General features: G+C 63.8%; 51 protein-coding genes and 1 tRNA gene (1 of these 52 only partly in view). 31 read left to right on the top strand and 21 right to left on the bottom strand.

Annotated features, from left to right (window positions below; all coding sequences use genetic code 11):
* Positions 1–18 precede the first annotated feature (18 nt).
* Positions 19–717, bottom strand: a complete 699-nt coding sequence (locus AC1KVG_RS11425; protein WP_006450296.1) for an FKBP-type peptidyl-prolyl cis-trans isomerase N-terminal domain-containing protein — start codon at positions 715–717, stop codon at positions 19–21.
* Positions 718–880: 163 nt separating this feature from the next.
* On the opposite strand from AC1KVG_RS11425, the gene AC1KVG_RS11420 reads away from it, so the two are divergent.
* Genes AC1KVG_RS11420 through nth form a run of 3 tightly spaced genes read left to right on the top strand, consistent with a single transcriptional unit; the run spans position 881 to position 2,761 of the window.
* Positions 881–1,663 (top strand): enoyl-CoA hydratase-related protein, encoded by a 783-nt coding sequence (locus AC1KVG_RS11420; RefSeq protein ID WP_481094473.1) that lies wholly within the window; start codon positions 881–883, stop codon positions 1,661–1,663.
* Positions 1,664–1,673: 10 nt separating this feature from the next.
* Entirely contained in the window at positions 1,674–2,054 is a 381-nt protein-coding gene (locus AC1KVG_RS11415; RefSeq protein WP_481094472.1) for a hypothetical protein, read from the top strand.
* Positions 2,051–2,761, top strand: coding sequence for an endonuclease III (nth, locus tag AC1KVG_RS11410; protein WP_176341016.1), 711 nt, complete (start codon positions 2,051–2,053; stop codon positions 2,759–2,761). The genes AC1KVG_RS11415 and nth overlap by 4 nt, the downstream gene beginning before the upstream one ends.
* A gap of 242 nt (positions 2,762–3,003) precedes the next feature.
* On the opposite strand, the gene AC1KVG_RS11405 is transcribed toward nth, so the two are convergent.
* From AC1KVG_RS11405 to AC1KVG_RS11395, 3 genes are all read right to left on the bottom strand, one after another.
* Positions 3,004–4,572: a SulP family inorganic anion transporter gene (locus AC1KVG_RS11405; RefSeq protein WP_023903595.1), complete on the bottom strand. Its 1,569-nt coding sequence runs from the start codon at positions 4,570–4,572 to the stop codon at positions 3,004–3,006.
* Between the two features lie 11 nt (positions 4,573–4,583).
* The gene (locus tag AC1KVG_RS11400) at positions 4,584–5,264 is read right to left on the bottom strand and encodes a carbonic anhydrase (RefSeq protein WP_006450301.1); all 681 of its coding nucleotides are present in this window, start codon (positions 5,262–5,264) and stop codon (positions 4,584–4,586) included.
* Positions 5,265–5,377: 113 nt separating this feature from the next.
* On the bottom strand, positions 5,378–5,698 hold the full coding sequence (locus tag AC1KVG_RS11395) for a hypothetical protein (RefSeq protein WP_176341075.1): 321 nt from the start codon (positions 5,696–5,698) through the stop codon (positions 5,378–5,380).
* Between the two features lie 339 nt (positions 5,699–6,037).
* On the opposite strand from AC1KVG_RS11395, the gene AC1KVG_RS11390 reads away from it, so the two are divergent.
* The 9 genes from AC1KVG_RS11390 to rnt all read left to right on the top strand — a co-directional run bounded on the left by AC1KVG_RS11390 (position 6,038) and on the right by rnt (position 14,750).
* Positions 6,038–7,288 carry an OprO/OprP family phosphate-selective porin gene (locus AC1KVG_RS11390; protein ID WP_006450303.1) on the top strand — a complete coding sequence of 417 codons (1,251 nt, stop codon included), beginning with the start codon at positions 6,038–6,040 and terminating at the stop codon, positions 7,286–7,288.
* Between the two features lie 197 nt (positions 7,289–7,485).
* On the top strand, positions 7,486–8,505 hold the full coding sequence (gene pstS / locus AC1KVG_RS11385) for a phosphate ABC transporter substrate-binding protein PstS (protein ID WP_115038108.1): 1,020 nt from the start codon (positions 7,486–7,488) through the stop codon (positions 8,503–8,505).
* A gap of 188 nt (positions 8,506–8,693) precedes the next feature.
* Positions 8,694–9,788, top strand: coding sequence for a phosphate ABC transporter substrate-binding protein PstS (pstS, locus tag AC1KVG_RS11380; protein ID WP_481094471.1), 1,095 nt, complete (start codon positions 8,694–8,696; stop codon positions 9,786–9,788).
* Positions 9,789–9,900: 112 nt separating this feature from the next.
* On the top strand, positions 9,901–10,875 hold the full coding sequence (gene pstC, locus AC1KVG_RS11375) for a phosphate ABC transporter permease subunit PstC (RefSeq protein ID WP_481094470.1): 975 nt from the start codon (positions 9,901–9,903) through the stop codon (positions 10,873–10,875).
* The gene (gene pstA, locus AC1KVG_RS11370) at positions 10,875–11,738 is read left to right on the top strand and encodes a phosphate ABC transporter permease PstA (protein ID WP_006450307.1); all 864 of its coding nucleotides are present in this window, start codon (positions 10,875–10,877) and stop codon (positions 11,736–11,738) included. The genes pstC and pstA overlap by 1 nt, the downstream gene beginning before the upstream one ends.
* 22 nt (positions 11,739–11,760) lie before the next feature.
* Entirely contained in the window at positions 11,761–12,591 is an 831-nt protein-coding gene (pstB, locus tag AC1KVG_RS11365) for a phosphate ABC transporter ATP-binding protein PstB (RefSeq protein WP_023903589.1), read from the top strand.
* A 128-nt stretch (positions 12,592–12,719) separates the two neighbouring features.
* A complete protein-coding gene (gene phoU, locus AC1KVG_RS11360; protein ID WP_023903588.1) occupies positions 12,720–13,424 on the top strand; it encodes a phosphate signaling complex protein PhoU in 705 nt (234 codons plus the stop codon).
* A 131-nt stretch (positions 13,425–13,555) separates the two neighbouring features.
* Entirely contained in the window at positions 13,556–13,966 is a 411-nt protein-coding gene (locus AC1KVG_RS11355) for an RcnB family protein (protein ID WP_481094469.1), read from the top strand.
* 142 nt (positions 13,967–14,108) lie between these two features.
* Complete coding sequence (rnt, locus tag AC1KVG_RS11350; protein WP_481094468.1) at positions 14,109–14,750, top strand: ribonuclease T; 642 nt, start codon at positions 14,109–14,111, stop codon at positions 14,748–14,750.
* A 182-nt stretch (positions 14,751–14,932) separates the two neighbouring features.
* Here rnt and AC1KVG_RS11345 read toward each other — a convergent pair whose 3' ends face one another.
* From AC1KVG_RS11345 to rnr, 4 genes are all read right to left on the bottom strand, one after another.
* Positions 14,933–17,977 carry a diguanylate cyclase domain-containing protein gene (locus AC1KVG_RS11345; protein ID WP_481094467.1) on the bottom strand — a complete coding sequence of 1,015 codons (3,045 nt, stop codon included), beginning with the start codon at positions 17,975–17,977 and terminating at the stop codon, positions 14,933–14,935.
* Positions 17,978–18,231: 254 nt separating this feature from the next.
* On the bottom strand, positions 18,232–18,981 hold the full coding sequence (gene rlmB, locus AC1KVG_RS11340) for a 23S rRNA (guanosine(2251)-2'-O)-methyltransferase RlmB (protein WP_006450313.1): 750 nt from the start codon (positions 18,979–18,981) through the stop codon (positions 18,232–18,234).
* Positions 18,982–19,195: 214 nt separating this feature from the next.
* The gene (locus AC1KVG_RS11335; protein WP_481094466.1) at positions 19,196–19,669 is read right to left on the bottom strand and encodes a GFA family protein; all 474 of its coding nucleotides are present in this window, start codon (positions 19,667–19,669) and stop codon (positions 19,196–19,198) included.
* A 141-nt stretch (positions 19,670–19,810) separates the two neighbouring features.
* Positions 19,811–22,366: a ribonuclease R gene (gene rnr, locus AC1KVG_RS11330; RefSeq protein WP_176341008.1), complete on the bottom strand. Its 2,556-nt coding sequence runs from the start codon at positions 22,364–22,366 to the stop codon at positions 19,811–19,813.
* Between the two features lie 121 nt (positions 22,367–22,487).
* On the opposite strand from rnr, the gene AC1KVG_RS11325 reads away from it, so the two are divergent.
* Positions 22,488–22,574, top strand: a tRNA-Leu gene (locus tag AC1KVG_RS11325).
* Between the two features lie 121 nt (positions 22,575–22,695).
* On the opposite strand, the gene AC1KVG_RS11320 is transcribed toward AC1KVG_RS11325, so the two are convergent.
* Positions 22,696–24,219, bottom strand: a complete 1,524-nt coding sequence (locus AC1KVG_RS11320) for a platelet-activating factor acetylhydrolase IB subunit (RefSeq protein ID WP_481094465.1) — start codon at positions 24,217–24,219, stop codon at positions 22,696–22,698.
* 353 nt (positions 24,220–24,572) lie between these two features.
* The gene (locus tag AC1KVG_RS11315; protein ID WP_481094519.1) at positions 24,573–25,691 is read right to left on the bottom strand and encodes an acyl-CoA dehydrogenase family protein; all 1,119 of its coding nucleotides are present in this window, start codon (positions 25,689–25,691) and stop codon (positions 24,573–24,575) included.
* A 152-nt stretch (positions 25,692–25,843) separates the two neighbouring features.
* Here AC1KVG_RS11315 and AC1KVG_RS11310 point away from each other — a divergent pair, with 152 nt between their 5' ends.
* Genes AC1KVG_RS11310 through metH form a run of 4 tightly spaced genes read left to right on the top strand, consistent with a single transcriptional unit; the run spans position 25,844 to position 30,958 of the window.
* Positions 25,844–26,839, top strand: a complete 996-nt coding sequence (locus AC1KVG_RS11310) for an ArsR/SmtB family transcription factor (protein WP_481094464.1) — start codon at positions 25,844–25,846, stop codon at positions 26,837–26,839.
* Positions 26,836–27,981: a homocysteine S-methyltransferase family protein gene (locus tag AC1KVG_RS11305; RefSeq protein ID WP_481094463.1), complete on the top strand. Its 1,146-nt coding sequence runs from the start codon at positions 26,836–26,838 to the stop codon at positions 27,979–27,981. The genes AC1KVG_RS11310 and AC1KVG_RS11305 overlap by 4 nt, the downstream gene beginning before the upstream one ends.
* A complete protein-coding gene (locus tag AC1KVG_RS11300) occupies positions 27,978–28,208 on the top strand; it encodes a hypothetical protein (protein ID WP_481094462.1) in 231 nt (76 codons plus the stop codon). Before AC1KVG_RS11305 ends, AC1KVG_RS11300 begins: the two co-directional genes overlap by 4 nt.
* On the top strand, positions 28,205–30,958 hold the full coding sequence (gene metH / locus AC1KVG_RS11295) for a methionine synthase (protein WP_481094461.1): 2,754 nt from the start codon (positions 28,205–28,207) through the stop codon (positions 30,956–30,958). The genes AC1KVG_RS11300 and metH overlap by 4 nt, the downstream gene beginning before the upstream one ends.
* Before the next feature lie 416 nt (positions 30,959–31,374).
* On the opposite strand, the gene AC1KVG_RS11290 is transcribed toward metH, so the two are convergent.
* From AC1KVG_RS11290 to AC1KVG_RS11245, 10 genes are all read right to left on the bottom strand, one after another.
* Positions 31,375–32,580, bottom strand: coding sequence for an AGE family epimerase/isomerase (locus AC1KVG_RS11290; RefSeq protein WP_481094460.1), 1,206 nt, complete (start codon positions 32,578–32,580; stop codon positions 31,375–31,377).
* Positions 32,577–33,563 carry a carbohydrate kinase family protein gene (locus AC1KVG_RS11285; RefSeq protein ID WP_481094459.1) on the bottom strand — a complete coding sequence of 329 codons (987 nt, stop codon included), beginning with the start codon at positions 33,561–33,563 and terminating at the stop codon, positions 32,577–32,579. The genes AC1KVG_RS11290 and AC1KVG_RS11285 overlap by 4 nt, the downstream gene beginning before the upstream one ends.
* Entirely contained in the window at positions 33,560–34,870 is a 1,311-nt protein-coding gene (gene fucP, locus AC1KVG_RS11280; protein WP_006451864.1) for an L-fucose:H+ symporter permease, read from the bottom strand. Before fucP ends, AC1KVG_RS11285 begins: the two co-directional genes overlap by 4 nt.
* Positions 34,871–34,883: 13 nt before the next feature.
* Positions 34,884–36,020 carry a LacI family DNA-binding transcriptional regulator gene (locus AC1KVG_RS11275; protein ID WP_481094458.1) on the bottom strand — a complete coding sequence of 379 codons (1,137 nt, stop codon included), beginning with the start codon at positions 36,018–36,020 and terminating at the stop codon, positions 34,884–34,886.
* A gap of 219 nt (positions 36,021–36,239) precedes the next feature.
* On the bottom strand, positions 36,240–37,088 hold the full coding sequence (locus AC1KVG_RS11270) for a transporter (protein WP_481094457.1): 849 nt from the start codon (positions 37,086–37,088) through the stop codon (positions 36,240–36,242).
* A gap of 237 nt (positions 37,089–37,325) precedes the next feature.
* Positions 37,326–38,063, bottom strand: a complete 738-nt coding sequence (locus tag AC1KVG_RS11265; RefSeq protein ID WP_481094456.1) for a DUF2058 domain-containing protein — start codon at positions 38,061–38,063, stop codon at positions 37,326–37,328.
* A gap of 18 nt (positions 38,064–38,081) precedes the next feature.
* A complete protein-coding gene (locus AC1KVG_RS11260) occupies positions 38,082–38,318 on the bottom strand; it encodes a SlyX family protein (RefSeq protein WP_006448709.1) in 237 nt (78 codons plus the stop codon).
* Positions 38,311–39,660: a UDP-glucose dehydrogenase family protein gene (locus AC1KVG_RS11255; protein WP_023903568.1), complete on the bottom strand. Its 1,350-nt coding sequence runs from the start codon at positions 39,658–39,660 to the stop codon at positions 38,311–38,313. The genes AC1KVG_RS11260 and AC1KVG_RS11255 overlap by 8 nt, the downstream gene beginning before the upstream one ends.
* Before the next feature lie 24 nt (positions 39,661–39,684).
* Positions 39,685–40,656, bottom strand: a complete 972-nt coding sequence (locus tag AC1KVG_RS11250; protein ID WP_167387167.1) for an FKBP-type peptidyl-prolyl cis-trans isomerase — start codon at positions 40,654–40,656, stop codon at positions 39,685–39,687.
* Between the two features lie 90 nt (positions 40,657–40,746).
* Positions 40,747–41,304, bottom strand: a complete 558-nt coding sequence (locus AC1KVG_RS11245) for a glutathione peroxidase (RefSeq protein WP_481094455.1) — start codon at positions 41,302–41,304, stop codon at positions 40,747–40,749.
* Between the two features lie 135 nt (positions 41,305–41,439).
* Between AC1KVG_RS11245 and AC1KVG_RS11240 the strand changes: the two genes are divergently transcribed.
* The 7 genes from AC1KVG_RS11240 to AC1KVG_RS11210 all read left to right on the top strand — a co-directional run bounded on the left by AC1KVG_RS11240 (position 41,440) and on the right by AC1KVG_RS11210 (position 45,960).
* Positions 41,440–41,688, top strand: a complete 249-nt coding sequence (locus tag AC1KVG_RS11240) for a hypothetical protein (protein ID WP_043889124.1) — start codon at positions 41,440–41,442, stop codon at positions 41,686–41,688.
* Positions 41,689–41,690: 2 nt separating this feature from the next.
* The gene (locus AC1KVG_RS11235; RefSeq protein ID WP_003483692.1) at positions 41,691–42,053 is read left to right on the top strand and encodes a GntR family transcriptional regulator; all 363 of its coding nucleotides are present in this window, start codon (positions 41,691–41,693) and stop codon (positions 42,051–42,053) included.
* Positions 42,050–42,925: an ABC transporter ATP-binding protein gene (locus tag AC1KVG_RS11230; RefSeq protein WP_023903564.1), complete on the top strand. Its 876-nt coding sequence runs from the start codon at positions 42,050–42,052 to the stop codon at positions 42,923–42,925. Before AC1KVG_RS11235 ends, AC1KVG_RS11230 begins: the two co-directional genes overlap by 4 nt.
* On the top strand, positions 42,922–43,908 hold the full coding sequence (locus AC1KVG_RS11225; RefSeq protein WP_023903563.1) for an ABC transporter permease: 987 nt from the start codon (positions 42,922–42,924) through the stop codon (positions 43,906–43,908). The genes AC1KVG_RS11230 and AC1KVG_RS11225 overlap by 4 nt, the downstream gene beginning before the upstream one ends.
* Positions 43,909–43,922: 14 nt before the next feature.
* On the top strand, positions 43,923–44,753 hold the full coding sequence (locus AC1KVG_RS11220) for a DUF4097 family beta strand repeat-containing protein (protein WP_481094454.1): 831 nt from the start codon (positions 43,923–43,925) through the stop codon (positions 44,751–44,753).
* Positions 44,754–44,784: 31 nt separating this feature from the next.
* On the top strand, positions 44,785–45,315 hold the full coding sequence (locus AC1KVG_RS11215) for a DUF2884 family protein (RefSeq protein ID WP_481094453.1): 531 nt from the start codon (positions 44,785–44,787) through the stop codon (positions 45,313–45,315).
* A gap of 222 nt (positions 45,316–45,537) precedes the next feature.
* Positions 45,538–45,960: a hypothetical protein gene (locus tag AC1KVG_RS11210; RefSeq protein WP_481094452.1), complete on the top strand. Its 423-nt coding sequence runs from the start codon at positions 45,538–45,540 to the stop codon at positions 45,958–45,960.
* A 130-nt stretch (positions 45,961–46,090) separates the two neighbouring features.
* On the opposite strand, the gene AC1KVG_RS11205 is transcribed toward AC1KVG_RS11210, so the two are convergent.
* Positions 46,091–47,497, bottom strand: a complete 1,407-nt coding sequence (locus AC1KVG_RS11205) for a class II fumarate hydratase (protein ID WP_023903559.1) — start codon at positions 47,495–47,497, stop codon at positions 46,091–46,093.
* Between the two features lie 266 nt (positions 47,498–47,763).
* Here AC1KVG_RS11205 and AC1KVG_RS11200 point away from each other — a divergent pair, with 266 nt between their 5' ends.
* From AC1KVG_RS11200 to sucB, 7 genes are all read left to right on the top strand, one after another.
* On the top strand, positions 47,764–49,110 hold the full coding sequence (locus tag AC1KVG_RS11200; protein WP_481094451.1) for a hemolysin family protein: 1,347 nt from the start codon (positions 47,764–47,766) through the stop codon (positions 49,108–49,110).
* 36 nt (positions 49,111–49,146) lie between these two features.
* On the top strand, positions 49,147–50,514 hold the full coding sequence (gene purB / locus AC1KVG_RS11195) for an adenylosuccinate lyase (protein ID WP_481094450.1): 1,368 nt from the start codon (positions 49,147–49,149) through the stop codon (positions 50,512–50,514).
* 78 nt (positions 50,515–50,592) lie between these two features.
* On the top strand, positions 50,593–51,198 hold the full coding sequence (locus tag AC1KVG_RS11190; protein WP_481094449.1) for a DUF3060 domain-containing protein: 606 nt from the start codon (positions 50,593–50,595) through the stop codon (positions 51,196–51,198).
* Between the two features lie 171 nt (positions 51,199–51,369).
* A complete protein-coding gene (locus AC1KVG_RS11185) occupies positions 51,370–52,869 on the top strand; it encodes a ribosomal protein uL16 3-hydroxylase (protein ID WP_481094448.1) in 1,500 nt (499 codons plus the stop codon).
* Positions 52,866–53,798: a GNAT family N-acetyltransferase gene (locus AC1KVG_RS11180; RefSeq protein ID WP_481094447.1), complete on the top strand. Its 933-nt coding sequence runs from the start codon at positions 52,866–52,868 to the stop codon at positions 53,796–53,798. The genes AC1KVG_RS11185 and AC1KVG_RS11180 overlap by 4 nt, the downstream gene beginning before the upstream one ends.
* 181 nt (positions 53,799–53,979) lie before the next feature.
* Complete coding sequence (locus tag AC1KVG_RS11175) at positions 53,980–56,808, top strand: 2-oxoglutarate dehydrogenase E1 component (RefSeq protein ID WP_115036664.1); 2,829 nt, start codon at positions 53,980–53,982, stop codon at positions 56,806–56,808.
* Positions 56,809–56,850: 42 nt separating this feature from the next.
* Positions 56,851–57,338 carry the 5' end (the start) of a dihydrolipoyllysine-residue succinyltransferase gene (gene sucB, locus AC1KVG_RS11170; protein WP_183086828.1) on the top strand. Its footprint extends 724 nt past the window's final position, so the window shows 488 of its 1,212 coding nt (coding positions 1–488); its start codon is at positions 56,851–56,853; the stop codon falls past the right edge of the window.

Here is a 57,338-nt window from a genome sequence, read left to right as displayed (position 1 = left end):
CAGCAACATCAAACGCAATTACTTGACGCTGACCAGCTTGATCTCGAACTGCACGGCCACGTTCGGCGGGAACGGCGTACGCGGGTCGGCACCGTAGGCCTTCTCCGGCGGCAGGGTCACTTCCCACTTGGAGCCAGCCGGCATCTGCAGCAGCGTATCGCGCATGGCCTGCATCTCGACTTCGCTGACCTTGATGGCCGGAATCTGCTGCGCCGGACGTGCCTTCTCGCGATCGCCGAAGGGGAACGGACCGGCCACTTCCAGCTGCACTGTGCTGGCCTGGGTCGGCTTGGCGCCCTTGCCGGCTTCGATCACGCGGTACTGCACGCCGCTCGGCAGCGTCTGCACGCCAGCGGTGCCCTTGTTCTTGGCCAGGAACTGGTCGCTCTTGGTCTTGTTGGCAGCGGCAGCCTTGTCGTACTCGGCCTTGGCCTGCTGGGCACGGCCCTGCTCACGCTTCTGGAACGCCTCGACGGCCGGCTTCAGCTGATCGGCAGTGATCGACGGCTGCTTCTTGGCATAGGCGTCTTGCAGACCCTTCACCACCGCATTGATGTCGAGCTGCTCGCCGCGACCGGTGAGCTCGGCAAGGTTGTTGCCGTAGTCATAGCCGAAGTAGTAGCTCAACTTGCCTTTCTCGGACGTTGTGTCCTGGGCCAGTGCATTGCCCGTCAGGGCCAGGGCCGCCACAGCGACCGCGATAGAACGCAACTTCATCAAACAATTCTCCAGGGTGGTGGCACAGGACGGGTCTGCCGCCTGAGATGACGCGCTAGGATAGCGGCCGCGATACCGAACCGCTACTTATCACGAAAGCTATGACCAGCAAGGCTTTCGGAAGTTCCGTATTTACTAATTTTTTACGTTCGTAAGGATTTCCATGTCCAATCACGTCATTCTGATCGCCGACCACGCCAGTGTACGGACGATCACGGTCAATCGACCGGACAAACTGAACGCCTTGAACCAGGACACGATGCGGGCGCTGGATCAGGCGTTCCAGGATGCCGCCAGCGCCGATGACGTGCGCGTGGTGGTTCTCACCGGCGCGGGCCAGAAAGCCTTCGTAGCCGGCGCGGATATCGCCGAAATGCGTGATCTGTCGGCGATGCAGGGGCGCGAGTTCTCGCTGCTTGGCCAGCAGCTGATGCGCCGGATCGAATGCATGCCCAAGCCGGTGATCGCGATGATCAATGGATTTGCGTTGGGCGGCGGACTGGAGCTGGCCATGGCCTGCCATCTACGCATTGCCGCAGCCACCGCGCGCCTGGGACAGCCGGAAATCAATCTCGGCCTGATCCCCGGCTTCGGCGGCACCCAGCGGCTGTTGCGCCTGACCGGTCGTGCTGCTGCGCTTGAACTGTGTCTGCTCGGCCAGCCGATCGATGCAGTGCGCGCATTGCAGCTGGGCCTGCTCAACCGCGTGGTCGAGCCGGAGGCGCTGCAGGAAGAAACACTCGCCTTGGCACAGCGCCTGGCCGCTGCTGCACCGCTCGCATTGCGCGGCATTCTGGATGCGGTGGTGTTCGGCGGCGAATGCGCGATCGAAGAAGGTTTACAGCTGGAAACCGCACAATTTGCGCTGTTGTTCGCCAGCGACGACATGCGCGAAGGCACCCGCGCCTTTCTCGAAAAACGCCCCGCACACTTTCTCAATCGTTGATCGATTCGCCATGACGTCTGACCCCATACCGGTATCACGTCCCCTGCCGCTGCAACTATTCGACTGCGTGCAAGCCGACGATCTCGACGGCGCGCTGGCGCTCGGCCTGATGGAGTACCTGCCCGATCCACGCGACGACCTGCTGGATGCGGCCTGCCCGCAGGTGCGCGTGGTATTGCTCGCCGCACAACAGCGCCTGCGTGACGCCTGGGCCGCTCGCGAACGCTACCGCGCACGCGCCGCGCGCCTGCAACGCCGCGCTGCCGAACGCGATGCTCGCCGCACGCCCGCACCAGCACCCAGCCAACCCGTCGCTGCCGCATTGCCGCCGTTGGCCGCCGCCATCCTGGCGCGCGCCAAGGCCAAGGCCGCAGGTGGAACACAGCCATGAACGCGATCCGCCCCACCCCGCCGGCACGTCGCGGCAGCATCATGCGCAAGCCCGAAGTGCAGGAAATGTTCGAGCGCCTGCGCGAACTCAACCCGCACCCGACCACCGAGCTGGAATACACCACCCCGTTCGAGTTGCTGATCGCCGTGCTGCTTTCGGCGCAAGCCACCGATGTCGGCGTCAACAAGGCCACCCGCAAGCTGTATCCGGTTGCCAATACGCCGCGCGACATTCTCGATCTCGGCGAAGAAGGCCTGAAGCGCTACATCGCCACCATCGGTCTGTTCAACGCCAAGGCCAAGAACGTCATTGCTACCTGTCGTATTTTGCTCGAGCAATACGCTGGCGAAGTCCCGCATGATCGCGCGGCGCTGGAAGCATTACCCGGCGTCGGCCGCAAGACTGCCAACGTGGTGCTCAATACCGCATTCGGCGAGCCCACCATGGCGGTGGACACGCATATCTTCCGCGTAGCCAATCGCACCGGACTTGCGCCGGGCAAGGACGTGCGCGTGGTCGAAGACAAGCTGGTGAAGGTCATTCCTGCAGAGTTTCTGCACGACGCGCATCACTGGCTCATCCTGCATGGCCGCTACGTCTGCAAGGCACGCAAACCGGATTGCCCGGGCTGTGTGATCCACGACCTGTGCCGCTATCGCGACAAGACCGTGGCGTCTGCCGAGCGGCCAGCACCTTTGCGCAGCTGACGCGCTCCCACTCAAACGTGGCTGAGACGATCTAGCAAGACCATCGACGACTGCGCAGCGCCCAGTCGCACCAGTTGCATCGTATCGGCAACGCAAACCCAGGCTTTTTACGAATCTCCAATCCCAAATCCCGAATCCCGGCCAAAAAAAATCGCGACCGGATGATGCGTCTTACGGCGCCATGCATCATCCGGCCACGACAGGGGTCACCCGGCGCGAACGCCGGGCGGTTTGCAGCAGGTTTACGCCGCCTTGGCTTGTTCGACGCGCTGTTCGACCAACACGCTTTCCACCGTTGGCTGACCTTCCACGCGTCGATCCAGCTCGTTCCAGTCCACCACCAACTCGCAGCCGCGCGAGGCCGCATTCCGGCTCCAGTCGCGCAGCAACTCGATGCAGGCGTGGTCGACATGGTGCAGCTTGGCCACGTCCAGATGCAGTGCGGTATTGGGCGGCACGCTTTCCAGCGTACGCGCCATCGCCGGCACCTTCAGGAACGTTGCCGAACCCTGCAGCGTCAGATGCATCTCGTCCTTCTTGTGCTCGTGCTCACGCACGTCCACCTTCAGGCGCGAAGAATGCAGGGCCAGACGGAACAGCGACAGACCAAAGCCGATCAACACACCGGTCAGCAGGTCGGTGGCCACGATCGCGAAGGTGGTGGCCAGATAGATCGCCGCGGTGCCACGACCATAGGTCGCCAGCTCCTTGACCTGACCGATCTTGATCATCTTCACGCCCGTGTAGACCAGGATGCCGGCCAGACAGGCCACCGGCGTCATCCGCAACAGCCACGGCAGCAGCATCGCGAACACCAGCAACCAGCCGCCATGCAGCACCGTGGACATGCGCGTGGCTGCACCGGCCTGCACATTGGCCGCACTGCGCACGATCACGCCGGTCATCGGCAATGCGCCGAGGAAGCCGCACAACATATTGCCCACGCCCTGCGCCGCCAGTTCACGGTCGTAGTTGGTGCGTGCGCCCTGATGCATGCGATCCACCGCTGCCGCCGACAGCAAGGTTTCTGCGCTGGCGATGAAGGCAAACGTCACCGCAGACACCAGCAAGGTCGCGTTGAACACGCCGAAGATGTCCGAGATGCTGGGGATGCTGATCGCAGAGAACAGGTTGGTCGGTACATCGACCTTGGCGACGTTCAAACCCTGCAACTGCACTGCAGCCGTGACCGCCACCACCGCGATCAACGCACCCGGCAGGAACCGCAGACGCTGCGGACGCAGCTTGTCCCACGCCAGGATAATGCCGATGGTGGCCAGACCCACGAACAAGGCGGTGCGGCCGGTGCCTTCGCTGATCGCCTGCCACACCACGGCCGGCAGTGCAGCGAAGTTCTCCAGACCGCGCGCCTTGGGTGCGGCATCCATCAACACATGCGCCTGCGAGGCCACGATCAGGATGCCGATACCGGACAACATGCCGGCCACCACGGCCGGCGATGTCATGCGGAACCACACGCCTGCACGGCACAGACCGGCGACCAACTGAATCGCACCGGCCAACAAGATCACCGGCCCGAGCGCGGCGATGCCGTGCTCCCGGACCAGTTCGAACACCAACACAGCCAGGCCGGCGGCAGGCCCACTCACCTGCAACGGAGAACCCGCCACAAAGCCAACGACCAGACCACCGATGATGCCGGTGATCAGACCTGCGGCCGGCGGCATGCCGGATGCGATCGCGATGCCCATACACAACGGGAGCGCGACGAGGAAGACAACGACAGACGCCAATAAATCACGCCCGAACAGTCCCTGACGGAAATATCCGCCGATACCTGATGTGTTCATGATGTGCTCCGTCAGGCCAGTTCAGCGCGCACGACTTGCTGCAGTCGCGGACGTGGGGTGGCTTCGGGGGTGTTTTCCGCCAACAACGGACGGAAGCCACCCTTCTCGGCATCGAAGGCACGGATCTCGCCATGGGCGATGTCATAGATCCAGCCGTGGATACGCAAGGTGCCAGCGGCCAGACGTGCCGCAACTACCGGCTGCGTCCGCAGATGGTCCAGCTGCGAGACCACGTTCTCTTCGGTCATGCAGTCCAGCGCATCCTGACTGTGCGGATCGTGGCCATGATGGGCGGTGACATGGCGCGCCGAATCGGTGTGCTTGAGCCACGCCGCCACGGACGGCACATCTTCCAGCGATTCCGGCTTGAGCACCGCCTTCATGGCGCCGCAATCGGTATGGCCGCAGATCACGATATGACGCACACCCAGCACGGCGATGGCGTACTCGATCGCAGCGACAACGCCGCTGACGTGTTGCGAGTAAGGCGGCACGACGTTGCCGATGTTGCGATAGACGAACAATTCGCCAGGTTGGGCGGAGAAGATCAGCTCCGGCATGACGCGCGAATCGGCGCACGTAATGAACAACGTGTGCGGACTCTGGCCACCGGCCAATTCCTGAAAGCGCGCACTCTGGCGCGGATACACTTCCTTACGGAAATGACGAAAACCATCTAGCAAGCTTTGCATGGGAGATACCTCTAGGCAACGGATGGCAATCCACGGCGCAAACCGCGAAGTGCAAAGACGAACAAATCAAATAAGTCCGGTGCGCAGCACCGGTTGACGCGACAAACGAAGGATCAGGCGCGCAGTGCGTTAGGAGGACGCAGTTGCGGGATCAGGTCGCGTTTTTGAGATGCCGGCGCGTAGTGCGCGTACCAAGAGGGAAAATAGCGTGCGACCACCGGCCATGCTTGGGAGAGCAAGGGGATGTCGTCTGCAGAATGGGTATCGACCTGGGTCTGTGCGTCCCCGTCGTCCTGCAGATCTTCGGCTGCGTCACGTTCTTCGCCAGCATCCACCATCACCGCCAAGCCGTCGCCCACAAGCGCATCGTGGATGCGATCGTGCGCATTGGCTGCCGACCACGCGGTGAGCGCGAGCAGGCAGACCAACAGCAATTGGAGGAATCGAGGAAACATGGCCTCGAAACTAACAATTTAGAACGCGCCTGCGCAAGTGGTGCGACGCACAAAGCGCTTGATTGGCCGGCATTTCACGGCATCGATTCAGGTCGCCATAAGCTTGAGCCCGCCAGCAGCAGGTAAAGGCGCGCTATCGCAACTGTCATAAACCGGCCGTCGTTCAGACTTATGACACACACTGACAAAGTTTAAACACGCGTAAATCTTTGTCTTTATTGGCAAAAATCAAATTGCGATGCAGTCCGAAGTTGTCACATTAACGCAACTTTCACGCCCTAGCCTGCGCTCACTTTCTCGTCAGGTCGCAAGGCACCCATGAAACTTTCTCCTACCCTGCTCGGCTCGGCCTTGTTGCTGGCGCTGGCCGCGCCCGCTGCGCATGCCGAAATCGCCATCGATGTGATCGGCGGCTCCGAAGTCTCGCTGGAAGGCCTGGTCCAGGCCGACGGCAACTGGTTCCACAACGATGTGCAGGACCTCAATGGCCCGATCGGCGCCAACGGCGACAATTCCGAATTCAGCATCCGTCGCGCCGAGCTGGTGCTCAAGGGCAAGGGCCCGGGCAACTTCGAGTGGGTGGCCGGGTATGACCCGAGCGTGCTGAAGGAAGTCACCATCCGCGGCACCACCATCCGCAGCACCGGGCGCTTCCTCGACAACAACATCAAGTACAAGTTCGCCGGCAACGCCAACAACTACCTGCAGATCGGTCAGTTCAAGCAGCCCAACAGCCTGGAAGAACTCTCCAGCACCAAGAACAACGATTTCGTGTCCAAGGCCGCGGTGACCAATACCTACGGCATCTCGCGCCGGCTGGGCGTGGCCTACGGCATGGGCGACAACAACTGGAGCATCACCGCCAGTGCGTTCGGTCGCGAACTGACCCGTAATCAGGCTCATGGCAGCGGCTACGGCGCGCGCGGCACCTGGGCGCCGATCAACGAAAGCGGCAATGTGCTGCACTTCGGCCTCAGCTATCTGGGCTACGACACCGACGACGACACCCTGCGCCTGCGCGCGCGTCCGGACGCCGACCTGACCACCATCCGCCTGATCGACAGCGGCGCCATCACCAACGTGGACAGCGTGGGTGTGGCCGGTGCCGAGGCGATGTGGATCACCGGCCCGTTCAAGCTGCAGAGCGAATTCTTCCAGGAAAACGCCAAGCGCATCGGCAACAACGCCAACGATTACAAGAGCGATGGCTGGTACGTCAGCGGCGTCTGGAACATCACCGGCGAGACCTGGGGCTACAAGGCCGGCGTGCCGACCACCCCGCTGCCGAACGCGCCGGCCTCCGGCCTGTGGCAGCTGGCGGTGCGCTACGACACGCTGGACCTCAACGACGGCCACCTGGTTTCCAATGGCAGCACCCCGTTCGTGGACGGCGTGCTGGGCGGCAAGATGGATGTGTGGACGATCGGCGCCAACTGGTACTGGCGCTCCAACTTCAAGTTCGCGCTGGACTACGCGAAGGTGGAGAGCACCCGTTACAGCAGCGCCACGCGTGGCCTGGTCGACGACAACCCGTCGATCATCGAGGCACGTGCGCAGTTCTATTGGTAAGTGAGCGACGGTTCGGCCGCCGTGGCGCGCTCGGCTGAGCGCGCGGCGGCGGCAACCGCCTTCGCCAGACCCGGCAAAGCGCGCCAGCGCAACGCCGTCATGGTCATGTCATCTCTCCGACATCGCGCGGTCATGCCCCTGCCCTGCAATGGCATGCACGCGGGACGTCCTTATCCCTTCGCTACAGGAGCTGTTCCGTGATCCACTCTTTGAAGACCCGTCTGGCCGTGGGCGTGCTTGCCGCCTCGCTGGCGCTGTGCGCCCAGGCCGCCGATGTCACAGGTGCCGGTGCGTCGTTTATTTACCCGGTGATGTCCAAGTGGTCGGCCGACTACAACGCGGCCACCAAGAAGCAGGTCAACTATCAATCGATCGGTTCGGGTGGCGGCATTGCCCAGATCAAGGCGGCCAGTGTGGACTTCGGCTCGTCCGATGCGCCGCTCAAGCCGGAAGAACTGGCAGCGGCCGGTCTGGCGCAGTTCCCGTCGGTGATCGGCGGCGTGGTGCCGGTGGTCAACGTGGCGGGCATCGCCCCCGGTGCGCTCAAGCTGGATGGCAAGACCCTGGGCGACATCTTCATTGGCAAGGTCAGCACCTGGAACGATCCGGCCATCGCCGCGCTCAACCCGGGCGTGAAGCTGCCCGAGGGCAAGATCACCGTGGTGCATCGCTCGGATGGTTCGGGCACCAGCTTCAACTTCACCAACTACCTGTCCAAGGTCAACCCGGACTGGAAGAGCAAGGTCGGCGAAGGCACGGCGGTGCAGTGGCCGACCGGCATCGGCGGCAAGGGCAACGAGGGCGTGGCCGCCTACGTCAAGCAGATCAAGGGCGGTATCGGCTATGTCGAGCTGTCGTATGCGCTGCAGAACAAGATGGCCTACACCGCGATGAAGAACGCCGCCGGCAAGTTCGTGCAGCCGTCCGATGAGACCTTCGCCGCCGCTGCCAACAGCGCAGACTGGGCCAATAGCAAGGACTTCTATCTAGTGATGACCAACGCCGCCGGCGACAACGCCTGGCCGATCACTGCCACCAACTTCATCCTAGTTCAGAAAAAGCCCAAGAGTCCGGAAGGCCTCAAGAACACGCTGGACTTCTTCCGTTGGGTCTACAGCAAGGGCGATGCGCAGGCCAAGCAGCTGGACTACGTGCCGCTGCCGGACAGCCTGGTGACCCAGATCGAAGGCTACTGGGCCAAGAATCTGCCCAAGTAAAGAGAGAGCCATAGCAACAGGAACGACGCCGTCTCTCTCCCCGGCGTCGGCACCGGGACGCGGCCCTTTCGGGGTCGCGTCTTTTTTGTGATGCCTTCGCCAGAAGGCACTGTCATGCGTGTGTAACAAAAACATCATTTCATAGCGTCGTCTGCCGGACACCCGGCCAATCCAGCCTCGGAGCTTCCATGAAACTGCAGTCGGCCAGCCTGACCGCCCTGTCTCTCACCATCGCCCTCGCCCTGGCCGCGTGTTCGCCCGGCGGCAAGGATGCGCAGTCCGGCGACACCACCAAGGGCGCTCCCAGCGCAGGCGCCACCGCCGGGGACAGCAAGATCGCTGAAATCTCCGGCGCCGGTGCCTCCTTCATCTACCCGCTGGTGTCCAAGTGGTCGGCCGATTACAACGCCGCCACCGGCAACAAGGTCAATTACCAATCGATCGGCTCCGGCGGCGGTATTGCGCAGATCAAGGCCGGCACGGTGGACTTCGGTTCGACCGACAAGCCGCTGGACAGCGCCGAGCTTGCCCAGGCCGGTCTGGGCCAGTTCCCGTCGGCGATCGGCGGCGTGGTGCCGGTGATCAATCTGGAAGGCATCGCCCCGGGCAAGCTGCGTCTGACCGGCGCGCTGCTGGGCGACATCTTCCTGGGCAAGGTCACGATGTGGAACGACGCGGCGATTGTCGCGGCCAACCCGGGCGTGACCCTGCCGGCGACCAAGATCAACCTGGTGCATCGCTCGGATGGCTCGGGCACCACCTTCAACTTCTCCAACTACCTGTCCAAGGTCAGCCCGGAGTGGAAGAGCAAGGTCGGCGAAGGCACCTCCGTGCAGTGGCCGGGCGGCGTCGGCGGCAAGGGCAATGAAGGTGTTGCCTCGTACGTGCAGCAAATCAAGGGTTCGATCGGTTACGTCGAACTGGCCTATGCCCTGCAGAACAAGATGCCCTACGCCTCGCTGCAGAATGCAGCCGGCCAGTGGGTGGAGCCGAATGCGGAAAGCTTCGCCGCCGCAGCCGCCAGCGCCGACTGGGCCAATGCCAAGGACTTCAATCTGGTGATCACCAATGCACCGGGCGAGAAGGCCTGGCCGATCACCGCCACCAACTTCATGCTGATGCACAAGCAGCCCAAGGATGCGGTGCGCAGCAAGGCAACGCTGGAGTTCTTCAAGTGGGCGCTGGAAAACGGCCAGACCCAGGCCAGCGAACTGCATTACGTGCCGCTGCCGCCGGAACTGGTGAAGCAGATCCAGGCCTACTGGGCCAGCGAGTTCAAGTGATGCCCTGCACCCGCTGTTGTGGCGGGTTGCGCTGCGGTGAGGTGCCTGCGGGCGCCTCACCGTTCCTGTTGTCTCACGCTCCCGCGATTGCGCGGGTGACGAGTCCAATCGAATGAATGCCACCGCCATTCCCGAAGCGATGACCGCACCACGCGGCCGCGATCTGCGCGATGCGCGTGCCGATCGCCTGTTCAAGCTTGCGTTGGCCGCCACGGTCGTTTTCGTCCTGCTGGCGCTCGGCAGCGCCGCGCTGTCGATGCTGTGGGGCGGACGCCATGCCTTGCAGATGCAGGGCCTGAGCTTTTTCTATTCCGCCGACTGGAATCCGGTGGAAAACAAATACGGTGCACTGGCGCCGATCTACGGCACCCTGGTCACCGCGTTGATCGCGATGGTGATTGCGGTGCCGGTGAGTTTCGGCATCGCATTCTTCCTCACCGAAGTGGCGCCGCGCTGGTTGCGCGGTCCGGTCGGTACCGCGATCGAATTGCTGGCTGGCATCCCGTCGATCATCTACGGCATGTGGGGCCTGTTCGTGCTGGTGCCGGTGATGACCGAGCACGTGACGCCCTGGCTCAACGATCACATGGGCACGCTGCCGTTGATCGGTCCGTTGTTTCAGGGCCCGCCGCTGGGGATCGGGTTGCTGACTGCAGGCTTCGTGCTGGCGATCATGGTGATTCCGTTTATCTCCTCGGTGATGCGCGAAGTGTTTCTGACCGTGCCCACGCGTTTGAAGGAATCGGCCTACGCGCTGGGCTCGACCAAGTGGGAAGTCAGCTGGGACATCGTGCTGCCGTACACCCGCTCTGCGGTGATTGGCGGCGTGTTTCTGGGCCTGGGCCGGGCGCTGGGCGAAACCATGGCAGTGGCATTCGTGGTCGGCAACACGGTGCGGCTGTCGCCGTCGCTGCTGGAGCCTGGCACCACCATCGCTGCCTTGATCGCCAATGACTTCGGCGAGGCCACCGAAACGTATCGCTCGGCATTGTTGCTGCTCGGCTTCGTCTTGTTCATCGTCACCTTCATCGTGCTGGCGATTGCGCGCTTCATGCTGATGCAGCTGTCGCGTCGGGAGGGCAACTGATGTCCTCGGTCTCGCAATCCCTCTACAACCGCCGCCGCGTGATCAATGTGGTGGCGCTGCTGCTGTCGTGCGTCACTGCGTTGTTCGGTCTGTTCTTCCTGGCCTGGATCCTGTGGACCTTGTTGTCCAAGGGCGTGCCGGGCATCGACCTCAATTTGTTTACCAAGATGACACCGCCGCCGATGCAGGAAGGTGGTTTGCTCAACGCCTTCTTCGGCAGTGCGGTGATGTGCGGCCTGGCGCTGGCGATCGGCACCCCGCTCGGCATTGCCGCCGGTACCTGGCTGGCCGAATACGGCAATGCGCGCAAGACCGGTTTGGTGGTGCGTTTCGTCAACGACATTCTGTTGTCGGCGCCGTCGATCGTGCTCGGCCTGTTCGTCTACACGCTGTACGTGATGCAGACCGGCGGGCGCTTCTCGGCGTTTGCCGGTGCGTTGTCGCTGGCCTTCATCGTGCTGCCGGTGGTGGTGCGGACCACCGACGAAATGTTGCGTCTGGTGCCGGCGCAGATGCGCGAAGCGGCGTTGTCGCTCGGCATCCCGCAGTGGAAGGTCACCGTGCAGGTGCTATATCGCGCCGCCTCGGCCGGCATTCTCACCGGCATCCTGCTGGCGCTGGCACGCATCAGCGGCGAGACCGCGCCACTGCTGTTCACTGCCTTCGGCAATCAATACTGGAACAGCAATATCTTTCAGCCGATGGCCAGCGTGCCGGTGATCATGAATCAGTTCGCCGGCAGCCCCTACGAGACCTGGCAGACCCTGGCCTGGTCCGGCGCACTGGTACTGACCGCGTTCGTGTTGTTGGTGAGCCTGGGCGCACGCGCGCTGCTATTGCGCAACAAGATTTCCAATGACTGACCTTTCCTTCCGGACACCCGACATGAACGATCTCCAAAACGCCAAGCCGATGCATCGCATCGCTGTCCCGGCCGCCAAGGGGGCGCCGACGGCGCAGGCGCCGGTGAAGGTGGCCGCACGCAATCTGGATTTCTATTACGACAAGTACCACGCGCTCAAGAGCATCAACATCGAGATTCCGGAAAAGCGCGTCACCGCGCTGATCGGGCCTTCGGGTTGCGGTAAGTCCACCTTGCTGCGCATCTTCAATCGCATCTATGCGCTGTATCCGAAGATGGAAGCGCGCGGCGAAGTGCTGCTGGACGGTGAAAACATCCTGTCGCCGAAGTACCCGATGAACCGGCTGCGCAGCAAGGTCGGCATGGTGTTTCAGAAGCCGGTGCCGTTTCCGATGACGATTTTCGAAAACGTCGCCTACGGTATTCGTCACCACGAAAAACTGTCCAAGGCCGACATGCAGAACCGCGTCGAGCAGGCGCTGCGTCAAGGTGCGCTGTGGGACGAGGTCAAGGACAAGCTGGGGCAAAGCGCGCTGGGTCTGTCCGGCGGTCAGCAGCAGCGGCTGTGCATCGCACGTGCGGTGGCGCTGCGACCGGATGTGTTGCTGCTGGACGAACCGACCTCGGCGCTGGATCCGATTTCCACCAGCCGTATCGAGCAGCTGGTGGAAGAACTCAAGCGCGAATACACCATCGTGATCGTGACCCACAACATGCAGCAGGCCGCGCGCGTATCGGACTACACCGCTTTCATGTACCTGGGCGACCTGATCGAACACGACCGCACCGAAACGATCTTTTCCCAGCCGTCCAAGCAGCAAACCGAGGATTACATCACCGGTCGTTTCGGTTGATGTAGGGCCAGACATCGCAACGCCGCATTGACGCAGCTCCGCCGCACCGCCCGGCACGACATCAACATCACGTGCGATGTCGCCAAGGTGACGGCGGACATCCACCACTGCCACGAATCGAGATCACGATGAACCAGCACCTCAACGACCATATCGTCAAAAGCTACGACGAGGAGCAGCACCGTCTTGTCGCCGAGATCGTGCGCATGGGCGACACGGCGGTGGCGCAGCTGGAAGCCGCGCTGGATGTGGTGGAGCGTCGCGACGACAACGCCGCACATCGCATCGTGGTCAACGACGAAGCGATCGATGCGCTGGAGCATGCGATCAGCCACGACGTGATGCGCCTGGCGTTGCGTGGTCCGATGGCGCGCGACCTGCGCGAGATCCTGGCCGGCCTGCGTATTCCTGCCGACATCGAACGCATCGGCGATTACGCGGCCAACGTGGCCAAGCGCTCGATCGCGCTCAACTCTGCACCGCCGCTGCCACAGACCGTGGGCCTGCGTGCGCTGGGCCAGATGGCCGCGCATGCCGTGCGCGAAGCCGTGCAGGCCTATCGCAACAAGGATGCCGATGCGGCGATTCGCGTACGCGATGAAGATGCACGCCTGGACGCGCAGTACACCGCGCTGTTTCGCGAATTGCTGACCTACATGATGGAGGATCCGCGCAACATCACTCCCTGCACGCATCTGCTGTTCATGGCCAAGAATCTGGAACGCATCGGCGACCACGCGACCAACATCGCCGAGAACGTGTGGTTCCTGGTGCATGGCGAACAGCCGCTGCCGCCGCGAGTGAAGCGCGACGACACTACCCGCGTCATTTGATTCAAGACGCGTGCCGGCAACAGCCATCGATACGCTGAAACCAGCCGAAACGCTTTATTTCATTACGTATTCAGCTAATCAAGCCTAGTGTGAAATTACACAGGCCGTTCCTGTGACGCAGGAGTACGCAGATGAAACGCATCATTGGATCTCTCATGGCTTTGTCGCTGCTGACCTCCGCTGCAGCGTTCGCTGCGCCTCAGCAACACGACGACCGCGATCATGATCGCGACCACACTGCGCAGCGTCACGATGATCGCGGCAACGACCGCCGCGACGACCATCGTGATGACAGGCACGACGACAAGCGCGACGATCGCCGCAGCACCCACAACGACGATCACCGCAACGACCGCCGCGGCCCGCCTTACCGGCGTGGCGAGCGCCTGGCGCCGGACCATCGTGGCAATCGCGTCGCCGATTACCACAAGCATCATCTGAACAAGCCACCGCGCGGGCACGAATGGCGCCAGGTGGACAACAACTACGTGCTGATTGCAGTGGCCACCGGCCTGATCGCAAGCGTGGTCGCCGGTCACTAAGCGAACCGTCAGATGCGTCGTCAAACTGGGCCCGATCCGCGGCAACGCGGGTCGGGCTTTTGTTTGCCGGAGCGCTGCGCGCGCAGGGCATGTGTGGCCGGCACCTGGCCACGATCGAGCACGGCGTGCGACCTGCTAGGCTATGCCGATGAACGAACCGGTCGACCTGCAGCCTGCCTCCTCCTTCTTGCCCATGTCGCGGCGCTTTCGCGGCTATCTGCCCGTGGTGGTGGATGTGGAAACCGGTGGATTCGACTGGAACAAACACGCGCTGCTGGAAATCGCCTGCGTGCCGATCGAAATGGATGCCGACGGTCGCTTCTTTCCGGGCGACACCGCCAGCGCACATCTGGTGCCGGCGCCGGGCCTGGAGATCGACCCGAAGTCGCTGGAAATCACCGGCATCGTGCTCGACCACCCGTTCCGCTTCGCCAAGCAGGAGAAAGACGCGCTGGATCATGTGTTCGCGCCAGTGCGTGCGGCGGTGAAGAAGTACGGCTGCCAGCGCGCGATCCTGGTCGGCCACAACGCGCATTTCGATCTAAACTTCCTTAACGCCGCAGTCGCGCGCGTGGGCCACAAACGCAATCCGTTTCATCCGTTCAGCGTGTTCGATACCGTGACCTTGGCCGGTGTGGCGTACGGGCAGACCGTGCTGGCGCGCGCAGCGCAAGCCGCAGGCCTGGATTGGAACGCGGCCGATGCGCATAGCGCGGTGTACGACACCGAGCAGACTGCGCGGTTGTTTTGCAAGATTGCCAATGCCTGGCCGGGGCCTGTTTGAGCTGGGATTGGGGATTGGGGATTCGCAAAAGCATGGGGTGCCTCTGCTTGAAAAATCTGCATTTGGCGGCGCCACTGCGTGCGGCCGTACCCTCATCCGCCCCTGCGGGGCACCTTCTCCCGTAGGAGAAGGGAAGCGCTAGTTAGCTCGCTTTTGCGAATCCCCAATCCCGAATCCCGGCCCTAACCCACGCAGATCCGATCGCGCCCTGCACTCTTGGCTTCGTACAAGGCGTGGTCAGCGCGTTGCATCAGTGATGAGCCGGTGTCGTCATCGCGCAGCTCGGCCACGCCGGCACTAAAGGTCACTTGCAGGCCGTCCACGCCGCCCCAGTCTTGACGCGCATGGAACAGCGCGCGGATACGCAGGCATAGCGCCTGCGCCTCTTCCAGCGAAGTGTCGGCGAGCAGCAGGGCGAATTCTTCGCCGCCGAGCCGGGCCGGCAGATCCGAGGCACGTGCGGCGGCAATCAGCAGCACACCCACTTCATGCAGCACCGCATCGCCACTGGCATGCGAGTAATGGTCGTTGATGCGCTTGAAGTGATCGATATCCAGAATCGCCAGTACCAGCGAGCGCCCACTGCGGCGTGCGCGACTGATGTCGCGCGCCAGCGCTTCGTCGAAGTGGCGACGATTGGGGAGCCCGGTCAGTGCGTCTTCGTGCGCCTGGCGCTCGAACACGTCGGACTTGATGCGTAGCCGCGTCAGTAGCTCGCTCTTTTCCTGGTTGGCCTGCAGCAGGCGCTGCGCCTGCAACTGCAGATCTTCGGTGCGTTTGCGCACCAGTTCGGCCAGGCGTGCGTTGTGGGTCTTGTAGCGATGCAGCAGCAACCGGTACAACAAGGCGAGCGCAAGCAGCGCAGCCAGCACTGCCGCAAAACGCACGTCGTGGCGTTGCCACCACAGCGGCAAGACCTCGAACGCCCACATCGCCTCGTGCGGACTCCACGCACCGCCAGGGTGCCGGGCCGCCACATGCAAACGATAGCGGCCGGGCGGCAAGCCGATGAATTCCACGCTGCGCTGCCGGCCACGTTCGGTCCAGTCGTTGTCCAGGCCTTCCAGGCGGGTGCGGTACTCGATCCGCTCCGGCAACAGAAAGCTCATGCCGACGTAGGACACGTTCAAGCGATGCCCGCCGGGCAGCTTTGCCTGCTGCCGCCAGGCCAGCGGGCGGCCATCCTGCTGCACGCTCTCGATCAATGCAGGCGGCGCGCGGCGCTCGCGAAAGCGCTGCAACCGCGATGGATCGACCGTGCTGATGCCGCCTGCAGTGACCACCCACACCGAACCGTCGGCGCGCGCGATCATGCTCGGGCTGGAGCTGCCATTGGCCTGCGCGTTGCCCATGCCATCGATCTCGCCATAACGTTCGATGGTGAGCCGGCCGCGTCCATCGGCGACCGCGTCGAGCGTGCCGAGTTCGGTGCGCAGGACGCCGCGATTGCTGCTGATCCACGCGTTGCCGAGGCGGTCGTTGACCAGTTGGAACACCGTATCCACCGGCATGCCCTGCTCCAGGCCCACGCGTGCCAGCGCGCCCTGGCGCACGCGATACAGGCCGCGGTCGGTCGAGATCCAGACAGCGTTGCCGATGCTCTGAAAACCGAACACGCTGCGGGCGCCGCCAAGTCGCTCCAATCCCAACTGCTGCAGCTTGCCGTCGCGCAGCACCGCAGCGCCATCGACCGACCCGATCCACAGCGCACCATCGATGCGCGCCAGCGCGGTCACCACGCCATCGGGCAGGCCGTCGATCGTCAACGCCACTCGCGTGCCGTCCACCAACTTGACCACGCCGCGCTGCGTGGCCAGCCACACCACTGCGTGGTCGGCGGCGGCGTCGTCGATCACGATGGCGCGGATATGCCCGCTGGGAATGCCCTCGGCCTCGCCGTAGTGCCGCAGCACGCGTCCGTCGCGCAGGACGAAGACGCCATCGGCATAGGTGCCCACCCACAGGTCGCCCTGCCGATCCAGCGCCAGGCTCAGCACCGAGAGCTTGCGTCCGGAGGGAGTGGCAACCGGCACCGGCACGATGCTCCCGTCCGGCAGCATGCGATCCAGGCCTGCGGTGCTCGCAATCCACAGACTGCCGTCGCGGTCTTCCAGCACCGCGCGGGCATAGTCGCCACTCAGGCCATCGCGCTGGGTGTAGCTGCTGAACAAGGTTTCGCGCAGCCGGAACAGGCCGCCATTGGCGCCGACCCAGATGCTGCCTTCGGCATCCTCGCGCAGGCTGACGATGCGCCCTGTCGGCAGGCTACGGCCGGCTGGCAAATGCTCCACCCCATGACTGCCAATCCGCAGCAACCCCTGGTTTTCGCTGCCCAGCCACAGGTCGCCATGGCGATCCTGCAGCATCGCAGTGAAGTGTCCCTGCCCCGGTATGCGATGCGTCAGCTCGGCGCGTTCGCCCCGCAGGCGATACAACTGCTCGCCCGCGACGACCCAGATGGTGCCGTCCGGTGCGCGATACGGCCATGCCAGACCGGGCGGCAGGCCGAACGCCGCAGGCGCGCGATGCATGTGTCCATCCAGTTCGCGGTAGATCAGCCCGTCGAGCGTGCCGATCAGCAACCGCCCCTGGTCGTCAAACAGCATGCGCGGAAAGCTGCTCTGCAGCGGCACGCCATCGCGCGGCGGGAAATACGCGAAGCGCCCATCCGGCCACAGGCAACCAAGCCCGTGCCCTTCGAACAATAACCACATGCGGCCTTGCGCATCCATGGTCATTGCGTGGATCAGCGCTTGCGGCCATTGCCCTCGTCGCTCCCAGCGCCGCCATTGCCCATCGGCGCTGTGTCGCACCAGATTGCCGCGTGCATCGCTCAGCCACAGTGCGCCGTCGCGATCGACATACAACGCACCGACGCCGTTATCGGGCAAGCCGGGGCGCGTGCTGCGATCGATGACGCTGAATTCCAGCCCGTTGTAGCGCACCAGGCCTTCCCAGGTGGCGAACCACAGGTAGCCGTCGTGGGTCTGGGCGATATCGCGCAGCGAGTTGTGCGGCAATCCGTTGCGCGAACTCCAGCTGTCGATCGCGTAGTCGCGCAATTGCGCCGTTGCAGCGGGTGCGGCAGCCGCGGCGAACGCGCACAACGTCAACAGCAACCAGGCACCGGCACTAAGCCAGCGCTGCCACTGTCTATCTCCTCGTGCCGGCGCCCTGACGGCGCACGTGCTCTGGCCTGTACGACAGGCGCCCACCCCATGATTCATCGGACACAACACGCCGTTTGCTGACGATATGGTAGGCAATAACGCATGCGCGCGTCGGTAATCGATAGGCGTGTTGTCGAAAGTGCTGATGCACAAGCGTTGCGTCTTCGCTCGGCGACACATCGCAATCGACATCTGCGCAATCGTGCGCGCAACTGCACGATTGTTGCGAGTACATGCGACGCGTGCGTGTTGAACGAGACGGCTTGGGTCTGGCGATCAATCCGCGCGCATATCTCTAGGCGCGAATGCGATTACGCGCCCAGGCGCTGGCGCACGGCTTCGAACAAGGTCACACCAGCCGCCACCGACACGTTGAGGCTTTCGATATCGCCCGGCATCGGAATCTTGACCAGGCCATCGCAATGCTCGCGCGTAAGCCGGCGCAGGCCATCGGCCTCGCCACCGAGCACCAGCCCGACATTGCCGCGCAGGTCCACGCTGTAGAGCGACGCCTCGGCTTCGCCGGCCAGACCGTACAGCCACACGCCCTGCTTCTGCAGATCACGTAGGCACCGCGCCAGATTGGTCACCGCCACCACCGGAATCCGGTCGGCCGCACCGGCCGAGGTCTTGCGCACGGTGGCATTGACGGTGGCCGATTTATCCTTGGGAATCACCACCGCAGTGACGCTGGCGGCGGCAGCGCTGCGCAGGCAGGCGCCGAGATTGTGCGGGTCCTGCACGCCATCCAGGATCAGCAACAGCGCACGTCCTTCGGCGGCCGTCACCAGGGCTTCGAGCTCGTTTTCTGCCCACAGCCGCGCCGCTGCGTACCGCGCGACCACGCCCTGGTGGCGGACCTGCCCACCGACGCCATCGAGCGCCTGCGTGTTGACGCGACGCACCTCGATGCCCTTGCGGCGCGCCTGCTCTTCGATCTCGGTCAGGCGCGGGTTTTTGCTACCGGCCTCGATCAACACCTCGCGCACGTTGTCGGCGTCATTCTCGACCGACGAGGCAACGGCGTTGACGCCGACGATCCACTGATTCTGTTTGCTCATTGCGCGGGCATACGAAGAGATAAAGGGGAATGGTAGGGCCTGCGGCCTGCCACGTCACGGCCGGGGCGCGGATGGCGGTGCCGACGAGGAGCTCGCGGTGGAGCGGATCGCGATGAGCCAAGATCACGCTCGCACCGTGGTGGTGCTGCCGACACCTACGCTCGCTGGCCGTCGCGAACCGGTGCGAGGTGCGCTCATGCCAGCGGGCGCGAACTCACACCGGCCACTGCTCGGTATCGTGATCCGGATGCTGCCTTGACACGAGGTCGGCCAGAAACGCCAATGCAGCCACATCGTCCTCGGTGGTACGCGCCGGCAGATCACCCAATGCATCGACGAAGGGCAGCTTGCGCTCCACACCGTACTGGATCAGCGGTGGCAACCGTTCGGGCGTATCGAACGCACCGGCGGCGATGGCGATGCCATCCGGCGCCTCATAGGTCAGCGGCGTGCCGCATTCGGCACAGAATCCACGCGACACCAGCGAGGAAGAAGCGAAGCGTTTCGGCTCGCCACGTGTCCAGCTGAACTCGCTGCCGCGCACGGAAACCAACGGCGCGTAGTAGGCACCGAAGGCTTTCTGACACATGCGGCAATGGCAGATCGAAGCGTCCGACAACCTGCCGCGCACGCGGAAACGCACAGCGCCGCATTGGCAGCCACCGCTGTACTCGAGTGCTGCGTCCATCGTTGCCTCAGCCCTGTTGAACACGGATGACCGGAGATCGTTGCGAGCTTGTGACTCGCAAGGACCTGTAGCGTCATATCTTGCGATCCGCACGCATCGCGAGCCGCCGCCAGGCAGCAACTCGCGATGGTGTCGTCGCGCTTAGTATTGCTTTTTCTTGCGCTTGGCCGGCTTCTCGCGCTGCGGCAACGGCGCTTCGGGCGCTGCGCCATCTTCGGCCAGACGGAAGTCGATCTTGCGCTCTTCCATGCTCGCCTTGAGCACCAGCACACGCACCGGGTCGCCCAGGCGGAAGGCGCGACCGCGGCGTTCGCCACTGAGCGTCTTGCGGATCGGGTCGAACTGGTAATAGTCCTGCGGCAACTGGGTGACATGCACCAGACCGTTGACCTTGGATTCGTTCAATTCCACAAACAGGCCGAAGCCGGTCACACCGCTGATCACGCCATCGAACTGGCCGCCGACATGCTTTTCCATCCACGCGGCGCGATAACGCTCGTCGACCTCGCGCTCGGCTTCGTCGGCACGCCGTCCGCGCTCGGAGCACTGCAGCGACAATGCCGACATCTGGCGTGGGGTATAGATATATTTTTCCGGGCTGGCGCCGGTCAAGGCATGCTTGATTGCGCGGTGCACCAGCAGATCCGGGTAACGCCGGATCGGCGAGGTGAAGTGCGCATACGCCTCCAATGCCAGACCGAAGTGACCGTTGTTGTCGGGCGAGTACACCGCCAGGCTCTGGCTGCGCAGCAGCACCGATTCCAGCAACGCGGCGTCGGGGCGCGCGCGCACCTTCTTCAGCAGCTTGGTGTAATCGCCGGGGCGCACCTTGCTCCAGGCCGGCAGGCTCAGCTGGAATTCCTTGAGGAACTCCAGCAGGTCTTCGAACTTGCTCTCCGGCGGCCGCTCATGCACGCGGTACGGCGCCGGCACATGCATGCTCAGCAGATAGCGTGCGGCCTCGACGTTAGCCGCGATCATGCATTCTTCGATCAGCTTGTGCGCATCGTTGCGCACCAGCATGCCGGCCTGAGTGACTTCACCGGTGTTGTCGAGCACGAAGCGCACTTCGGAGGTCTCGAACTCGATCGCGCCGCGATGCGTGCGCGCCTTCGACAGCACGTTGTACAGCTGATGCAGACGCTGCACCTGCGGCAGCAACGGGCCGATAAAGGCCTTGGTGTCGGCATCGTCTTCGCCGACCGCCTTCCACACCTGGTTGTAGGTCAGGCGCGCATGCGAGTTCATCACCGCTTCGTAGAAGCGCGAGCCGGTGACTTCGCCATCGCGGCCCACCTGCATGTCGCAGACGAAGCACATGCGGTCGACCTTGGGCATCAGCGAGCAGATGCCGTTGGACAGCGTCTCCGGCAGCATCGGCACCACGAACCCCGGGAAATACACCGAGGTGGCGCGCTTCTGCGCTTCGTCGTCCAGCGGCGTGCCCGGACGCACATAGTTGGAGACGTCGGCGATTGCCACCACCAGACGGAAGCCGTCGGCGTTGGGTTCGCAATACACCGCGTCGTCGAAATCCTTGGCGTCTTCGCCATCGATGGTGACCAGCGGCATCTGCCGCAGGTCCACACGCCCGCCGATCATCTGCGGCTCGACCACCAGCGGCACCGCGGCGGCCTCGTCCAGCACTTCCTGCGAGAACTCGTGCGGCAGCTCGTGGCCGTGGATGGCCATTTCCACCACCAGCGACGGGGTCAGCTTGTCGCCGAGCACCGCGATGATCTTGCCGATCGCGGGACGACGCGCATCCGGCGGCGCGATCAGCTCGCACACCACCAACTGCCCTTCGCGCGCTTCACCGATGCCGTCCGGTGCGATCTGCACATTGCGTTGCACGCGCTTGTCGTCGGGGTCGACGTAGGCCACGCCGTGCTCGTAGAAGAAACGCCCGAGCATGCGCGACATGCGGCGTTCGAGCACGCGTGCAATCGCGCCTTCGCGACGGCCGCGGCGGTCGATGCCGGTGACGTTGGCCAGCGCACGATCGCCGTGCATGACCTTGCGCATTTCGTACGGCGGCAGGAACAGGTCGTCGCCGCCTTCGTCCGGCTTAAGGAAGCCGAAGCCTTCCGGATTAGCGATCACCACGCCGGCGATCAGGCTGGTCTGCTGCACCGGCGCGTAGCCGCCACGGCGGTTCTGCACCAGCTGCGCTTCGCGCACCATCGCGGAAAGGCGCTTGCCCAACGCGTCGATGCGGTCGCTCAGATGCAACTGCTCGGCGATTTCTTCGGCGGTCTGCGGGCCGTCGCAGGCTTCGAGCAGCTGCAGGATGGCCTCGCGGCTGGCGATCGGCTCGGCGTAGCGCAGTGCTTCGCGATCGGCGTGCGGATCCTTGAACTCAGCGGCGGCAGCGGGAGAAGCAGTGACAGCTGCAGGCTGGACGGACTGCAGGCGTTCCGGCGGCGGCGCAGGCGGGCCGCTCTTGCGCGGATGCGGTGCGCGCGGAGCCGGCGGCTCAGGCAGCGGCGGCGCTACTTGCAGCTCTGGCGAGGCTTGCGCGGCTTTATCGGCAGCGCGCTTGTTTGCGGACTTGGTCGAGGCGCCAGCGGCGGCGCGAACCAGGAAGTCAGGCATCCACCCCGGCAACTTCTGTTTTTCGGCGGTGGTGGGCTCGCCAGTGTTGGCGGAATTGCGGCGACTCGGCCGATCGGAATCTGGGGTGTTTTTCTTGGTCATTGCCATCATATTACCCCGTGCAGCCTCGATGTGGGCTGAAAGCCGGCCCGTCCAGGCGTAGATCGCCGTGTTCACCCGTTGACAAGGCCGCCAGGAGCCTGCAAAATTCGCGGCTCACCTTGCCCAGGTGGCGGAATTGGTAGACGCACTAGCTTCAGGTGCTAGCGGGGGCAACTTCGTGGAGGTTCGAGTCCTCTTCTGGGCACCAGTTTAAAAAGACCTCCGAGCGATCGGGGGTCTTCTGGTTTCTGGGGTCTGAAAAATGCTTGAGTGCTGCTACACGGCTTGACCGACAGCAGCCTCATTCGAAGCTGCTGCTGACATTATCGTTACGGCAAGGCCGTAACGCCCGCCTCGCGCAAGGCCTTCGCCCAGATCGCATAACCGGCCTCACTGGGGTGCGTGCCGTCGGGCATCAGCGCCTCGGGCAAGGTCCCGTCGGGTTGTAACAGTTGCTTGCCGATATCGACCAGACGCACTGACGGATCCTTGGCATAGCGCGCGGCCAGCAAGCGGTTGGTCTCGGCGATCGGTGCGCGTTGCGCGTCACCCGCCTGGCGGCCGCGCGGCATGATCGCCATCAGGATCAGCTTGCTGTTGGGCAAGCGGCGATGCACTTCGTTCACCACCGCCTCCACGCCCAGGGCAGCCTCGGCCGGCGTGCTCGCGCGCGACTGCGCCGTGCCGGTGAGGTTGTTGGTGCCGATGTGCAACACCACCCAGTGCGGATCCAGGCCGTCGAGCTCGCCCTGGCGGATCCGCCACAACACGTTCTGGGTGCGATCCCAGCCGAAGCCCAGATTCAGCACCGGCCGCGTGCCGTACAACCACTGCCACGATTGCGCGCCACTGACGCGCGTGGCCTGCGGTGGGCCAGCCCAGAAATGCGTGATCGAGTCGCCGATCATCACCACGTCCGGCTTCAATGTGCGCGCTGCGGCAAGCGCTGCATGGTGGCGGGCATACCAGTCGTACGAGTCCTGTTCCAGCCAGTCGACCGGAATCAGCGAGGTCGCAAACTCGCGGCCGAGTTCGGCGACCGGCTTGACCGGCGACTCGCCCAGCAATCGGGCCAGGGTCGGTTCGATCGCTTCGGCAAGCATGCGCTGGCCATGGGTGTCCGGATGCAAGGCGTCGGCTGGCGGCCGGAAGCGCGTGTCGTAGAACAACTCGGTGCGTAGCTTGCCGTCGCGCAGAAAGATCGACCCCACATCCAGATAAGTGACACGCGGATTGTCGCCATAACGCACTGCAAGGCTTTGATTGATCTGCGCATCGCGGCGCGATTTTTCGCTGGAAATGTCGCTGGGCAGCACGCCCACCAACAGGAGGTGCGTGCGCGGCAGTTTCTGTTCGATCGCCGCGACCACCGCATCGATGCCCAGCTGGGTCTGCTCGGCGGTCTGGCCGAGATGGCCGGTGTTGTTGGTGCCTATCAGCACCAGCGCAACCTTGGGTTGCAGACCGTCGACCTCGCCATTGGCCAGCCGCCACAACACGTTTTCGGTGCCGTCGCCGCTGAAGCCCAGATTGAGCGCGCCGCGGCTGCCGTAAAAGGTCTGCCAGGTCGGCTGAAATTCTTCGTCCGGCGCCTTCGATTTTTCGTAGTTCTGGGTGATCGAATCGCCGATCAACAGCAGCGGCGTGTCGGCGTGCTGTTTGACCTGCTCCAGCACCTGCGCGTGTCGTTGCGCCCACCAGGCCTCCTGCAAGCGGTCGGTGGGTACGATCGAGGGCGGTGGCGTTTGTGCACTTGCCACGCCGCAGACCAGCAACAGCCCCCAGCACACCAGCACGGGCGCAATGGCAGACAGTGAAAGGCGAGGAAACACAGCGTGCAAAGAGCGGAGCATGCGCGCACCAGAGGCGGGAGAAGCAGCGATTGTGATCCGCGCGCGCCGCACCCGACAAGCGCGGACGCAGCCACTCGCGATGTAGCGGGGTGAGTCGCGCTGTGACGTGCTTGCCGTCTGCCGGCACCAGGCCACTGACACGGCACACCTGTGATGCCAGGCCGCTCACGCTTGCGTAGGAGCGCGCTTGCGCGCGATGAAGCCTTATCGATAGTGCTTCATCGCGCGCAAGCGCGCTCCTACCCGGCGATGCGAAGCAATCGCCTACACCAACACGTTGCCGGATCGACCACTACACACCTTGGGTCGGTGGCGTTGCCGCATCCAGCGGCAGCGCCGGAGTGTGGCCGGCTTCAGCGCAGGCCGGTCTCGGCGCGCGCAATCACCAGGCGCTGGATTTCCGAGGTGCCTTCGTAGATCTCGGTGATCTTGGCATCGCGGAAGTAGCGCTCCAGCGGCATTTCCTTCGAGTAGCCCATACCGCCATGGATCTGCACCGCCTGATGGGTGATCCACATTGCCGCTTCCGAGGCGGTGAGCTTGGCCACCGCCGCTTCGGTGCCAAACTTCTGGCCCTGCCCCTTCAACCAGGCCGCGCGCAGCGTCAGCAGCAGCGCTGCATCCAGCTTGCACTTCATGTCGGCGATCTTGGCCTGGGTCATCTGGAAGGTGCCGATGGCCGCGCCGAACGCCTTGCGCTCTTTCACGTAAGCCAGCGTGGCCTCGTACGCCGCACGCGCGATGCCCACCGCCTGCGAGGCGATGCCGATGCGCCCGGCGTCGAGCACGCTCATCGCGGTCTTGAAGCCCTCGCCCTCCACGCCCAGTACTTCATCGGGCTGCGCGATGTAATCGGCAAACTCGATCTCGCACGTGGCCGAAGCACGGATGCCGAGCTTGGGTTCGGTCTTGCCGCGATGGAAGCCGGCCCGATCGGCGTCGACCATGAAGGCGGTGATACCGCGCGAGCCCCTGTCCGGCTCGGTCACCGCAAACAGCACGATGTACTTGGCGACCGGGCCGGAGGTGATCCAGCTCTTCTTGCCGTTGATCACGAAGCTGCCATCGGCTTGTTTTACCGCGCGGCAACGCATCGCAGAGGCATCCGAACCGGACTGCGGCTCGGTCAGCGCGAACGCACCGATCTGCGCACCTTCGGCAATCGCACGCACGTACAGCTGCTTCTGCGCCTCGCTGCCGTTCTTCAAAATACCGGTGCAGAACAGCGAATTGTTGACCGACACGATGGTGGAGTGCGCGCCGTCGGCGGCAGCAATTTCGATCATCGCCAGCGCGTAGCTGATCGGGTCCATGCCGGCACCACCGTACTCGGCCGGTACTTCGATGCCCATCAGGCCGTTTTCGCCGAGCAGGCGGATGTTGTCCAGCGGGAACTCGCCACTGCGGTCGAACTGTTCGGCGCTGGGGGCGATCTTTTCCTGGGCGATGCGGCGCGCCACATCCTGGATCATCAATTGTTCTTCGGTAAAGCTGAAATCCACGTCGCATCCCTCCAGGCCTAGGCTGAGCACCCATTGTAGCCACAACCATTCGCATGCGTATGTAGTTGACCCCACACCCTGCCGGGCCGAAAATATCTCCATATCGCGATATAGAGATATTCATGGATCTGGAAGACTGGTCGGCGCGCCTGAAGGTGTTTGCCGACGCCACCCGAGTGCGCCTGCTGACCTTGCTTGAGCAGGAAGAACTCACCGTGGCCGAGCTGTCGGCCATCACCCGTCTGGCCCAGCCGCGCGTGTCCACCCACCTGGCCAAGCTCAAGGAAGCCGGGCTAGTACGCGACCGCCGCGCCGGCGTGTCGGCCTATTACCGCTTCGACGAGGTGTCGCTGGACCCGGCGCAGCGCGCCTTGTGGCTGGCGCTGAGCACCGGCAGCGACGACCCACTGTTGCGCCAGGACGCTGAGCGCGTGGCCGCCGTGCTGGCCAACCGCGCCGCCGACCAGAACTGGGCCGATTCGGTGGCTGGCGATATGGAGCGGCATTACTCCCCGGGGCGCACATGGGAAGCGCTGGCGCGCACCGCCCTGCCCTTGTTGGAAACCGGCGACGTGCTCGACATCGCCTCCGGCGACGGCGTGCTGGCCGAGTTGGTGGCCCCGCACGCCACCCGCTACATCTGCATCGACACCAGCGCGCGCGTAGTCGCCGCCGCCAGCGAACGCCTGCGCAAGCTGCGCAATGTGGAAGTGCGCGAAGGCGACATGCATGCGCTGCCGTTCCCGGATGCCAGCTTCGACCTGGTGGTGATGATGCATGCGCTCACCTACGCGGCCAAGCCGGCGCAGGCGGTGGCCGAATCCGCGCGCGTGCTGCGCCCCGGTGGCCGCTTGCTGTTGTGCAGCCTGGCCAAGCACGAACATCGCGCCGCGGTGCATGCCTATGGCCACGTCAATCTCGGATTTGCGTCCAAAGAATTGCGCAAGTTCGCCGAGAAAGCCGGGCTGGACGTGTCCAGCCTGGAGACGGTGACGCGCGAGAAGCGCCCCCCGCATTTCGAAGTGATTTCGTTGATTGCGATGAAGCCGGGAGTGGTGAGCCGGGATTCGGGATTGGATGAAAGCAAAAGCATTGACTCGCGGAGAACTGGATCATGACGCCTACGCCAATCCCTAATCCCCAATCCCCACTCTCGTTCTCACTGCCCTGGCTGCATCCCGAGCGCGCCGAAAAACTCAGCGCTGCGTTGCGCGAGCGCATCCTCATCATCGACGGCGCAATGGGCACCATGATCCAGCGCCACGACCTGCAGGAACAGGACTATCGCGGCACGCGCTTTGCCGACGGGTACGACAGCACGCAGGTACACGTGCATGGCCCGGGCTGCGATCACGCGCACGCGCCGCAAGGCCACGACCTGAAAGGCAACAACGACCTGTTGCTGCTGTCCAGCCCCGAGATCATCGCCAGTATCCATCGCGCCTATCTGGATGCCGGTGCTGATCTGCTGGAAACCAATACCTTCAACGCAACTTCGGTGAGCCAGGCGGACTATCACCTGGAGCACCTGGTGTACGAATTGAACAAGGCTGGCGCGCAGGTCGCGCGCACGTGCTGCGACGAGGTCGAAGCGCTCACTCCGCACAAGCCGCGCTTCGTGATCGGCGTGCTCGGCCCCACCAGCCGCACCGCATCGATCAGCCCGGACGTCAATGACCCCGGGTATCGCAACACCAGTTTCGATGCGCTACGCGAAACCTATCGCGAAGCCATCGACGGCCTGATCGACGGCGGCGCCGACACGCTGATGGTGGAAACCATCTTCGACACGCTCAACGCCAAGGCCGCGCTGTATGCGATCGAAGAAGTGTTCGAAGCACGCGGCGGGCGCTTGCCGGTGATGATCTCCGGCACCATCACCGACGCCTCAGGTCGCACCTTGTCTGGCCAAACGGCAGAGGCGTTCTATGCCTCGGTCGCGCACGGGCGGCCGCTGTCGGTGGGCTTGAACTGTGCGCTTGGCGCCAAGGATCTGCGCCCGCATGTGGAAACGCTGTCGCAGATCGCCGATGCCTACGTCAGCGCGCATCCCAATGCCGGCCTGCCGAATGCCTTCGGCGAGTACGACGAAAGCCCGGAAGAAATGGCCGCAACCCTGCGCGAATTTGCGCAAGCCGGCCTGCTCAATCTGGTCGGCGGTTGCTGCGGCACCTCGCCAGATCACATCCGCGCGATTGCCGAAGCGGTGGCCGATCTGCCGCCACGGCAGCTGCCGGGTGCGCAGGAGCTGGCGGCGTGATGCAGCACGTGGGCCCTCATCCGGCGCTGAGTTCCACCTTCTCCCGCTCGCGGAAGAAGAACGGCACATTGCTCGGCACGTGGACGAAAGGTCCCTTCTCCCGCGAGCGGGAGAAGGTGTCCAAAGGGCGGATAAGGGCCATCGCGATCCGCGCCCTGCCGACCACCAATCATCATCGCCTCGCCTGGACATTCGCTACGTCCGACGCCCACCAGAGCATCGCATGAGCACTCCCCGCTACACCCGCCTGTCCGGCCTGGAGCCGTTGGTCATTACGCCGGACCTGCTGTTCGTCAACGTCGGCGAGCGCACCAATGTCACCGGCAGCGCGCAGTTCCGCAAGCTGATCAAGGAAGAGCGTTACGAAGAGGCGGTAGAGGTCGCACGCCAGCAGGTTGCCAGCGGTGCGCAGATCCTAGACGTCAATATGGACGAGGGCCTGATCGATTCCGAAAAAGCGATGACGCGCTTTCTCAACCTGATCATGTCCGAGCCGGATATCGCACGCATTCCGGTGATGGTGGATTCGTCCAAGTGGAGCGTGATCGAAGCCGGTTTGAAGTGCCTGCAGGGCAAGAGCGTGGTCAACTCGATCTCGCTCAAGGAAGGCGAAGCGCAATTCATCGAACAGGCGCGCAAGGTCCTGCGCTATGGCGCAGCCGCAGTGGTGATGGCTTTCGATGAAGTGGGCCAGGCCGACACCTGTGCACGCAAGGTCGAGATCTGCACGCGCGCCTACAAAGTGCTGACCGAGCAGGTAGGTTTTCCGCCGGAAGACATCATTTTCGACCCGAATATCTTTGCCGTCGCCACCGGTATCGAGGAGCACGACAACTACGCGGTGGACTTCATCGAAGCCACCCGGCAGATCAAGCGCACGCTGCCGCACTGCCATATTTCCGGCGGCGTTTCCAATGTGTCGTTCTCGTTCCGCGGCAACGAAATGGTGCGCCAGGCGATCCATTCGGTGTTCCTGTTCCATGCGATCAAGGCCGGCATGGACATGGGCATCGTCAATGCCGGCGGCATGCCGATCTACGACGAACTGGACCCTGAACTGCGCGAGCGTGTGGAGGATGTGATCCTCAACCGCCGCAAGGACGGCACCGAACGCTTGCTGGAAATTGCAGAGCGCTATAAAGGCAGCAAAGGTGCGGCGAAAGTCGAAGACCTCGCCTGGCGCGAGAAGCCGGTGCGCGCACGCCTGGCGCATGCGCTGGTGCATGGCATCGATGCGTTCGTGGAAACCGACACCGAAGAAGCGCGGCAGCAATCCACGCGCCCGCTGGATGTGATCGAAGGTCCGCTGATGGACGGCATGAACGTGGTCGGCGACCTGTTCGGCGCGGGCAAGATGTTCCTGCCCCAGGTGGTCAAATCCGCACGTGTGATGAAGAAAGCGGTGGCGTATCTGTTGCCGTATATCGAAGCGGAAAAACTGCGCACCGGCGATATCGGCAAGTCCAACGGCAAGATCATCATGGCCACCGTCAAGGGCGACGTGCACGACATCGGCAAGAACATCGTCGGGGTGGTGTTGGCGTGCAACAACTTCGACGTGGTGGATCTGGGCGTGATGGTCTCCGCGCAGGTGATCCTGGACCGGGCGCGTGCGGAGAATGCCGATCTGATCGGGCTATCCGGCTTGATCACGCCGTCGCTGGAAGAGATGTCGCATGTTGCGCGCGAGATGCAGCGACAGGGATTCGAGATTCCGTTGTTGATCGGTGGCGCCACCACCTCGCGCGCGCATACTGCACTGAAGATCGACCCGCATTACAAAGCGCCCACCGTGTGGGTGAAGGACGCCTCGCGCGCCGTGGGCGTTGCGCAGTCGCTGATCTCGCGCGATCTGCGTCAGGCCTTCGTGGCCGCCAACGATGCCGACTACGCGGAGATCCGCACCCGCCACAGAAATCGTGGCGATGCAAAACGACTGGTCTCGCTGGAAAAGGCACGCGCGCAGCGTTTCGATGGCGATTGGGACAACTACGTGCCGCCTACCCCGCGTCAGCCGGGCGTGCATGTGTTCGACGACTATCCACTGCAGGAATTGATCGAGCTGATCGACTGGACCCCGTTCTTCCAGGCCTGGGAACTGGCCGGCAAGTTCCCGGCGATTCTCAGCGATGAAGTCGTCGGTCCGCAGGCCAACGAGTTGTATCGCGATGCACGCAGGATGCTGCGCACGATCGTCGCCGAGAAGTGGCTGACCGCGAAGGCCGTGTTCGGGCTGTGGCCGGCCAATAGTGTGGGCGATGATGTGGAAGTGGTCCTGACGGACCACCGGGATTCGGCGATCGGGATTGAGGATTCGCAGCAGCCTAGCCAATCCCACATCCCCGATTCCCAATCCCGGCAGCTCTTGCACTTTCTACGCCAGCAGGTCGACAAACCCGCCGACCGCCCCGACTTCTGTCTGGCCGATTTCATCGCGCCCAAGAGCAGCGGCAAGCAGGACTGGATCGGTGCGTTCGCGGTCACTGCCGGTATTGGTATCGATCGGCATGTGGCGCGTTTCGAAGCGGCGCACGACGACTATAACGCGATCCTGCTCAAGGCCTTGGCCGACCGTCTGGCCGAAGCACTCGCCGAGCGTTTGCATCAGCGTGTGCGCACCGAGTTCTGGGGGTACATCGAAGACGAGGGCTTGGACAACGAGGCACTGATCGCCGAGCGCTATCGCGGCATCCGTCCTGCACCCGGCTACCCTGCATGCCCGGAACACAGTGAAAAACGCACCTTGTTCGATCTGCTCGACGCCGAGCGCAACACCACGATGACGCTGACCGAAAGTTTCGCAATGCTGCCTACTGCGGCGGTTTCGGGTTATTACTTCAGCCACCCGAAAAGCCAGTACTTCGTGGTAGGGCGAGTGGGCAAGGAACAGGTTGCCGATTACGCCAAACGCAAAGGCATCACACTGGCGCTGGCCGAACGCTGGTTGGCATCGAATCTGGATTACGACCCGGAGTGAGGGCGGCTGATCTGCGGCTTGGCTGCAGGGTCCTTGCCGGCCCACCGTCGCGGGACACGCCGCAAGTACGTCCGTGTAGGCTCTTACGCGGCATCCATGCCGCGTAAGGTCCCGCGACGGTGGGCGGGCAAGGGCCAGTCAAGATGGTCGGTGTGCATGGTTTTCAATAAAACAGCCGGCAAACTTTCTGGTGCGGTGTCCTCGCCGCTTGCGGGACCGTGTGGCGGCATGGATGCCGCCACCGAGCCTACACGGATGTACTTGCGGCGTGTCCCGCAAGCGGTGAGGGCACCGCGCCCTCGACCGACCAGGCTTCTAACCTCAGCTTCTGACTGCAGCTAAACGAAGACTCCGAGTCGATATCTCGGCGTCTTGAAGTGATTGTACGGTCGGCACACCTCACCGACCGTGTCGCATCACGCAGCCGGCCGCAACACGTTCAAGACTTCGTAGCACGCACCCATGGTGTGGTAATCGGTCTTGCCGGCCGGGCTCTTCTCGTCGCTGTACTTGCGATTGTCCGCATCCAGAATGCGATACCAGGCGCCATAGCGATGGTCGATCATGTGCTTCCAGGAATAGTCCCAGAGCTTGTCGTACCACTGCCAATAACGCGCTTCGCCGCTGCGCTGCGCCAGCAACGCCGCGGCCGCCAGCGACTCGGCCTGCACCCAAAAATACTTGTCGTCGTCGCAGACCTTGCCATCGGGGTCGAAGCCGTAATACAGCCCGCCACGCTGCGCATCCCATGAGCGCTCTACGGCCACATCGAACAGATGTTGTGCGGTCGGCAACAACCAATCGGTTGGCGCGTAGCGATCCAGCAGCATCAGCAGCTTGGCCCACTCGGTCTGATGACCCGGCTGGAAGCCCCAGGGGCGGAACAGGTGCTTGGGATTGTCGCGGTTGTAGTCCCAGTCGATGTTCCACTGCAGATCGTAATGTTCCCAGACCAGGCCGTCGGCCTTGGCTGCCTGGCGCCGGGTCATGGTGTCGGCCAGCGACAGTGCGCGGTCCAGATAGCGTTGCTCGCCACTGGCTTCGTACGCGGCAATCATCGCCTCGCACATATGCATGTTGGCGTTTTGGCCGCGGTAGCTGGTGAAGTTGAATTGCGCATCGGCTTCGTCGCGATACAACCCGAATTCCGGCTCCCAGAAATGTTTTTCCAGCAGCTGCCAGGTTTCGTCCATCCACGCGCGCGCCTCTTCGATGCCGGCCTTCAGGCCGCACGAATACGCCAGCAGCACGAACGCCACGCCGTAGCAGTGATTCATGTCGTCTTCGACCACGCCATCGCGCAAGGTCCACGCATAGCCGCCGGTGGCCGCATTGCGGTGCACGTTGCGCAGATAATCCAGGCCGTGACGTACCGCTTCCAGATACTGCGCATCGCCGAATTCGCGATAGGCCATCGCGTAGTTGAAGACAAAGCGCGTACTGCTGACCAGATGCCGATGCCCAGCGTCGTAGATCGCACCATCGTCGCGGAAATACTGGAAAAACCCGCCCGCCGGATCGATCGCGCGCGGATGGTAGAACGCCATGGTGTCGGCGATATGCTGACGCAGCACATCGGCCGAGCGGAAATCGGGTGCGGGGGTCGCAGGCAAACGGCTCATGATTGTTCCTGGATCAAAGAATGGACTTCATCGACGCTCGGCATCGCGGCGAACGCGCCTTTGCGCGTTACCGCCAGCGCACCGACCGCCGCGGCAAAACGGATCACCTCGGTGATCGCAGCCGCATCGCCACACAGCTGCTCCAGCGTGGACGCGCGTGCCGCCAGCTGAAACAACAAACCACCGACGAATGCATCGCCAGCTGCGGTGCTGTCGCGCACCTGCACACGGAACGCCGGCACTTGGCCGGAATCGGTGCGCGTCTGCCAATGCACCGGCCCGCCACCATCGGTGACCAGCAACCAGCTGGCCTGGCCCTGCCACAGCTTCTGTGTAACCGTGCTGGCATCGCCATCGAGCGTGCCGGCCAGGTAATCGAGTTCTTCGCGCGAGAGCTTGACCACATCGGCCAGCGCCAACGCCTCCCACAGCAGCGCTGCCGGATCTACATCCTGCGGCCACAACATCGGGCGCAGATTGAGATCCAGGCTGACGATGGCACCATCGGCGCGCGCGGCGCGCATGCCATCGAGCGTGCACTGCGCAATCGCAGGCTCGGTCATGCTGTTGGAGCACACATGCAGCACGGCGGCCTGCTTGAAACCGTCAGCAGCAAAGTGCTCGGGACGGAACAATAGATCCGCCGCAGGCGGGCGATAGAAACTGAAACTGCGCTCGCCGGCTTCATCCAATGCAACGAAGGCCAGCGCAGTCTTGGCCTGATCGGTGCGCACGATGCCATCGGTGGCGACGCCGGCCTGCTGCAGACTCTGCAGCAGAAAATCGCCGAACATATCGCGCCCTAGCATGCCGACAAAATGCGCCGCACCGCCCAGCCGCGCCACCGCAATGGCGACGTTGGCCGGCGCACCGCCGGCGTATTGCGCGAATGTGAGCGCCTCGTCGGGGCCGGCCGGCGGCAGCGCCAGCATGTCGATCAAGGCCTCGCCGAAACAGACCACCCGATTCTTGACAGCACTCATGCGCGCGCCTCCGCCAGTGCACCACGCAGACGCGAGCCCCAGATGCCGTAGAACACGATGTACAGGTAGCACAGCAGCGGCAGAACGAACGATTCGTGCAGACCGATGCTGTCGGCCAGCAAACCTTGCAGATACGGCACGATGGCGCCGCCGACAATCGCCATGATCAACAGGCTCGATGCGCGGCCGGTCAATGGACCAAGGCGCTCGATGCCCAGCGTAAAGATGGTCGGGAACATGATCGAGTTGAACAAGCCGATCGCCACCAATGCATACACCGCCAGCATGCCGCCGCTGGCCATGGTCAGGCCCAGCAGCAGTGCATTGATTGCAGCGAACACCGACAACAACACACGCGGCGACAGCTTGGCCAGCAAGGCCGAACCGATGAAGCGGCCGATCATCGCCAGCGTCCAGTACGCCGACACGTAGTTGGTTGCCTCACGCTCGGTGAAACCACCGATCTGCGGCAACGAGAAGTAGTTGACCATCAAGCTACCGATCGCCACTTCCGCGCCGACGTAAAAAAAGATCGCCAGCACTCCGAAGCGCACATGCGGATGACGCAAGGCATCCAACAGCGAATGCTTGCTCTCGTCCTTCTGCGCGCCGGCATCGGTCAGTGCCGGCAGACGGAACAGAAACACGAAGATCGCCAGCAAGAACAGCACGATGCCAAGGCCAATGTACGGCCCCTGCACGGCCTGCGCTTCCTGCACGCGATAGGCCAGTTGCTCGGCCTCTGGCAGCACCTTGAGCTGGTCGCCGCTCATCACGGTGTTGGACAGGATCAACCAGCCACCGAACAGCGGCGCGATCGCGGTGCCCAACGAATTGAGCGCCTGTGCCAGAGTCAAACGGCTGGACGCACTGCGCTCCGGACCCAGCAACGCGACATACGGATTCGCCGCCACCTGCAGGATGGTGATGCCGGTGGCAAGCACGAACAGCGCGCCGAGAAATGCGCCATAGACGCGTAATTCTGCCGCAGGCCAGAAGCCCAATGCACCGACCGCAGCAACCGCCAGACCGGCAACGATGCCTTGTTTGTAGCCAAGCCTGGCCACCAGCCAACCGGCCGGCAGCGACATCAGGAAATACGCACCGAAGAAGGTGAACTGCACCAGCATCGCCTGCGCGAAGTTGAGTTCGAAAACGGCCTTCAGATGCGGAATCAGAATGTCGTTGAGGCAGGTGAGAAAGCCCCACATGAAAAAGATCGTGGTGACGACCGACAACGCAACGCCGTTGTTGACCGGCGCCTTGTTGCCGCTTGGCACAGTGGATTGCGTGGAAAGGGAAACCATAGGAATTGCCTGGTCAGCGGCCTGAGGCCTTGGTGGGGGAATGAGCGGGGAAATCGGAATCGCCTGGGGGATGATGCGTCAGCACGGATGGCGAGCAGGCGCTGCTCGCGCGGATGTTCAATGCGACTGCGGCCGTCAAGCGCTGCGATGCGCGCTCCGGGCTGCCAATACGCTGCAGCACCAGCTGCGCGGCTTGCCTGCCGCGCGCACGCGGATCTGCGGCCAACGTAGTCAATGCCGGTGTAAACAAGGCGGCTTCGGCGATGTCGTCGAAGCCGGTCACTGCAAAATCGCGGCCCGGCACGATGCCGTGCATCGCCAGCGCGGCCATCAAGCCCAGCGCAACGCTGTCGTTGTAGCAAACCGCAGCGGTTGCAGCGTGGTCGGCGCCATCGAGCATGCGCGCGCCGCACAGCGCGGCGTCCTGACGATTCGGTGCGGATTCGACGTAGTGCACGGTAAAGCCAGCATTCGTCATCGAGCGGGTGTAGCCAGCGCGGCGCTGGCGGCAGGAACTGGATTCGGCATGGCCACCGAAAAACACGATGCGCCGATGGCCCTGCGCGATCAGATGCTCGCAGGCCAGAAACGCACCCTGTTCGTTATCCAGCGCCAGCAGATCCCACTGCGCGCCCTCCACTTCGCGGTTGAACAACACCACGTTGTGCTGGCGCCCCAGCACCTGATTCAGTGCCTGGGCCTGGCTGCCTTCGGCCGGCGACAGGATGATGCCGGCAGGCGTGTGCTCCATCAGCGAGGTCAGCACCGCCTGCTGGCGCTGCGTGGATTCGCCGGTGCTGCCGAGCAAGGTGACGTAGCCGGCCGCACCCAAGGCCTCATCCACACCTGCAGCGAACTCGGCGAAGAATGGATTGGACAGATCGTTGATGACCAGCGCGATGCTGGACGAGGTGCGGCAGCGCAGATTGGCCGCGGCACGGTTGTAGACGTAGTTCTGCCGATCCAGCTCGGCCTCCACGCGTGCGCGCGTGGTCGCATGCACCAGCGGGCTGCCGCGCAACACCAAAGACACGGTCGCGCGCGATACGCCGATGGCATTGGCGATATCGCGCAACGTCACTGCACCGCGTCGAATACGGCGCGCATCGTCGTCATCCGGGGCGGCCGGCATTGGCTTGGCACGCGTCATGTAGCCGGCTTTGCAGTGGAAGAAATGCGCATGTATCTGGCGTCGATTGGATCGATCCAATTAGGCCTTTTCCGGCCAATCAATGCATGCGGCAGTGCAGCATATTCAGTGCGTGCTGGCTGGACTGGCGAATGTCGTGCTACCTGAGCTGCAAGCCCTGTACCTGGCTTTCGCGGCAATTCGGCGGGCACGGCCTGGCCGTCGCCACACCAACTGCCATCACTGAAACGCGATCGACAAGCCGATCCCGCCCTGCCAATCCGGGCTCTCCGAAGTCAGCCCACGCAGCACCGACACATCCAACTGCATCGCATGCGGCAGCTGCCAGGCGCCGCCGGCACCAGCCACGCGCGAATGCTCGCTGCCGGTGTCGAAGCCCGCTTCCACATAGCTGCTGAAACGCTCGCCGGAAAAGAACGTGTAGTTGGGCGAGAAGGTCCAGGTGTGCCCGTCGTTGACGCGCGCATAGTTGACGTACAGCGCCAGCGCGCGCTCCTGCGCCAGATCCCACGACGCGGTCACGCCCAGCTCGCGCGCGTAGCCATCGCTGAAATCAGGACTGCCGGTCGGCACGCTGTAGCTGCCGAGCGCGGCCCAATGAAAGCTGTCCGAACGCGACGGCAGTGCGACCTTCAAGCCGATATGGCTGTCGCCACCGCCATGCACGCGCGCGCCACCGCCGTGCTGCCAGTTGTAACTGTCGCTGCCCAGCTGCAGCTCCACGTTCTGCAACAAGCCCAGACGCAGCAACGTATCGGCGGTGTACTGCGTAATCCGCTGCCCATCGGCGCGGTCGGTGCTCGCATCTGGCAAGCCCTGTTCCCAGGCAAACGCACCCGGCTGCAGCGTTTCGGCAGCGAACGGAATCCCGGGGCGATCGAATGCCGGCGCCTCGGCCGCCTGCGCGGCCGCCTGCTGACTAAGCGCGCACAGCACAAGCCCCAATAATCCAACCGACACAGCGTTGCGACGCCCATGCATGCACGGAACACGGCGCACTGCTGAGCGCATTGAGGCATCGGCACACGATGGCAGGGAATTCGAAGACATGGACATACGCGACACCATCGGCAGGAAGTGAGCTGCAACGCCACGGACACCGTGCCCGCATACGTCGACCAACAACGCCGCGCATGGTGCCGCGCGTGCCGTGACCGGCCTGTGTATCGCCAGCCGCGTGTTTGCTGCACTGCTCAACACGCATGCGGGCAAGCAGGGATCCAGCTGCGCAACGCCAAGGCATGCGCCAAAACAGATGGGCACCCATCAGGTGCCCATGTAACAACAAAACCATGTCGTGCAGCGTTACCAGACCAGGTCGTCGGGCACCTGATACTGGGGGTCCGCATACGGGTCGTCGCTTGCCGGTGCATTCGGATCCACCTTCAATGCGACCGAAGGTGCGAACACCGCTTCGGCTTCGGCCAGCAACTCGGCGGTGACCAGCAGATAACGCCCGTTGAGCTGCAACACACCCAGCTCGCCGGCGTTGAGCGCCTTGAGCTGATCGGCGGTCACGTAGATGCGCTTGATCTTGCCGCCATACGGAAAATGCCGGGCGATATCGGCATCGGCATGATTCAGGCCCTTGTCCTTGAGCAATTCTTCGAGCTTGGCCTTGGCTTCGCGACGCAGGCGAGCTTCTTCCTGCTTCAGTCGCTCGGCTTCGATCCGTTCGTCCTTCTCGCGCTGCGCACGGATTGCATAGGCCTTGGCCAGATCGATGTCTTCGCGCGTGCGTGCCGGTTTAGGGCCGCGACGCTCTGCATTGGCATGCTGCGGACGTGGCGAGGCTGCTGGCTTGCCATCGTTGCGACGATCAGGCCTGCCGTTGCTTGTGCGCTCATGCTTGCCATCGGTCGCCGCAGCGGCGTGCGGCCGCTGCGGTCCCCTGCCCTGGCCGCCCGGCGTGTTGCCGCCGGGCGCGGGCCTGCCACCGTTGCCATGGTGACGCGCGGCAGGCCGTGCGTCGGGTTTGCGTTCGGGCTTGGGGGCGGACTTGAAGCCCAACCCAAGCAACTGGTCACGTAAGGTATCGCTCATGGCGGTGGCAATCTGCAATCAATAGTGCGGAGGCGGCGGTTCGTCCGCTGCATCGGCAAACAACGTGGAGCGCACCTTGCCCAGATCCTCGAGCAGGTGGCGGATCAGCTCGGCATTGCGGGCGCCCGTCAAACGGGCGTCCGCAAGTGCTTCACTCAGTTCATTGAGCGCGTGCTCCTGAAAGGAGAGCCGCGTTTCCAGTTCAACCAACCGCGCGTCCAGTTCCTGGTCGCGCGGCGAGAGTTGCTCATGCATGCAACGAACGGCCTCGTCCGATGGCGTAGTAAGCCAGGCCGGCAGCTTCGATTTCCTGCGGGTCGTAAAGGTTGCGACCGTCAAATACGACGTCGTCCTTCAAGGCCTGCTTGATCTTGCCGAAATCCGGGCTGCGGAACTGCTTCCACTCGGTGACCACCACCAGCGCATCGGCGCCTTCCAGGGCCGCGAAGGCTTCGTCGCAGAAGGTCAGATCGTCGCGCTCACCGAAGATGCGCTTGGCTTCGTGGGTGGCTTCCGGATCGTAGGCACGCACGGTGGCGCCGGCTTCCCACAACTGCGCCAGCAAGCGGCGGCTGGAGGCCGCACGCATGTCGTCGGTATTGGGCTTGAACGCCAGGCCCCACACCGCGAAGGTCTTGCCGGCAAGACTGCCGCCAGCTTCGCCGCCGTAGTGACGCTGCACCAATTCGAACAAATGACCCTTCTGCGCGTTGTTGACGCTCTCCACCGCATTGAGCAGGGTCGGCTGCATGCCGTACTGCTCGGCGGTCTTGGCCAGTGCCTGCACGTCCTTGGGGAAGCACGAGCCGCCATAACCGGCACCGGGATAGATGAAGTGCCAGCCGATGCGCGGATCCGAACCGATACCGTTACGCACGTGCTCGACGTCCGCACCGACACGCTCGGCAATGTTGGCAATCTCATTCATGAAACTGATCTTGGTCGCCAGCATCGCGTTGGCCGCGTACTTGGTCAGCTCGGCCGAACGCACGTCCATCTCCACGATGCGGTCGCGGTTGCGATTGAACGGTGCATACAGACGGCGCATGCGTGCAATCGCTGCCGGCTTGGTGGCACCGATCACGATGCGATCCGGACGCATGCAGTCGGCAACGGCGTCGCCTTCCTTCAGGAATTCCGGATTGGAGACGACGTCGAACTCATGCTCCACGCCACGTGCATCCAGTTCTTCCTGGATCGCCACGCGCACCTTGTCGGCGGTACCGACCGGCACCGTGGACTTGTTGACGACCACCGACGGGCCATCGATATGACGACCGACGGTACGCGCAACTGCCAGCACGTACTGCAGGTCGGCACTGCCATCTTCATCCGGCGGCGTGCCCACGGCGATGAAGGTGATTTCGCCATGCGCAATCGCCTCGGCAGCGTCGCTGGTGAAGCGCAACCGGCCAGAGGCGTGGTTGGCTTTCACCATCGGCTCCAGGCCGGGTTCATAGATGGGGATCACCCCTCGATTGAGACCATCAACTTTCGCCTGGTCGATATCCACGCAGATAACGTGATGACCTACTTCGGCCAGACAGGTACCGGTGACTAGACCAACATAGCCGGTACCAAAGATCGCAACTCGCATGGGGGGGGATACTCCTGTGGGGGATCAGGGAAGGATACCCATCAGTTCGACATCGAACGTCAACGTTGCGTCTGGTCCGATCGGCCCCCCCTGCGTGCCGTTCGGGCCATAGGCCAAGTTGGATGGAATCCAGAAACGATATTTCGAACCGACCGGCATCAGTGCGACGCCTTCGGTCCAACCTGCAATGACTTGATTCAGACCGAACTCGGCCGGCTGGCCGCGCTGGTAGGAACTGTCGAACACCTGCCCGTTGAGCAGCTTGCCTTCGTAGTTCACGCGCACCGTGTTGGTGGGCATCGGACGCTCGCCGCTACCCTGGCGCAACACCGTGTACTGCAAGCCCGAGGCGGTGGTGATCACACCTTTTTCGGTCTTGTTCTTGGCGAGGAACGCATTGCCCTCTTCGCGATTCTTGGCACCGGCAGCGCCCTGCTTGGCAGAGGCGAAGGCCTGCATCGTCGCTGCGGCTTCCTGCTGGGTCAGACGCGTGGTGCCCTTGGCGAACACGGTGCGTACGGCTTCCATCAGGATGCTCAGATCGATCTCGTCCTTGATGCCGGCCAACGACGGGCCGACCGCGCGATCGCCCAGCATCAGGCCGACGTTTTCCTTGGACGGAGTCGCAGGCGCGCTACCCGGCGCCATGCCCGGAACCTGCTGGCCGTTACGCGCTGCCAGCGCAGTGCGCAGGGCGGTATCGGTGGCCTGGGTCTGCTCATCGGACAACAACGGCTTGCCGCCCTTGAATGCATTTTCGATGGCGCGTTGCAGTGCGCTCACATCGATGTCCTGGGCAATCGGCTCGAACGAGCGCGCCACATCCATACCGATGGCGTAGCTGACGTTGTCGCGGGTGCTCTTCTCAGACGATGCATTCACAACTGGCTTCTCCTTGGTGGCCGCTGCGGCCGGTTGCTGCGACATCGCCGGCATCGATGCCGACATTGCCACCATCAGTAGCGACGCCGCCGCGCCGCGCTTTCCCATCTTCATTCGATGCACTTCCCGAAAGTGAAAAGACACGCCGACGCCGGCGCTGAATGCGCATTGTCGCATGTGCGCGCGGCGTTGCGAGAGCCGCGCTCAGCGCGACGGTGCCTTGAGCTCGCGTTCGATTGCCGCCAGCACGCTCGGATCGTCCGGTTTGATCTTGCTGGGGAACTGCGCCACCACGCGTCCATCGCGACTAATCAAATACTTGTGGAAGTTCCAACCCGGCGCAACGCCCGTGGCTTGCGTCAAGCGCTGATACAGCGGCGTCGCCTCTTTGCCCAGCACATGCACCTTCTCAAACATCGGGAACTTGACGCCATAGGTCAGCGTGCAGAATTCCTGGATCTGTTTCTCAGATCCGGGTTCCTGTCCCTGAAAATCGTTGGACGGAAAGCCCAGCACCGAAAAACCGCGGCTACCGAAGCGCTTGTTCAGCGCTTCCAGTCCTTCGTACTGCGGGGTGTAGCCGCATTTGCTGGCAGTGTTGACCACCATCACCACCTTGCCGCCGTAAGTACGGTTCAGGTTGATTGGCGCCTTGCCGGCCAGCGGCCGGTAATCCAGATCCAGCACGGGCGCACCGGCGGCCAGCGCCGAGACGGAAAAAAAGCCAGCAAATACAACGACCAGCAAACGATTGAGCAACATGCGCGATCCCCTTGAATAGGTTCCGGACCCTCGCAGATGCGGGGGTGCCATCAGTTGGGTATGACAGACAGTTGACTGCCTGCGTGTCGGTGTTATAGTTAGATACAACACCAGTCATCCAACGCAGGGGAAAGCATGAACAGCACACGCTTCACGCGACCAGCTCCATTGCTGCTGCTCGGCAGCACCCTGTTCGCCATTGGTTGCCTGGGAGCCGCTTCCAGTCTGGTTACGGAGTCCGGCGCCGATTATGGCGTGTCGGAGGCGGTTACGGAAAACGCGACAACTCCCCCCGAGGAGCGCACCCGGCCCAGCCGGCATCTGCGCGCTTCGCTGTCGATGCCCTATTTCTCCTTCGCGCAGGTTCTGCGCCCACGGAGCTGATCATGAACGACATCCAATGGAGCGACGGCGCTCCCATCTACCGCCAACTCAAGGAACGGGTCATTGCCATGATGCTCGATGGAATCCTCAAGCCTGGCGACGCCCTGCCCTCGGTGCGGCAAGTGGCGGCCGATTACCAACTCAACCCCATCACCGTCTCGCGCGCCTACCAGGAGTTGGCCGACGAGAACCTGGTGGAAAAACGCCGCGGCCTGGGCATGTTCATGACCCCGGAAGCCGCACAGAAATTGCGCGGCAGCGAGCGCGAGCGTTTCTTGAATGAAGAATGGCCCGCAGTGCTGGAACGCATTCAGCGCCTGGGACTGTCCATCGACGATCTGTTGCCACAGGGAAAAACACCATGACCGCCGTCTCCTCCGACCATGTGGTCGACGCACGTGGCCTGCGCAAGGCCTACAAGCATCGGCTCGCGCTGGACAACACCAGTTTCACCATTGCCACCGGGCGCATCGTTGGATTGATCGGCCCCAACGGCGCAGGCAAGACCACCGCGCTCAAGGCAGTGCTGGGGCTGACCGATTTCGACGGCGAGTTGAGCGTGCTCGGCATGGATCCGCGCACCCAGCGCAACGCACTGATGAACGAGGTCTGCTTCATCGCCGACGTGGCGGTGCTGCCGCGCTGGCTGCGGGTTGGCGAGGCGATCGATTTCGTTGCCGGCGTGCACCCGCGCTTCGATCGCGCCAAGTGCGAGCGCTTTCTGGCCAATACGCAGCTCAACCGCAAATCGCGGGTGCGCGAATTGTCCAAGGGCATGATCGTGCAGCTGCATCTGGCGCTGGTGATGGCCATCGACGCGCGCATCCTGGTGCTGGACGAGCCCACCCTGGGCCTGGACATCCTGTATCGCAAGCAGTTCTACCAGCGCCTGCTGGAAGACTATTTCGATGAGCAAAAAACCATCATCGTCACCACCCACCAGGTGGAAGAGATCGAACACATCCTCACCGATGTGATGTTCATCCGCGACGGCCGCATCGTGCTGACCGCCGACATGGAAAACGTGGCCGAACGCTACACCGAAGTGCTGGTCAATGCCGAGCATCTCGAGGCTGCCAGAGCCATGAAGCCGATCGACGAGCGCAGCCTGCCGTTCGGCAAGACCGTGATGCTGTTCGATGGCGTGCCGAAAGAGCAGCTCGCCCGCTTTGGCGAAACCCGCAATCCCGGCCTTGCCGACCTGTTCGTTGCGGTCATGAAGGGGACCTACGCATGAATGCACTCACTCACCAAGCATCTCCCGCACGTACGTTCGGCTGGCTGCTGAAACGCGAATACTGGGAACACCGTGGCGGCTTCGTCTGGGCGCAAATCATCACTGGCGGCATCGCGGTGTTCTTCGCACTGCTGGGCGCGGTGATCGGGGCGATCAGTGCACGCCGCAACATGATCGGCGACAGCATGACGATGTCGGACATGGCCGAGTACACCCGTACCCTCGGTCAGGTCGGCGACGGCCTGCTGCTGGGCGGCATCGGCATCGCCTCGGTGGTGCTGGCGTTCGTGGTGTTCTTCTATGCACTGGGCAGCCTGTACGACGACCGCCGCGACCGCAGCGTGCTGTTCTGGAAATCGCTGCCGGTGTCCGACGTGCAGACGGTGTTGTCCAAGGCCGCCTGGGCGCTGTTGCTGGCGCCGCTGATCGCCATCGCGATCGGCGTACTGGTCGGCCTGGCCCTGTGGTTGATCGCCATCGGCGGCGCGTTGATCGCCGGTGTGCCCAATCCATGGGGCTTGGCCACCCACTCGCATCCGTTCTCGTTGTTGTGGCTGATGCTGCAGACCGTGCCGATGAGCTTGCTGTGGTCGCTGCCGACCGTGGGCTGGCTGATGTTCTGCTCGGCCTGGGCCACCAGCAAGCCGTTCCTGTGGGCGGTGCTGTTTCCGCTGCTGGCCTGCGTGATGCTGAGCATCCTTTCGGCAATGCCGGGCGTATCGCTGCCGATCGGCTGGATCTGGTACATCGTCGGCTACCGCGGCCTGCTCAGTGCCCTGCCCGGCACCTGGTCGCCGCTTGCAGTCAGCGGCAACCTCGATAGCAGCGCGATGCAGAACCCCAGCGATCTGGTGCAGTGGGTGCTGCAGCACACCGATAGCAGGCTGGTCTACGGCAACCCCGACATCTGGATCGGCGCCGCCATCGGCGTGGTGCTGATCGCTGCCTCCATCTATCTGCGCCGTCGGCGCTCCGAAGCCTGAGTAAAGGACACCCCATGCGTTCGCACCTGCATCTGAGTCTGGCCATCTTGTTCGCGTTGCCCGGCGCTGCGTTTGCCCAGGAGCAATGCAAATTCTCCGAGCCGCGCAACCTGGAGCTGAAACTGAGCGGAGTGAAGTCGGTGTTGTTCGAGGTCGCCTCCAACGACCTGCATCTGGATGCCTCGCCGGGCAGTAGCGGGCGTCTGAGCGGCCGGGCCTGTGCTGCACGCGCCGATCTGCTGAACGGCCTGACCGTCACCCAGAAGCGCGTCGGCGACAAGTTGGTGGTGACGCTGGACGACGCCCGCAGCATGCGCATCTCCGTCGGCGACAGCTACGCGTACCTGGATCTGCGCGGCAGCGTGCCCGACACGCTGCTGGTGCAGTTCGACGTGGGTTCCGGCGATGCGGAGATCTCCGGTGCGGCAGCGGTCAGTGCCGACGTCGGGTCTGGCGACATGGCGATTCGTCGCACCAAGGGCCGCGTCACCGCCAAGGTCGGCTCCGGCGACATCGAGCTGGAAGACATGGGCGCGTTGCGTGTCTTGGCAGTGGGCTCGGGCGATCTCAAGGCCACGCACGTGCGTGGCGCAGCAGAGGTCGGCAAGGTCGGCTCGGGCGACGTCAAACTGCGTGGCGTTGCCGGCAACGTCAAGCTCGGCACGATCGGCTCCGGCGATGTCGACATCGACGATGTGCAAGGCGATGTGGGCGTGGACGCGGTCAACTCCGGCGCACTGAGCGTGCGCAAGGTGCGCGGCAATGTCAGCGTGGCGCGCAAGGGTAGCGGCGATATCGACGTCAGCGATGTCACCGGCAGCACGCGCGTGCCAACCGACAACTGATCACTCATTGACGATGTGAGGGGAACTGCTGATGAAACTGTTGATTTCTGCTGTATTGGCGAGCGCGCTGTTGGTCGGTTGTGGCAAGTCCGAGCCCACGGTCAATGTATCGGGCCAGGCCAGCGGCAGTGGCGTGACCTTCAACGGCAAGAGCGTGACGCTCAAGCGTGACGGCCTGCCTGCAGCCACCATTGGTGTGGATGGCGCGCTCAGCATCGATGGCAAGCCGGTCACCTTGAACGATGCGCAGCAGCAGGCGATGCGCAGCTTCTACGCGCAGATCCAGGGCGTGGCCGAAAAAGGCATCGACATCGGCACCCAAGGTGCAGCGTTTGGCGCGCATGCGGCGGGCGAAGCGCTCAAGGGCGTGCTCAGCGGCAATACCGAGCAGATCGGCGACAAGATCGAAGCACAGGCGGACACCTTCAAGCACAACGCCATGCAGATCTGCGATCAGCTGGCCAAACTGCGCGCCGCGCAGGACGCCGCTGCGCAACTGGTGCCGGCGTTTGCGCCCTACTCCACCCTGACGCAACACGACGTCGACGATTGCCGCAAGTAAGACTGCCGCAAGTAAGTGCGGCAGTGACAGCCGCTGCGCAAGCGTTGGCAGACGCAGCGGCTTCCCGAATCGGATGGAGCGCATACCCATGCCGATTCCTGCACGCGAGTTGAGCGCCACCTTGGCCTGCGACATTTTGTCAGCCATGCCATGTAGCCCCGGCCCGGATCGCCTGACCGGGGCGGGATTACACTAGTGCGCTCCCCTCAACCCATCGACCCCATGAACAAGTTCGTGATGCTCTGCATGGCGCTGCTGCTGTGCACTCTCGCCGCCTGCGGCGATCAGTCGTCCCGGCGCGCCGAACGCGGCAAGCCGCGTGTTGCGATCACCACCCAATCGGTGATGATCCGCCGCCCACCGGCTGCCAATGCGGAAATCACCCCGGACGGCACGCTGAAGATCGACGATATCGCGCTACCGCAGAAAGAGCCGACGCGCGCCAAGTTGCAGCTGTTGTTCGGGCATCTGCAGATGCTGCGTCAGCAGGCCGTCAACGACGCCGGCGCGGATCCGGAATACAAGTCGATCAAGCTGACGGTCACCCCGGAAATACAGAAGCTCAGCGGCGAATTACTCAATGAGATCCCGTCGCTGCAGCCGTATCGCGAGAGCTTCGGCAACGTGCAGGCCGAGCGGCACTGACCAACGAGCGAAGCTGCGCACAAAGCGCAGATTCGCGCGAACCTTGGTAGGAGCGCACTTGTGCGCGACGGGGCCTTATCGATAACGCCCTATCGCGCACAAGTGCGCTCCTACATACACACAGCAGTGATCAGCCACCGCTTCCACTGCTGCCGGCCTGGATGCCGCCAAGCGTCAGCGCGGCCGGATCCAGCAAACGCCGCAGATCCGCTTCGCTGAGCCCGCTGTCTTCCAGGGCCACGTCCAGCACCGGGCGCTGTTCCTTGTAGGCGCGCTTGGCGATCGCGGCGGCCTTCTCGTAGCCGATGATCGGGTTGAGCGCAGTGACCAGGATCGGATTGCGATCCAGCGCCTCGCGCACGCGTTCCTGACGCACCTTCAGTCCGGCGATTGCGGTATCGGCCAGCAGACGCGACACATTGCCCAGCAGGGTGATCGAATCCAGCAGGTTGTAGGCGATCAGCGGCAGGGTCACATTCAACTGGAAGTTGCCAGTCTGCCCGGCCACGGTAATCGCGGTGTGGTGGCCGATGACCTGCGCGCATGCCATCACGGTGGCTTCGGGAATCACCGGGTTGACCTTGCCCGGCATGATCGAGCTACCCGGCTGCAGCGCCGGCAATTCGATCTCGCCCAGCCCCGCCAACGGGCCGGCATTCATCCAGCGCAAATCATTGGCGATCTTGATCAAGGCCACCGCCAGCGCATTGAGCTGACCGGACAGTTCCACCGCATCGTCCTGCGCAGCCAGGCCTTCGAACTTGTTGTCGGCACTCTCGAACTTGAATTTGCTCAGGCTCGACAAGGCCTTGGCCACCTTGCCGCCGAAACGCGGATCGGCATTGATGCCGGTGCCGATCGCGGTGCCGCCCAGCGGCAGACGCCGCAAACGCTTGAGCGCGTCGTCGATGCGATCCTGCGCCGAACTCAACTGCGCCGACCATGCGCCAAATTCCTGGCCGAAGGTCAGCGGCATCGCATCCATCAGATGCGTGCGCCCGGTCTTGACCACCTTGCTCAGCCCCTTGGCGCGTTTGTCGATGGTCTTGCGCAGATGCTTGAGCGCGGGCTGCAAATGCTCCTGCACCGCAAGCAACGCGGACACGCGAATCGCGGTCGGGATCACGTCGTTGGAACTCTGCCCCAGATTGACGTGATCGTTGGGATGCACCGCGTCCTTGCCGGCACGCGTGGCCAGCGTAGCGATCACCTCGTTGGCATTCATGTTGGACGAGGTACCCGAGCCGGTCTGATAGACATCGATCGGAAATTGCGCGTCATACGTGCCCTCGGCCACCTGCAAGGCGGCGTCCTGCACCGTCTTGGCGATAGACTTGGGCAGCAATCCCAGCTCGGCATTGACGCCGGCTGCAGCGGCCTTGATCAGGCCCAGCGCGCGAATGAAGCCACGTGGCATCGGCTGACCCGACACCGGAAAATTCTGCACGGCACGCTGGGTCTGCGCGCCCCACAATGCATCGGCGGGTACCTGCAATTCACCCATGCTGTCGTGTTCGGTCCTGAAACGTTCGCTCATCTGCACTCTCCGCACATCGTTGGATTTGTGGTCAAGGAAGGCTGGCAGCGGGCGTACCCGGGCTGGCGAGGCTGCCTACGATACTCGCTCGCAGCGTTGCGGCGATGTCGTCGCAAGCCGTGGGCTAGACTGCCCATCGATCAATACGAGGTACCACGCCGCCATGGGCGACGACCCTGACTGTAGAAACGCAGCACCTGCGTCTTTCTCTTCTGCGCACCGCAGCATCGCTTACGCGCAGCAGATAGCGCATAGACCTATCGCCGATGCACAGCACGCAGGCGTACGCCATGCTCGGTAATGTGCTGCTGCTGTTGGTGGCATTGTTGCTGGTGCTGTTGAATGGCTTCTTCGTCGCCGCCGAATTCGCGCTGGTCAAACTGCGTCACACGCAGGCGGTGGGTCTGGCGCAGAACAACGGTTGGCGCGGGCGTTTGCTGTTGGGGGTGCATGCGCATCTGGATGCGTATCTGTCGGCCTGCCAACTCGGTATTACCTTGGCCTCGCTCGGCTTGGGCTGGGTCGGCGAACCTGCGTTTGCGCATCTGCTGCAGCCGCTGTTCGACCTGCTCGGCCTGTCGCCGGAAGCGGCGCAATTCACCGCATTGGCCATTGCCTTCAGCCTGATTTCGTTTCTGCACATCGTGCTGGGCGAACTGGCGCCCAAGACCATGGCCATTCGCCGTCCGGAGCTGATATCGCTGTGGACCGCCGCGCCGCTCTACGTCTTTTACTGGGCCATGTATCCGGCGATCTGGGTCCTCAATACCAGCGCCAACCGCCTGCTGCGCGTACTTGGCTGGGGCGAGGTGGAGCACCAATCGCATCGCTATTCGCGCGAAGAACTGATGTTGATCGTTGGCCGCCAGGATCCCAACGCGGCCACGCCCGATCACGGACTGGCCTTGATGAGTCATGCGCTGGAACTGCCCGACCTGGTCGCCGGCGATCTGATGCGCCCGCGCGAGCACATGCGCAGCCTGCGCGAAGGCATGACGCTGGAATCGGTGCTGGCCGAGTTCAGCGAGTCTCGCTACAGCCGCTACCCGTGGTTCGATGCCGAGGGCGAGCAGGTCTTGGGCATCCTGCATACCAAGGACCTGCTGGTGGCGATGGCGCGCGGCCAGGAACTGGACGATCTGCGCCCGCTGCTGCGCCCGGCCACCCTGCTGACCCTGGAAACCCCGATCCCCAGTGCGCTGGAACAGTTCCGCACCGGCGCCACCCATCTGGCGCTGTGCTTGGAGGACCAGGGCCGCATCCTGGGCTTCTTTACCCTGGAAGACCTGCTGGAAGTGATGGTCGGCGAGATCGAGGACGAGCATCGCCACGTGGTGCGCGATGCGCCGATCCGCAGCCAGGACGGCTCACTGCTGGTGGCCGGCAGCACCTCGATCTTCCGCCTGGAACGCCTGCTCGGCCGGGATCTGAGCGCGCCGGACCACGTCAATTCGGTCGGCGGGCTGATCGTGCACAGGCTGCAGCGGCTGCCCGAAGAAGGCGAAACCCTGCAGCTGGACGGCCACGCGCTGACCGTGCGGCGCATGGACGGGCACCGGATCCAGGCGATCACCGTCCGCCCGATCGGCGAAGCGAGTGCCGGGGCGGCGTAGAATACCCACCCCCGCCAGCCTCCCAGTGCCCTGCCCATGTCGGATTCCGCCCTGCTCGCCCTGTCCCCGCTCGACGGCCGTTACGCCTCCAAGGTGGATGCGCTGCGCCCGATCTTTTCCGAATACGGCCTGATCAAGGCGCGGGTCAAGGTCGAGATCGAATGGCTGCTGACACTGGCCGCCGAGCCGGGCATTGCCGAGCTGGCGCCGTTCTCGGCCGCCGCCACGCAGACCCTGCGCCGCCTGGCCGACGACTTCAGCGTGACCCACGCCGCACGCGTCAAGCAGATCGAGCGCACCACCAACCACGACGTCAAGGCGGTGGAGTACTTCATCAAGGAACAGCTCAAGGATGACGCCGAGCTGGGCCCGGCGCTGGAATTCGTGCATTTCGCCTGCACCAGCGAGGACATCAACAACCTCAGCTACGGCCTGATGCTGGACCAGGCGCGCCGCGAGGTGCTGCTGCCGACGCTGGATGGCATCGCCGCCAGCCTGCGCAGCCTCGCCCATGCCCAGGCCGGCCAGCCGATGCTGTCACGCACGCATGGCCAGACCGCCTCGCCCACCACGCTGGGCAAGGAAATCGCCAACGTGGTCGCGCGCCTGGAGCGTCAGCGCAAGCAGATCGCCGCAGTGGAACTGACCGGCAAGATCAATGGCGCGGTCGGCAACTACAACGCGCACATGGTGTCGTATCCGGACCTGGATTGGGCCGCATTCGCGCAGCGCTTCGTCGAAAGCCTGGGCCTGGTGTTCAACCCCTACACCACCCAGATCGAGCCGCACGACAACGTGGCCGAAATCGGCGACGCCAGCCGTCGTGTCAACACCATCCTGATCGATCTGTCGCGCGACATCTGGGGCTACATCTCGCTGGGCTACTTCAAGCAGAAACTCAAGGAAGGCGAAGTCGGCTCGTCCACGATGCCGCACAAGGTCAACCCGATCGACTTCGAAAATGCCGAAGGCAATTTCGGTATTGCCAATGCACTGTTCGAGCACTTTTCCGCCAAGCTGCCGATCAGCCGCTGGCAGCGCGACCTCACCGATTCCACCGTGCTGCGCGCACTCGGCACCGCGTTCGGTCATACCCAGGTCGCGCTGGATTCGCTGGCCAAGGGCCTGGGCAAGCTGACCGTCAACCCGGAGCGTTTGAACGCCGATCTGGACGCTGCCTGGGAAGTGCTGGCCGAGGCCGTGCAGACGGTGATGCGTCGCCACGGCCTGCCCAATCCGTACGAACAATTGAAGGCACTGACCCGCGGCCAGGGCATCACCGCCGCCTCGATGCAGGCATTTGTGGAAAGCCTGCAGTTGCCCGAAGAAGACAAGCAGCGCCTGCGCGCGTTGACCCCGGGCGCCTATACCGGCCTGGCCGAGCAACTGGCGCGCGCCATCTGATCTGACTGCCGCACCCGATCTGGCCGCATTGCGGCGACCCGCATCATTGCGTTGTATCCAGCTGTCAGGAGTATTGCCATGGCATTGCGCTCGCTGCTGTATGTGTCCCTGCTCGCGTTGGTGGCCTGCGGAAAGCAGGCCGCTCCCGAGTCTGCCGCTGCCGCGCCGCAAGCGCCGGCCACCTCGTTGATCGCACCGGTTCCATCGGTGCCTTCCGTGCCATCGGTCCCGAGCATGGACGGCGCCACCCAGGTCGCCAGCACGGGCGGGCGACCGACGCTGATGGTCACCTCGACCAGCGGCACGGTCAGCTGCGACGGGCATAACGTCGACCTGACCGGACAGAACGCCAATCTGACCTTCAAGGGCGATTGCGGCACGATCGCGGTGCTGGGTGAGCATGCGATCGTCCAGATCGAGCGCGCCGAAGCGGTGCGCATCGTTGGCGAGGCTGCCCAGGTCACCCTGGCCAGCGATGCCAAGACCGTCGAGCTATTCGGCCGCAAATCCACACTCAAGGCCGGACGCATCCACACGCTGCGGGTGCCTGGCGACGACAATCAGGTACAGGCGCAGGCGATCGCTGCAGCCACGCTGCACGGCCGCGGCAACCGCATCACCCAGCAGTCCGGCACTGCCGTGGTCAACGACTACGGCAGCGACAACCAGATTTCCACCCGCTAAACCGCCGATACCCCCAGCAACCAGCACGTTCCGGCGATGCCTCGCGTGGCCGTGACTGCACTGAAACCTTAATGCAACACGCCAGCAAGGCATCGCGCAGCGGGCTGGGCGACAATAGGCCACTTCGCCGGCCGCACAGCGCCGGCTTTTCCCAGTCGGACCCGTCACACCATGAAAAAGACCGCCGCAAAAAAGACCGTCGCCAGAAAGGGCGCGCCGCTGCCTTTCGAGATCCATGCCACCCGCGACCAGCCGCTGGGCATGCCGGTCGAGCGCTTCCTGCGCAACTACTGGCACAAGCACCCGCTGCTGATCCGTAACGCGTTCCCGGACTTCCAGTCGCCGCTGCAGCCCGAAGATCTGGCCGGCCTGGCCTGCGAAGACGGCGTACTGGCGCGACTGATCAGCCACGACCGCGCCACCGACGACTGGAATGTGCGCACCGGCCCGTTCCAGGAAACCGACTTCCCCGGCCTGCCCGACCACGACTGGACCTTGCTGGTGCAGGACGTGGACAAGTGGGACGCCGATGTGCGCGCCTTGCTGGAGCAGTTCCGCTTCCTGCCGCGCTGGCGTATCGACGACATCATGATCAGCTTCGCCGCCACCGGTGGCTCGGTCGGCGCGCATGTCGACCATTACGACGTGTTTCTGTTGCAGGGCCAGGGCCACCGCCGCTGGCAGATCGACGCGCGTGCGCAACAGGGCCGCAAGGCCGCGCCGCTGGCATTCCGCGACGATGTCGAGCTCAAGCTGCTCAGCGCCTTCAAGCCCACCCACAACTGGGTGCTTGGCCCGGGCGACATGCTGTACCTGCCGCCGCTTGTGCCGCACCACGGCGTGGCCGAAGACGCCTGCCTGACCTTCTCCATCGGCACCCGCGCGCCGTCATCGGCCGAGCTGATCGGCGACTATCTGGACACCTTGATCGCCGACGCCGACGAGGCCGTGCGCTATCACGACGAAGACCTCAAGGTGCCGGCCGATCCGTACGAGATCGATGTCACTGCGATGAACCGCGTGGTCGAAGCGCTCAACGCGCTGCGCATGAACGACCCGGATCGGCTGGGCGACTGGTTCGGTCGCTTCATGACCACTTACCGCGCCTCCGGCGACGTGGTACCGGCACCAGAACCCATTCCGCGCGAGGCGGTCGAGCAGGCGCTGGAAGAAGGCGTGTTGCTGCATCGCCATCCGTGGTCGCGACTGGCCTGGCGGCGTGCCAAGCGTGGCGCCACGCTGTTCTGCAGCGGGCTGGAATTTGCATTGTCGGCCAAGGACGCCGCGCGCCTGGCCGCCGCCGAAGAAATTGACGGCGCGCTGTATGCCCAGTTGTCGGTGCGCGGCCGCGAGGTGGTGCTGGAACTGCTGGCGCAGGGCCATTACCAGCGCGCCCACGAGGAGAACGACGACGACTTCGAGGACATCGACGACGACCAGGCACACGTGCTGAGCCTGTCGGCCGACCACGACGATGCCGAGACCGACACGCAGGATGCGGACGAGGAGATCGACGCCGAGGCCGACGTCGAGCAGGTCGCAGACGCCGCGGACGGCCCGGCCGAAGCCGGTGACGCCGGGCAAGGCGAAGACGCCGCTCAGAACGGCGACAGCGACGACGACGAGGCATCGGACGCAGGCGACACCGACGCGTCGCCCAAGCGCGCATGAACCACCACGCCAGGCCGCAGACCGTCTCGCTGGATCCGGCACTCGACGCCGCGGCGCTGCGTGTACTGCGCCTGGCGTGCACCACCGGCACCGCTGGCACCACCAGCGATGCCGAATGGGACGCACTGGATCCCCTCAGCCTGCACTTGGCCATGCGCACCGACGACGGCCAGCTGATCGCCGCGGTGCGGCTCACACCCGACCGACGCATCGACCGGCTCGGCGTGCTCCCCGACTGGCGCCGCCGTGGCATTGCCGACCAATTGCTCGCCGCCGCAGTCGACACCGCCCTCCAACGCGGCTGGCCCAGCCTGAGCGCACACGTCAACGCACATGCCGAAGCGGTGTTCGCACGCCTCGGTTTTCTGCCCGAAGCCTCCCCCGAATTTCGTCCTGATCGCGCCTTCGATACGCAGGGCGCAGCAGGCACTGCCCTGCACCGCCGCCTCGACGGCCCGATGGCAGTCGAGCATCTGAGCGCGGCCCTGGCCGCCACCACCGGCCTGCTGTGCGCGGCGCGCCGTCAGGTGCTGATCTATACGCGCGCACTGGATCCGCCGCTGTTCGACAACGCTGCGGCACTCGATGCGCTGCGTCGCTTCGCCACCGCCCGGCATGACAAACGCGTGCATGTGCTGGTGCAGGACACTGCAAGCGCCAACGCCAGTGGCAGCGCGCTGTTGCGGCTGGCCCAGCGCCTGCCCAGCGTGTTTCGCTTCCGCGCGGTCAGCGATCCGGTCGATGGCAGCTACGCGTCGGCCTATGTGGTGGGCGATGACGCCTACTACTTTCGTCCAACAGGCCACCGCTTCGACGATGGCGAAACCTGGCTGTCGGGCGCCGCGCGCAGTCGTCAGCTGGAGCGCGAATTCGCGCAGATATGGGAGCGCAGCGCGCTTTGGAGCGAACCGCGCGCGCTCGGCATCTGACGCCGCAGCGCCCTTCGCACGTAGGTGCGAGGCCGGTCGACCTACCCGTCCGGTCAGCTCGCAGACGCCCTGTCATTAGCGCAAGGGGGTATAATTTTTCGAGATTTGATACCGACCGATAGGGCATCTTGCCCTGCCGCTTCCGCACAATCATCCCTCACAGCAGACCCGACTTACCATCGTGGATAATCTCCTAAAGCAGTTCGCACAGTCATCGCAGCTCGCCGGCGGCAACGCCGCCTATATCGAGGATCTGTACGAGCAGTACCTCGTCGCCCCGGACAGTGTCGATCCGAAGTGGAAGAGCTATTTCGACGACTTCAAAGGTCGCGATGCCGGGGATGTGCCGCACTCGGCCGCCATCGCCCACATCCTCACTGCCTCCAAGCAGGCAGCCAATGCCGGAACCGGCGCGGGTGCCAGTGACGAGCGCGAGCGCAACGTCGGCCGCCTGATCACTGCCTACCGTGCGCGTGGTCACCTCGGCGCGCAGCTCGACCCGCTCGGCCTCACCCCGCCGGTCAATCCGCCAGATCTGGACCTGCCGTTCCACAGCCTCTCGCAGGCCGATATGGACAGCGAGTTCAGCACCGGCGGTGTCGGTGGTCAGCCGCGGATGAAGCTGAAGGACCTGCTGGCCCGCCTGAAGGCGACCTACGCCAGCACCATCGGCGCGGAGTTCATGCACATCCAGGAATTCGACCAGCGCCAGTGGATCTACAAGCGCCTGGAAGATGCCGGCGGCAAGATCGCCGGCGACGCGGCCAGCCGCAAGCGCACGCTGGAGCGGCTCACCGCCGCCGAAGGTCTGGAGCGCTACCTGCACACCAAGTACGTCGGTCAGAAGCGCTTCTCGCTGGAAGGCGGCGATGCGCTGATCCCGATGATGGACGAGATCATTCGCCAGTCCGGCAACGATCAGGTCAAGGACATCGTGATCGGCATGGCCCACCGCGGCCGCCTCAACGTACTGGTCAATACGCTGGGCAAGAACCCGCGCAAGCTGTTCGACGAGTTCGAAGGCAAGTTCGAGCACGCTCACGACGACCGCGCGCACACCGGCGACGTCAAGTACCACATGGGCTTCTCGGCCGACATCGCCGTTGGCACCGACAAGCAGGTGCATCTGGCGCTGGCGTTCAATCCCTCGCATCTGGAAATCGTCGACCCGGTCGTGGTCGGCAGCGTGCGTTCGCGTCAGGAGCGCTTCGGCGATGCCGAGCGCAAGACTGTGCTGCCGATCCTGATCCACGGCGATGCCGCATTCGCCGGCCAGGGCGTGGTGATGGAGCTGTTCCAGATGTCGCAGGCGCGCGGTTTCGCCGTTGGCGGCACCGTGCACATCGTCATCAACAACCAGATCGGCTTCACCACCAGCGCCCGCGACGACGCCCGTTCCACGCTGTACTGCACCGACGTGGCCAAGATGATCGGCGCGCCGGTGTTCCATGTGAACGGCGACGACCCGGACGCGGTGATGTTCGTGTCCAAGCTGGCCTATGAATTCCGCCAGCAGTTCAAGAAGGACGTGGTCATCGACCTGGTCTGCTACCGCCGTTGGGGCCATAACGAGGCCGACGAACCGGCAGCGACCCAGCCGGTGATGTACCAGACCATCCGCAAGCACAAGACCACCCGCGAGCTGTACGCCAACAAGCTGGAAAGCGATGGCGTGCTGAGCGCCGACGAAGCCAAGGCGTTGGTCGACGGCTACCGCAACAAGCTCGATTCGGGCGAGTACACCACCGAACTGGCCACGCGCAAGCCGGACGAATTCGCCATCGACTGGTCCAAGTATCTGGTCGGCACCGCGGCCGATCCGGTCGATACCCGCGTCAAGCGCGAACAGTTGGACCGCCTGGCCAAGCTGATCACCACAATCCCGGAAGGCGTGGAGCTGCACGCACGTGTGGCCAAGATCTACGACGATCGCGTCAAGATGGCCGCCGGCCAACAGGCCGGCGACTGGGGCTTTGCCGAGAACCTGGCCTACGCAACGCTGCTGGCCGAAGGCCACAAGCTGCGCCTGGTCGGCCAGGATGCCGGTCGCGGTACGTTCTTCCACCGTCACGCGATCCTGCATGACCAGAAGAGCGACAGCTATTACATGCCGCTGCGCCAGTTGGTCGAAAACCCCGAAGACGCCACCGTGATCGACTCGCTGCTCAGCGAAGAAGCGGTGATGGGTTTCGAATACGGCTACTCCACCACCGACCCGAACGCGCTGTGCGTGTGGGAAGCGCAGTTCGGCGACTTCGCCAACGGCGCGCAGGTTGTGATCGACCAGTTCATCGCCGCCGGCGAAGCCAAGTGGGGCCGCATCGCGGGCCTGTCGCTGTTCCTGCCGCACGGCTACGAAGGCCAGGGCCCGGAGCACAGTTCCGCGCGTCTAGAGCGCTTCCTGCAGCTGTGCGCGCTGGAGAACATGCTGGTCTGCGTGCCGACCACCCCGGCGCAGTGCTTCCACATGATCCGCCGCCAGATGCGCATGACCACCCGCAAGCCGCTGGTGGTGATGACGCCCAAGTCGCTGCTGCGCCACAAGCTGGCGGTGTCGAGCCTGGAAGAACTGGCCGAGGGCGAATTCCAGCATCTGATCCCCGATGCCAAGGCCGATGCCGGCAAGGTCAAGCGCGTGGTGCTGTGCTCGGGCAAGGTCTATTACGACCTGCTCGAAGACCAGACCAAGCGCGGCCAGGACGACGTCGCCATCCTGCGCGTGGAGCAGCTGTATCCGTTCCCGCGTGCGCAGCTGGCCGCCGAGCTCAAGGCCTATGCCAACGCCACCGATGTGGTGTGGTGTCAGGAAGAACCGCAGAACCAGGGTGCGTGGTACCAGATTCGCCACCATCTGAACTTCTGCCTGACCGGCGCTCAGAGCCTGCATTACGCTGGCCGTGCCCGCTCGCCCTCGCCTGCCGCCGGCCACATGGCCGACCACATCGTCGAACAGCAGAAGCTGGTCGCCGATGCGCTCCTCAATCCGTTCAACGACCAAGTCGCTGAATAACTCCTCTTCCCCAAAGAACGCACACACTAGGACGCTCCCCGAATGGCCACCGAAGTCAAAGTTCCGGTACTGCCCGAATCCGTTTCCGACGCCACCATCGCCAGCTGGCACAAGAAGGCCGGCGAAGCGGTCAAGCGCGACGAGAATCTGGTCGACCTGGAAACCGACAAGGTCGTGTTGGAAGTTCCTTCGCCCGTCGACGGCGTGCTGAAGGAAATCAAGTTCGAAGCCGGCAGCACGGTCACCAGCAACCAGATTCTGGCGATCATCGAAGAAGGCGCTGTGGCTGCGGCCGCACCGGCCGACGAGAAGAAGGCTGAGGCACCGGCACCGGCCGCTGCTGCGCCGGCCGCCGCTCCGGCAGCTGCCGCCGCTGCACCTGCAGCTGCGTCCAAGTCGTCTGCCGATGCCCTGCCCCCGGGTGCGCGTTTTGCTGCGATCACCCAGGGCGTGGATCCGGCACAGGTCGACGGCACCGGCCGTCGCGGCGCGGTGACCAAGGAAGACATCGTCAATTTCGCCAAGGCCGG

The organism is Xanthomonas sp. NCPPB 3959, from assembly GCF_056675575.1.
The sequence above is the reverse complement of the archived record's forward strand: the minus strand, read 5'-3'. Positions and strand labels throughout refer to the sequence as shown.

Excerpts from the sequence above, each read along its gene's own strand:
- AC1KVG_RS11425 (WP_006450296.1), bottom strand. The coding sequence starts at position 717 with ATGAAGTTGCGTTCTATCGCGGTCGCTGTGGCGGCCCTGGCCCTGACG.
- AC1KVG_RS11420 (WP_481094473.1), top strand. The coding sequence starts at position 881 with ATGTCCAATCACGTCATTCTGATCGCCGACCACGCCAGTGTACGGACG.
- AC1KVG_RS11415 (WP_481094472.1), top strand. The coding sequence starts at position 1,674 with ATGACGTCTGACCCCATACCGGTATCACGTCCCCTGCCGCTGCAACTA.
- nth (WP_176341016.1), top strand. The coding sequence starts at position 2,051 with ATGAACGCGATCCGCCCCACCCCGCCGGCACGTCGCGGCAGCATCATG.
- AC1KVG_RS11405 (WP_023903595.1), bottom strand. The coding sequence starts at position 4,572 with ATGAACACATCAGGTATCGGCGGATATTTCCGTCAGGGACTGTTCGGG.
- AC1KVG_RS11400 (WP_006450301.1), bottom strand. The coding sequence starts at position 5,264 with ATGCAAAGCTTGCTAGATGGTTTTCGTCATTTCCGTAAGGAAGTGTAT.
- AC1KVG_RS11390 (WP_006450303.1), top strand. The coding sequence starts at position 6,038 with ATGAAACTTTCTCCTACCCTGCTCGGCTCGGCCTTGTTGCTGGCGCTG.
- pstS (WP_481094471.1), top strand. The coding sequence starts at position 8,694 with ATGAAACTGCAGTCGGCCAGCCTGACCGCCCTGTCTCTCACCATCGCC.
- pstC (WP_481094470.1), top strand. The coding sequence starts at position 9,901 with ATGAATGCCACCGCCATTCCCGAAGCGATGACCGCACCACGCGGCCGC.
- pstA (WP_006450307.1), top strand. The coding sequence starts at position 10,875 with ATGTCCTCGGTCTCGCAATCCCTCTACAACCGCCGCCGCGTGATCAAT.
- pstB (WP_023903589.1), top strand. The coding sequence starts at position 11,761 with ATGAACGATCTCCAAAACGCCAAGCCGATGCATCGCATCGCTGTCCCG.
- phoU (WP_023903588.1), top strand. The coding sequence starts at position 12,720 with ATGAACCAGCACCTCAACGACCATATCGTCAAAAGCTACGACGAGGAG.
- AC1KVG_RS11355 (WP_481094469.1), top strand. The coding sequence starts at position 13,556 with ATGAAACGCATCATTGGATCTCTCATGGCTTTGTCGCTGCTGACCTCC.
- rnt (WP_481094468.1), top strand. The coding sequence starts at position 14,109 with ATGCCGATGAACGAACCGGTCGACCTGCAGCCTGCCTCCTCCTTCTTG.
- AC1KVG_RS11345 (WP_481094467.1), bottom strand. The coding sequence starts at position 17,977 with ATGAATCATGGGGTGGGCGCCTGTCGTACAGGCCAGAGCACGTGCGCC.
- rlmB (WP_006450313.1), bottom strand. The coding sequence starts at position 18,981 with ATGAGCAAACAGAATCAGTGGATCGTCGGCGTCAACGCCGTTGCCTCG.
- AC1KVG_RS11335 (WP_481094466.1), bottom strand. The coding sequence starts at position 19,669 with ATGGACGCAGCACTCGAGTACAGCGGTGGCTGCCAATGCGGCGCTGTG.
- rnr (WP_176341008.1), bottom strand. The coding sequence starts at position 22,366 with ATGACCAAGAAAAACACCCCAGATTCCGATCGGCCGAGTCGCCGCAAT.
- AC1KVG_RS11320 (WP_481094465.1), bottom strand. The coding sequence starts at position 24,219 with ATGCTCCGCTCTTTGCACGCTGTGTTTCCTCGCCTTTCACTGTCTGCC.
- AC1KVG_RS11315 (WP_481094519.1), bottom strand. The coding sequence starts at position 25,691 with ATGATCCAGGATGTGGCGCGCCGCATCGCCCAGGAAAAGATCGCCCCC.
- AC1KVG_RS11310 (WP_481094464.1), top strand. The coding sequence starts at position 25,844 with ATGGATCTGGAAGACTGGTCGGCGCGCCTGAAGGTGTTTGCCGACGCC.
- AC1KVG_RS11305 (WP_481094463.1), top strand. The coding sequence starts at position 26,836 with ATGACGCCTACGCCAATCCCTAATCCCCAATCCCCACTCTCGTTCTCA.
- metH (WP_481094461.1), top strand. The coding sequence starts at position 28,205 with ATGAGCACTCCCCGCTACACCCGCCTGTCCGGCCTGGAGCCGTTGGTC.
- AC1KVG_RS11290 (WP_481094460.1), bottom strand. The coding sequence starts at position 32,580 with ATGAGCCGTTTGCCTGCGACCCCCGCACCCGATTTCCGCTCGGCCGAT.
- AC1KVG_RS11285 (WP_481094459.1), bottom strand. The coding sequence starts at position 33,563 with ATGAGTGCTGTCAAGAATCGGGTGGTCTGTTTCGGCGAGGCCTTGATC.
- fucP (WP_006451864.1), bottom strand. The coding sequence starts at position 34,870 with ATGGTTTCCCTTTCCACGCAATCCACTGTGCCAAGCGGCAACAAGGCG.
- AC1KVG_RS11275 (WP_481094458.1), bottom strand. The coding sequence starts at position 36,020 with ATGACGCGTGCCAAGCCAATGCCGGCCGCCCCGGATGACGACGATGCG.
- AC1KVG_RS11270 (WP_481094457.1), bottom strand. The coding sequence starts at position 37,088 with ATGGTGTCGCGTATGTCCATGTCTTCGAATTCCCTGCCATCGTGTGCC.
- AC1KVG_RS11265 (WP_481094456.1), bottom strand. The coding sequence starts at position 38,063 with ATGAGCGATACCTTACGTGACCAGTTGCTTGGGTTGGGCTTCAAGTCC.
- AC1KVG_RS11260 (WP_006448709.1), bottom strand. The coding sequence starts at position 38,318 with ATGCATGAGCAACTCTCGCCGCGCGACCAGGAACTGGACGCGCGGTTG.
- AC1KVG_RS11255 (WP_023903568.1), bottom strand. The coding sequence starts at position 39,660 with ATGCGAGTTGCGATCTTTGGTACCGGCTATGTTGGTCTAGTCACCGGT.
- AC1KVG_RS11250 (WP_167387167.1), bottom strand. The coding sequence starts at position 40,656 with ATGAAGATGGGAAAGCGCGGCGCGGCGGCGTCGCTACTGATGGTGGCA.
- AC1KVG_RS11245 (WP_481094455.1), bottom strand. The coding sequence starts at position 41,304 with ATGTTGCTCAATCGTTTGCTGGTCGTTGTATTTGCTGGCTTTTTTTCC.
- AC1KVG_RS11240 (WP_043889124.1), top strand. The coding sequence starts at position 41,440 with ATGAACAGCACACGCTTCACGCGACCAGCTCCATTGCTGCTGCTCGGC.
- AC1KVG_RS11235 (WP_003483692.1), top strand. The coding sequence starts at position 41,691 with ATGAACGACATCCAATGGAGCGACGGCGCTCCCATCTACCGCCAACTC.
- AC1KVG_RS11230 (WP_023903564.1), top strand. The coding sequence starts at position 42,050 with ATGACCGCCGTCTCCTCCGACCATGTGGTCGACGCACGTGGCCTGCGC.
- AC1KVG_RS11225 (WP_023903563.1), top strand. The coding sequence starts at position 42,922 with ATGAATGCACTCACTCACCAAGCATCTCCCGCACGTACGTTCGGCTGG.
- AC1KVG_RS11220 (WP_481094454.1), top strand. The coding sequence starts at position 43,923 with ATGCGTTCGCACCTGCATCTGAGTCTGGCCATCTTGTTCGCGTTGCCC.
- AC1KVG_RS11215 (WP_481094453.1), top strand. The coding sequence starts at position 44,785 with ATGAAACTGTTGATTTCTGCTGTATTGGCGAGCGCGCTGTTGGTCGGT.
- AC1KVG_RS11210 (WP_481094452.1), top strand. The coding sequence starts at position 45,538 with ATGAACAAGTTCGTGATGCTCTGCATGGCGCTGCTGCTGTGCACTCTC.
- AC1KVG_RS11205 (WP_023903559.1), bottom strand. The coding sequence starts at position 47,497 with ATGAGCGAACGTTTCAGGACCGAACACGACAGCATGGGTGAATTGCAG.
- AC1KVG_RS11200 (WP_481094451.1), top strand. The coding sequence starts at position 47,764 with ATGCACAGCACGCAGGCGTACGCCATGCTCGGTAATGTGCTGCTGCTG.
- purB (WP_481094450.1), top strand. The coding sequence starts at position 49,147 with ATGTCGGATTCCGCCCTGCTCGCCCTGTCCCCGCTCGACGGCCGTTAC.
- AC1KVG_RS11190 (WP_481094449.1), top strand. The coding sequence starts at position 50,593 with ATGGCATTGCGCTCGCTGCTGTATGTGTCCCTGCTCGCGTTGGTGGCC.
- AC1KVG_RS11185 (WP_481094448.1), top strand. The coding sequence starts at position 51,370 with ATGAAAAAGACCGCCGCAAAAAAGACCGTCGCCAGAAAGGGCGCGCCG.
- AC1KVG_RS11180 (WP_481094447.1), top strand. The coding sequence starts at position 52,866 with ATGAACCACCACGCCAGGCCGCAGACCGTCTCGCTGGATCCGGCACTC.